The 55,915-nt window shown below is 69.0% G+C and carries 57 protein-coding genes and 1 pseudogene (2 of these 58 cut by a window edge); 41 read left to right on the plus strand and 17 right to left on the minus strand.

The features are described 5' to 3' along the window. The 7 genes from BW733_RS12600 to BW733_RS12630 all read left to right on the plus strand — a co-directional run. Positions 1-463: the 3' portion of a circularly permuted type 2 ATP-grasp protein gene (locus BW733_RS12600; protein ID WP_077350962.1), read on the plus strand. It extends 1,109 nt beyond the left edge of the window; 463 of the gene's 1,572 nt are visible here — the last part of the coding sequence; the start codon falls outside the window, past its left edge; it ends in the stop codon at positions 461-463. Beyond that, positions 457-1,374 carry an alpha-E domain-containing protein gene (locus BW733_RS12605; RefSeq protein WP_077350964.1) on the plus strand — a complete coding sequence of 306 codons (918 nt, stop codon included), beginning with the start codon at positions 457-459 and terminating at the stop codon, positions 1,372-1,374. The genes BW733_RS12600 and BW733_RS12605 overlap by 7 nt, the downstream gene beginning before the upstream one ends. Next, complete coding sequence (locus BW733_RS12610) at positions 1,371-2,213, plus strand: transglutaminase family protein (protein WP_077350966.1); 843 nt, start codon at positions 1,371-1,373, stop codon at positions 2,211-2,213. The genes BW733_RS12605 and BW733_RS12610 overlap by 4 nt, the downstream gene beginning before the upstream one ends. 240 nt (positions 2,214-2,453) lie before the next feature. After that, on the plus strand, positions 2,454-3,509 hold the full coding sequence (dapE, locus tag BW733_RS12615; RefSeq protein ID WP_077350968.1) for a succinyl-diaminopimelate desuccinylase: 1,056 nt from the start codon (positions 2,454-2,456) through the stop codon (positions 3,507-3,509). 13 nt (positions 3,510-3,522) lie between these two features. Beyond that, positions 3,523-4,260, plus strand: a complete 738-nt coding sequence (locus tag BW733_RS12620; protein ID WP_077350970.1) for an LOG family protein — start codon at positions 3,523-3,525, stop codon at positions 4,258-4,260. 2 nt (positions 4,261-4,262) lie between these two features. Further along, the gene (locus BW733_RS12625) at positions 4,263-4,811 is read left to right on the plus strand and encodes a hypothetical protein (protein WP_077350972.1); all 549 of its coding nucleotides are present in this window, start codon (positions 4,263-4,265) and stop codon (positions 4,809-4,811) included. 100 nt (positions 4,812-4,911) lie between these two features. Then, on the plus strand, positions 4,912-5,079 hold the full coding sequence (locus BW733_RS12630; RefSeq protein ID WP_077350974.1) for a DUF3117 domain-containing protein: 168 nt from the start codon (positions 4,912-4,914) through the stop codon (positions 5,077-5,079). 67 nt (positions 5,080-5,146) lie between these two features. On the opposite strand, the gene glgA is transcribed toward BW733_RS12630, so the two are convergent. After that, entirely contained in the window at positions 5,147-6,334 is a 1,188-nt protein-coding gene (gene glgA, locus BW733_RS12635) for a glycogen synthase (RefSeq protein WP_077352975.1), read from the minus strand. A gap of 97 nt (positions 6,335-6,431) precedes the next feature. Between glgA and glgC the strand changes: the two genes are divergently transcribed. Genes glgC through BW733_RS12655 form a run of 4 tightly spaced genes read left to right on the plus strand, consistent with a single transcriptional unit; the run spans position 6,432 to position 8,823 of the window. After that, positions 6,432-7,658, plus strand: a complete 1,227-nt coding sequence (gene glgC, locus BW733_RS12640; protein WP_077350976.1) for a glucose-1-phosphate adenylyltransferase — start codon at positions 6,432-6,434, stop codon at positions 7,656-7,658. A gap of 55 nt (positions 7,659-7,713) precedes the next feature. Continuing rightward, positions 7,714-7,983 (plus strand): hypothetical protein, encoded by a 270-nt coding sequence (locus BW733_RS12645; RefSeq protein WP_237268187.1) that lies wholly within the window; start codon positions 7,714-7,716, stop codon positions 7,981-7,983. A gap of 25 nt (positions 7,984-8,008) precedes the next feature. Beyond that, positions 8,009-8,350, plus strand: coding sequence for an ArsR/SmtB family transcription factor (locus BW733_RS12650; protein WP_237268188.1), 342 nt, complete (start codon positions 8,009-8,011; stop codon positions 8,348-8,350). After that, the gene (locus tag BW733_RS12655; protein WP_077350982.1) at positions 8,347-8,823 is read left to right on the plus strand and encodes an SRPBCC domain-containing protein; all 477 of its coding nucleotides are present in this window, start codon (positions 8,347-8,349) and stop codon (positions 8,821-8,823) included. The genes BW733_RS12650 and BW733_RS12655 overlap by 4 nt, the downstream gene beginning before the upstream one ends. Before the next feature lie 78 nt (positions 8,824-8,901). On the opposite strand, the gene BW733_RS12660 is transcribed toward BW733_RS12655, so the two are convergent. After that, the gene (locus BW733_RS12660) at positions 8,902-9,546 is read right to left on the minus strand and encodes an O-methyltransferase (RefSeq protein WP_237268189.1); all 645 of its coding nucleotides are present in this window, start codon (positions 9,544-9,546) and stop codon (positions 8,902-8,904) included. A gap of 161 nt (positions 9,547-9,707) precedes the next feature. Here BW733_RS12660 and dapA point away from each other — a divergent pair, with 161 nt between their 5' ends. The 4 genes from dapA to BW733_RS12680 all read left to right on the plus strand — a co-directional run bounded on the left by dapA (position 9,708) and on the right by BW733_RS12680 (position 13,165). Then, positions 9,708-10,610 (plus strand): 4-hydroxy-tetrahydrodipicolinate synthase, encoded by a 903-nt coding sequence (gene dapA / locus BW733_RS12665; protein ID WP_418361321.1) that lies wholly within the window; start codon positions 9,708-9,710, stop codon positions 10,608-10,610. Positions 10,611-10,713: 103 nt separating this feature from the next. Next, positions 10,714-11,292: an RNA polymerase sigma factor SigE gene (gene sigE, locus BW733_RS12670; protein WP_077350984.1), complete on the plus strand. Its 579-nt coding sequence runs from the start codon at positions 10,714-10,716 to the stop codon at positions 11,290-11,292. Continuing rightward, complete coding sequence (locus BW733_RS12675; RefSeq protein ID WP_077350986.1) at positions 11,293-12,714, plus strand: zf-HC2 domain-containing protein; 1,422 nt, start codon at positions 11,293-11,295, stop codon at positions 12,712-12,714. A gap of 28 nt (positions 12,715-12,742) precedes the next feature. Continuing rightward, on the plus strand, positions 12,743-13,165 hold the full coding sequence (locus BW733_RS12680) for a sec-independent translocase (protein WP_077350988.1): 423 nt from the start codon (positions 12,743-12,745) through the stop codon (positions 13,163-13,165). 5 nt (positions 13,166-13,170) lie between these two features. On the opposite strand, the gene BW733_RS12685 is transcribed toward BW733_RS12680, so the two are convergent. The 6 genes from BW733_RS12685 to BW733_RS12710 form a co-directional block, all read right to left on the minus strand. Next, positions 13,171-13,470: a hypothetical protein gene (locus tag BW733_RS12685; RefSeq protein WP_237268190.1), complete on the minus strand. Its 300-nt coding sequence runs from the start codon at positions 13,468-13,470 to the stop codon at positions 13,171-13,173. A gap of 26 nt (positions 13,471-13,496) precedes the next feature. Next, positions 13,497-14,651, minus strand: a complete 1,155-nt coding sequence (locus tag BW733_RS12690; RefSeq protein ID WP_237268191.1) for an Mrp/NBP35 family ATP-binding protein — start codon at positions 14,649-14,651, stop codon at positions 13,497-13,499. Between the two features lie 36 nt (positions 14,652-14,687). Beyond that, the gene (locus tag BW733_RS12695; protein ID WP_077352983.1) at positions 14,688-15,251 is read right to left on the minus strand and encodes a TetR/AcrR family transcriptional regulator; all 564 of its coding nucleotides are present in this window, start codon (positions 15,249-15,251) and stop codon (positions 14,688-14,690) included. Between the two features lie 217 nt (positions 15,252-15,468). Beyond that, positions 15,469-15,861: a hypothetical protein gene (locus tag BW733_RS12700; RefSeq protein WP_077350990.1), complete on the minus strand. Its 393-nt coding sequence runs from the start codon at positions 15,859-15,861 to the stop codon at positions 15,469-15,471. Beyond that, on the minus strand, positions 15,858-16,349 hold the full coding sequence (locus BW733_RS12705; protein WP_077350992.1) for a DUF1003 domain-containing protein: 492 nt from the start codon (positions 16,347-16,349) through the stop codon (positions 15,858-15,860). The genes BW733_RS12700 and BW733_RS12705 overlap by 4 nt, the downstream gene beginning before the upstream one ends. Next, positions 16,342-17,613 (minus strand): magnesium transporter MgtE N-terminal domain-containing protein, encoded by a 1,272-nt coding sequence (locus tag BW733_RS12710; protein ID WP_077350994.1) that lies wholly within the window; start codon positions 17,611-17,613, stop codon positions 16,342-16,344. Before BW733_RS12710 ends, BW733_RS12705 begins: the two co-directional genes overlap by 8 nt. A gap of 146 nt (positions 17,614-17,759) precedes the next feature. On the opposite strand from BW733_RS12710, the gene BW733_RS12715 reads away from it, so the two are divergent. From BW733_RS12715 to BW733_RS12725, 3 genes are all read left to right on the plus strand, one after another. Next, positions 17,760-18,224, plus strand: coding sequence for a YflT domain-containing protein (locus BW733_RS12715; protein WP_077352985.1), 465 nt, complete (start codon positions 17,760-17,762; stop codon positions 18,222-18,224). Continuing rightward, on the plus strand, positions 18,221-18,826 hold the full coding sequence (locus BW733_RS12720; protein ID WP_077350996.1) for an SAM-dependent methyltransferase: 606 nt from the start codon (positions 18,221-18,223) through the stop codon (positions 18,824-18,826). The genes BW733_RS12715 and BW733_RS12720 overlap by 4 nt, the downstream gene beginning before the upstream one ends. 71 nt (positions 18,827-18,897) lie before the next feature. Continuing rightward, complete coding sequence (locus tag BW733_RS12725; RefSeq protein ID WP_077350998.1) at positions 18,898-19,722, plus strand: alpha/beta fold hydrolase; 825 nt, start codon at positions 18,898-18,900, stop codon at positions 19,720-19,722. Positions 19,723-19,794: 72 nt separating this feature from the next. Here the strand turns inward: BW733_RS12725 and BW733_RS12730 are convergent, their stop codons facing one another. Further along, positions 19,795-21,240 carry an aminopeptidase P family protein gene (locus BW733_RS12730; protein ID WP_077352987.1) on the minus strand — a complete coding sequence of 482 codons (1,446 nt, stop codon included), beginning with the start codon at positions 21,238-21,240 and terminating at the stop codon, positions 19,795-19,797. Positions 21,241-21,483: 243 nt separating this feature from the next. On the opposite strand from BW733_RS12730, the gene BW733_RS12735 reads away from it, so the two are divergent. After that, positions 21,484-22,197, plus strand: coding sequence for a trimeric intracellular cation channel family protein (locus BW733_RS12735; protein WP_077351000.1), 714 nt, complete (start codon positions 21,484-21,486; stop codon positions 22,195-22,197). A gap of 80 nt (positions 22,198-22,277) precedes the next feature. On the opposite strand, the gene glmS is transcribed toward BW733_RS12735, so the two are convergent. Further along, on the minus strand, positions 22,278-24,110 hold the full coding sequence (glmS, locus tag BW733_RS12740; protein WP_077351002.1) for a glutamine--fructose-6-phosphate transaminase (isomerizing): 1,833 nt from the start codon (positions 24,108-24,110) through the stop codon (positions 22,278-22,280). A gap of 124 nt (positions 24,111-24,234) precedes the next feature. On the opposite strand from glmS, the gene coaA reads away from it, so the two are divergent. The 3 genes from coaA (at position 24,235) to BW733_RS12755 (ending at position 26,999) form a co-directional block, all read left to right on the plus strand. Next, the gene (gene coaA / locus BW733_RS12745; protein WP_237268192.1) at positions 24,235-25,200 is read left to right on the plus strand and encodes a type I pantothenate kinase; all 966 of its coding nucleotides are present in this window, start codon (positions 24,235-24,237) and stop codon (positions 25,198-25,200) included. A gap of 63 nt (positions 25,201-25,263) precedes the next feature. Then, positions 25,264-25,614 (plus strand): holo-ACP synthase, encoded by a 351-nt coding sequence (locus tag BW733_RS12750; protein ID WP_077351006.1) that lies wholly within the window; start codon positions 25,264-25,266, stop codon positions 25,612-25,614. Further along, positions 25,611-26,999 (plus strand): NAD(P)H-hydrate epimerase, encoded by a 1,389-nt coding sequence (locus tag BW733_RS12755; protein ID WP_077351008.1) that lies wholly within the window; start codon positions 25,611-25,613, stop codon positions 26,997-26,999. The genes BW733_RS12750 and BW733_RS12755 overlap by 4 nt, the downstream gene beginning before the upstream one ends. Before the next feature lie 3 nt (positions 27,000-27,002). Here BW733_RS12755 and BW733_RS12760 read toward each other — a convergent pair whose 3' ends face one another. Continuing rightward, on the minus strand, positions 27,003-28,139 hold the full coding sequence (locus BW733_RS12760; RefSeq protein ID WP_077351010.1) for a glycosyltransferase family 4 protein: 1,137 nt from the start codon (positions 28,137-28,139) through the stop codon (positions 27,003-27,005). Between the two features lie 89 nt (positions 28,140-28,228). Then, on the minus strand, positions 28,229-29,503 hold the full coding sequence (locus tag BW733_RS12765; RefSeq protein WP_202970180.1) for an integrase catalytic domain-containing protein: 1,275 nt from the start codon (positions 29,501-29,503) through the stop codon (positions 28,229-28,231). Positions 29,504-29,848: 345 nt separating this feature from the next. Here BW733_RS12765 and BW733_RS20145 point away from each other — a divergent pair. The 12 genes and pseudogenes from BW733_RS20145 to BW733_RS12820 all read left to right on the plus strand — a co-directional run. Further along, positions 29,849-30,214: pseudogene (locus BW733_RS20145) on the plus strand (hypothetical protein); the annotation flags it as partial. A gap of 267 nt (positions 30,215-30,481) precedes the next feature. Continuing rightward, complete coding sequence (locus BW733_RS19525; protein WP_237268194.1) at positions 30,482-31,795, plus strand: DEAD/DEAH box helicase; 1,314 nt, start codon at positions 30,482-30,484, stop codon at positions 31,793-31,795. 25 nt (positions 31,796-31,820) lie between these two features. Further along, positions 31,821-32,741, plus strand: a complete 921-nt coding sequence (gene tsaE / locus BW733_RS12775; protein WP_077351014.1) for a tRNA (adenosine(37)-N6)-threonylcarbamoyltransferase complex ATPase subunit type 1 TsaE — start codon at positions 31,821-31,823, stop codon at positions 32,739-32,741. Next, positions 32,738-33,382: a tRNA (adenosine(37)-N6)-threonylcarbamoyltransferase complex dimerization subunit type 1 TsaB gene (gene tsaB / locus BW733_RS12780; protein ID WP_077351016.1), complete on the plus strand. Its 645-nt coding sequence runs from the start codon at positions 32,738-32,740 to the stop codon at positions 33,380-33,382. Before tsaE ends, tsaB begins: the two co-directional genes overlap by 4 nt. Continuing rightward, entirely contained in the window at positions 33,379-33,864 is a 486-nt protein-coding gene (locus BW733_RS12785; protein WP_077351018.1) for a GNAT family N-acetyltransferase, read from the plus strand. Before tsaB ends, BW733_RS12785 begins: the two co-directional genes overlap by 4 nt. After that, complete coding sequence (gene tsaD / locus BW733_RS12790) at positions 33,857-34,900, plus strand: tRNA (adenosine(37)-N6)-threonylcarbamoyltransferase complex transferase subunit TsaD (protein WP_077351020.1); 1,044 nt, start codon at positions 33,857-33,859, stop codon at positions 34,898-34,900. Before BW733_RS12785 ends, tsaD begins: the two co-directional genes overlap by 8 nt. A gap of 146 nt (positions 34,901-35,046) precedes the next feature. Then, the gene (locus BW733_RS12795) at positions 35,047-36,912 is read left to right on the plus strand and encodes an ABC transporter family substrate-binding protein (protein WP_077351022.1); all 1,866 of its coding nucleotides are present in this window, start codon (positions 35,047-35,049) and stop codon (positions 36,910-36,912) included. 162 nt (positions 36,913-37,074) lie between these two features. Next, positions 37,075-38,595, plus strand: coding sequence for an ABC transporter permease (locus BW733_RS12800; RefSeq protein ID WP_077351024.1), 1,521 nt, complete (start codon positions 37,075-37,077; stop codon positions 38,593-38,595). A 9-nt stretch (positions 38,596-38,604) separates the two neighbouring features. After that, entirely contained in the window at positions 38,605-39,585 is a 981-nt protein-coding gene (locus BW733_RS12805) for an ABC transporter permease (RefSeq protein ID WP_077351026.1), read from the plus strand. 11 nt (positions 39,586-39,596) lie between these two features. Continuing rightward, positions 39,597-41,321 (plus strand): ABC transporter ATP-binding protein, encoded by a 1,725-nt coding sequence (locus tag BW733_RS12810; protein ID WP_077351028.1) that lies wholly within the window; start codon positions 39,597-39,599, stop codon positions 41,319-41,321. Positions 41,322-41,379: 58 nt separating this feature from the next. After that, positions 41,380-42,327 carry an endonuclease/exonuclease/phosphatase family protein gene (locus tag BW733_RS12815; protein WP_152024707.1) on the plus strand — a complete coding sequence of 316 codons (948 nt, stop codon included), beginning with the start codon at positions 41,380-41,382 and terminating at the stop codon, positions 42,325-42,327. A 1-nt stretch (position 42,328) separates the two neighbouring features. Continuing rightward, positions 42,329-43,453, plus strand: a complete 1,125-nt coding sequence (locus BW733_RS12820) for a class I SAM-dependent methyltransferase (protein ID WP_077351032.1) — start codon at positions 42,329-42,331, stop codon at positions 43,451-43,453. 11 nt (positions 43,454-43,464) lie between these two features. On the opposite strand, the gene BW733_RS12825 is transcribed toward BW733_RS12820, so the two are convergent. Further along, positions 43,465-43,767: a hypothetical protein gene (locus BW733_RS12825; RefSeq protein ID WP_077351034.1), complete on the minus strand. Its 303-nt coding sequence runs from the start codon at positions 43,765-43,767 to the stop codon at positions 43,465-43,467. A gap of 195 nt (positions 43,768-43,962) precedes the next feature. On the opposite strand from BW733_RS12825, the gene BW733_RS12830 reads away from it, so the two are divergent. From BW733_RS12830 to BW733_RS12840, 3 genes are read left to right on the plus strand one after another with little or no spacing between them, the layout of a single operon-like run. Beyond that, complete coding sequence (locus BW733_RS12830) at positions 43,963-44,454, plus strand: NUDIX hydrolase (protein ID WP_077352989.1); 492 nt, start codon at positions 43,963-43,965, stop codon at positions 44,452-44,454. Between the two features lie 7 nt (positions 44,455-44,461). After that, positions 44,462-45,220, plus strand: a complete 759-nt coding sequence (locus tag BW733_RS12835) for a LamB/YcsF family protein (protein ID WP_202970372.1) — start codon at positions 44,462-44,464, stop codon at positions 45,218-45,220. After that, positions 45,217-46,761: a 5-oxoprolinase subunit B/C family protein gene (locus tag BW733_RS12840; protein ID WP_077351038.1), complete on the plus strand. Its 1,545-nt coding sequence runs from the start codon at positions 45,217-45,219 to the stop codon at positions 46,759-46,761. The genes BW733_RS12835 and BW733_RS12840 overlap by 4 nt, the downstream gene beginning before the upstream one ends. Here BW733_RS12840 and BW733_RS12845 read toward each other — a convergent pair. The 3 genes from BW733_RS12845 to BW733_RS12855 all read right to left on the minus strand — a co-directional run bounded on the left by BW733_RS12845 (position 46,739) and on the right by BW733_RS12855 (position 49,938). Continuing rightward, on the minus strand, positions 46,739-47,497 hold the full coding sequence (locus BW733_RS12845) for a suppressor of fused domain protein (protein WP_077351040.1): 759 nt from the start codon (positions 47,495-47,497) through the stop codon (positions 46,739-46,741). The genes BW733_RS12840 and BW733_RS12845 overlap by 23 nt on opposite strands. A 166-nt stretch (positions 47,498-47,663) precedes the next feature. Then, positions 47,664-48,086 carry a DUF3788 family protein gene (locus tag BW733_RS12850; RefSeq protein ID WP_161490234.1) on the minus strand — a complete coding sequence of 141 codons (423 nt, stop codon included), beginning with the start codon at positions 48,084-48,086 and terminating at the stop codon, positions 47,664-47,666. A gap of 121 nt (positions 48,087-48,207) precedes the next feature. Further along, positions 48,208-49,938, minus strand: a complete 1,731-nt coding sequence (locus tag BW733_RS12855; protein WP_077351044.1) for a hypothetical protein — start codon at positions 49,936-49,938, stop codon at positions 48,208-48,210. A 455-nt stretch (positions 49,939-50,393) separates the two neighbouring features. On the opposite strand from BW733_RS12855, the gene groES reads away from it, so the two are divergent. The 4 genes from groES (at position 50,394) to BW733_RS20150 (ending at position 54,701) form a co-directional block, all read left to right on the plus strand. Next, positions 50,394-50,690, plus strand: coding sequence for a co-chaperone GroES (groES, locus tag BW733_RS12860; RefSeq protein WP_077351046.1), 297 nt, complete (start codon positions 50,394-50,396; stop codon positions 50,688-50,690). A gap of 15 nt (positions 50,691-50,705) precedes the next feature. Next, complete coding sequence (gene groL, locus BW733_RS12865) at positions 50,706-52,295, plus strand: chaperonin GroEL (protein ID WP_077351048.1); 1,590 nt, start codon at positions 50,706-50,708, stop codon at positions 52,293-52,295. A gap of 117 nt (positions 52,296-52,412) precedes the next feature. Beyond that, entirely contained in the window at positions 52,413-54,425 is a 2,013-nt protein-coding gene (locus BW733_RS12870; RefSeq protein ID WP_077351050.1) for an ATP-dependent helicase, read from the plus strand. Positions 54,426-54,476: 51 nt separating this feature from the next. Further along, positions 54,477-54,701 (plus strand): GntR family transcriptional regulator, encoded by a 225-nt coding sequence (locus BW733_RS20150; RefSeq protein WP_077351052.1) that lies wholly within the window; start codon positions 54,477-54,479, stop codon positions 54,699-54,701. Between the two features lie 180 nt (positions 54,702-54,881). Here BW733_RS20150 and BW733_RS12880 read toward each other — a convergent pair whose 3' ends face one another. Further along, a protein-coding gene (locus BW733_RS12880) for a branched-chain amino acid aminotransferase (protein WP_077351054.1) crosses the window boundary here: on the minus strand, positions 54,882-55,915 show its 3' portion. It continues 49 nt past the right edge of the window; 1,034 of the gene's 1,083 nt are visible here — the last part of the coding sequence; its start codon lies off the right edge, out of view; the stop codon is at positions 54,882-54,884.

The following is a 55,915-nucleotide window of genomic DNA, read 5'->3' on the forward strand; positions in this document are numbered from 1 at the left end:
CGTCGACGGTTCCGGGGGCAAGGGGATCGTGATCGGCCCCCGTGCCTCAGCCGACGAGTTGGAGCGTCTGCGCAGGCAGATCCTGAAGGACGCGCGCGGCTGGATCGCACAGCCGGTGGTACAGCTCTCCACCGTGCCGACGATGATCGACGGCCAGCTGAGGCCACGCCACGTGGATCTGCGGCCCTTCGTCGTCAACGGCGGCTCCGAGGGGATCTACGTGCTGCCCGGTGGTCTCACCCGTGTCGCCCTCCCCGAGGGCGAACTGATCGTTAACTCGTCGCAGGGCGGCGGCTCGAAGGACACGTGGGTGCTCACCGGTGCCCGCGCCCGGCAGTCGCAGAAGCAGGCGAGGCAGGCGCAGCGGATGGCCTCGCCGGTGCCGCTCAGCGACCAGGTCGTCGACCGCGTGATCCGCCACCAGCACGAACAGCAGCAGCAGTCGGGGGAGTCGTCATGCTGAGCAGGATCGCCGACGCCCTCTTCTGGATCGGCCGCTACCTCGAGCGGGCCGAGGACACCTGCCGGATCGTCGAAGTGCACCTGCACCAGAGCCTCGACGACCCCACCCTCGACGAGGTGCAGGCCGCAAACGACCTGTTCCTGCTGATGGGACAGCCGGCCGACGAGAAGCCCGACGTGTTGGCGAAACTCTGCTACGACGAGGCCTCGCCGGTGAGCTTCCTCGCCGCGCTCGGCAGCGCCCGCGAGTCGGCCCGCAGGGCCCGCGAGACCGTCTCCACAGAGGTGTGGGAGTCGATCAACACCACCTGGCTCGCGGTGCGCGGCGGACGCCTGCAGCGCATGCGGCCCGCCTCGATGTTCAAGTTCGTCCGCGAGCGGTGCGCGGTCATCTCGGGCCTCGCCGATTCGACGATGAGCCACGACGAGGGGTGGCTGTTCCTGACGCTCGGCCGCAGCATCGAACGCATCGACATGACCTCGCGCCTCCTGTCGACGCCGTCGGTCACGTCGAATTCGCAGCGCGCGTGGGACCACGTGCTCAGCGGCTGCGGCGCCCACCACGCGTTCGTGCAGCGCTACGGGGCGCTCGCCTCCGACCGCGATGCGGCCGAGTTCCTGATGCTCGACCGGCTGTTTCCCAGGAGCCTGATCTACACCCTCAACACCGCGGTCGAGTCGCTCGCGCAGCTCGGCCCGAGCGGGCTGCGGATCAGGCCCGACGACCCAGCCATGCGCCTGCTCGGCGCGGCGCGGGCGAGCCTCGAGTACCTGCCCCCCGACGAGATCCTGCGCGATCTGCCCGATGAGATGGCGAGGTTGCAGGTCGTCTGCACCCAGGCGACGCAGGCCATCTCCGAACGCTACTTCGAGGGCTCCGCCGCCGCGGAGTGGGTTGGGGGTGCCTGGTGAGCCAGTACCGCATCGTGCACACGACGGGCTACCGCTATGACGGCGGGGCGACCGACTCGTTCAACGAAGCGAGGATGACGCCGCTCACCTCGCGCAGGCAACTGGTGCTCTCCAGCAGGCTGGACATCACCCCGGTGGCCTGGACCAACAGCTACCGCGACTACTGGGGCACCTCCACCACAGCCTTCGAGATCCACGAGCGCCACTCGGAGCTGAAGGTGGTGGCGACGTCCACCGTCGACATCCACGAGGTCTCCCGCGCGGAGGAGCCGCTCGGCTGGGCCGGCCTCGACGACCCAGACCTGCGGGACCGCTACGGCGAGCTGCTGAACCTGACCGGCTACGTCCGGCCGCACCGCGACGTGGCCCGGATCGCCCAGTCGGTGCGCGCACAGTCTGCGACCCCCGGCGACGCCGTGGTCGAGCTGACCCGGCGGCTGCGCGACACCGTCGGCTACGTGCCGGGCGTCACGCAGGTGCACACCCAGGCTGCCGAGGTCTGGGAGAAGGGGGCGGGGGTCTGCCAGGACATCGCCCACCTGACCCTCGGCGGCCTGCGCTCCATGGGCATCCCTGCGCGCTACGTCTCCGGCTACGTCGTCCAGCGCCCCGATCCGGCGGTCGGCGAGGTGCTGGTCGGCGAGTCGCACGCCTGGCTGCAGTACTTCGACGGCGAATGGCTCGGCTTCGATCCGACCAACGGCTCGGTCCCGAGCGGCAGCCACGTCGAGGTCGGCTTCGGCCGCGACTACTCCGACGTGCCCCCGCTGCGCGGCATCTACACCGGCTCCGGCAGTTCGGAGATGTACGTGTCGGTCGAAATGACCCGCCTCACCTGAGCCTGCGTTAGCGGCCGCCTGCACGCAGCCGGTCACGCGGGTTCGTCAGCGGAGCCTCCAGCAGGCATCGACAGACGCCGGCGGCAGCGCCACGAAACGCCCGATCGCGACCCGGGCCAGGCAACGGTCCTGCTGCTCCCGGCGCGGCGACGTCCACATCGCGAGCCAGCGAGGCACGAGCCGGTCGGGGTGCGGGGGAACCGCCCGGATCGGCGATGGGCCCTTGCTACGCTCAGCACCATGGCGAGCGAGCTGGCGGCACTGCTGCAGGAGATCATGGACATCGAGTCGGTCTCCGGGAACGAGCGCGAGTTGGCCGACCTCGTCGAGGCGCGGCTCAGCGGGCTGGACCATCTCGAAGTGTTCCGCGACGGGGACTGCGTCGTCGCCCGCACGGGCCTCGGCCTCGGCGAGCGCGTCGTCATCGCAGGCCACCTGGACACCGTCGCGCTGCTCGACAACCTCCCCTCCCGCTACGAAGAGCGGCCCGAGGGTGACGTGGTGTGGGGACGCGGCGCCTGCGACATGAAGGGTGGCGTCGCCGTCATGCTGCGCCTGGCCGAGGAGATCACGGAGCCGTCGCGCGACCTCACCTGGATCTTCTACGACCATGAGGAGGTCGACGCGGCCCGCAACGGCCTCGGGCGGCTCTCCCGCAACCGACCTGACCTGATCGAGGCCGATTTCGCGATCCTGATGGAACCAACCAGCGCCCAGATCGAGGGCGGCTGTCAGGGCACGATCCGGGTCGAACTTGTCACCACCGGCACCGCGGCGCACAGCGCTCGGGCCTGGATGGGCGTCAACGCGATCCACGCGCTCGCTCCCGCGCTCGACACCCTCGCCGCCTACGTCTCGGAGGAGATCGAGGTCGAGGGCCTCGTCTACCGCGAAGGGCTCAACGCCGTCGGGGTGAGCGGGGGCGTGGCCACCAACATGATCCCGCCGTCGGCGGTGCTGAGCATCAACTACCGCTACGCGCCGGACAAGAGCGCCGATGAGGCGCTGGCGCGGATCGAGGCCTGGTTCCCCGGCTACGAGCTCCACGTCACCGACAGTTCCCCGGCCGCGCGGCCGGGCCTTGACAGGCAACTCGCGCGGGAGTTCGTCACGGCTGTAGGGGCTGAGGCCCATCCCAAGTACGGTTGGACCGACGTCGCCCGGTTCAGCGAACTCGGAGTGCCTGCCGTGAACTACGGTCCGGGCGACCCGTCATACGCGCACAGGGCGGACGAGTTCTGCCCTGTCGCGGACCTCGACACGTGTGCGGCGGCCCTCCGCCGTTTCCTCAGCTGAGAAGGAAGTACCGATGACCCAGCCGAAGCGCAGACAAGGCGCCGTCCTGCTTGGCGGCAAGGAGCACGCCCAGCCGATGGCCGACCAGGCCCTCCTCGAGGGAAGGGAAGAGCACGAGTGGTCGCAGCGCGACCCCTGGCGTGTGCTGCGGATCCAGTCGGAGTTCGTCGAAGGCTTCGATGCCCTGAACAAGCTCGAGCCGGCCGTCTCCATCTTCGGGTCGGCGCGCACCCGGCCCGAGGACCCGATGTACAAGGCAACCGAGGAACTGGCCCGCAAGCTCGTCGAGAAGGGCTTCGCGGTGATCACCGGCGGTGGCCCCGGCATCATGGAGGCAGGAAACAAGGGTGCCTATGAGGCGGGCGGCTGCTCGGTGGGCCTCGGGATCGAGCTTCCGCACGAGCAGGGGATGAACGACTACATCTCGATCGGAGTGAACTTCCGCTACTTCTTCGTCCGCAAGACCATGTTCCTCAAGTACAGCCAGGGCTTCGTCACGATGCCGGGCGGCTTCGGCACCATGGACGAGCTGTTCGAGGCGCTCACCCTGATCCAGACCGGGAAGGTCACCCACTTCCCGATGGTGCTGTTCGGCACGGCCTACTGGACGGGGCTGATGGACTGGATCCGCGGCACCGTCGCCGAGGGCGGATTCATCTCGCCCGAGGACCTGGACCTGGTCACCGTCACCGACGATGTCGACGAGGCGGTCGCGGCCATGGGCGCGCCCGGACAGTTCGGGACGGTCTGAACGTGTCCTGGATCGTCTTCGCCTTCGGGTTCGTCGTCATCGCGCTTGCGGTCGCCGTCGCGCTCGGCCGGTTCGGTGAGATGCAGGCGAAACCGGTGCTCGACGCGGCCCGTGGTCGGATCCCCGATGGCCCGGTCGACGCACAGTTCCTGAGCGCTCTGATGCTGCCGACGCGCGGCAGCGGGTACTCTACGCCCCAGGTCGATGACTACCTCGAGGCGGTCGTGGCCGGCACGGCCGGACCGGTCGACCAGGCGCGCTTCGATGTGCGCAGCGGCGGCTACGACATGGCCGTCGTCGACGAGATCCTCGAGCGGGTGAAGCTGCAGCAGGCCGCTGTCTCCGCACCGGCCGACCCGGCGGTGCCCGACTGGCTCTTCGGTGACGGGCAGCAGCCGGCCTCGCCCGCGAGGGCCGCCGAACCGGGCGCTGCGCCGCAGACACTGCTCGGCGACGAACTCTTCAGGGCCGACGCGAACACTCGTGCAGACGCGCCGGAAAGATCCGCGCAATCGTCAGCTGCGGACGTGCCGAGGCGATCTGACGGGTAGGCTACGCGGCCGGATTTGGGCCCTCAGCCGCCCTCTGTTGGCCAGATAAGGAATAATGGAGGCCAACCACAGTTCGGCAACAAGAGGATGAGGGTGGCAAATGGCAGCGATGAAGCCCCGCACGGGCGACGGGCCGATGGAGGTCACGAAGGAAGGCCGCGCCATCGTGATGCGTGTTCCGGTCGACGGGGGAGGACGCCTCGTCGTCGAGATGAACGCCACGGAGGCGACCGATCTCCTCAACGCACTTAAGGAAGTTGTCGGCTGAGCCGAGACCCTTGACACGCCGACGGGGCGGTCCCTTGCTGGGACCGCCCCGTCGCGTTGTGTCTGGATCAGGCGCCCTGCGCTGCGATGGCGGCGTTGTAGACGTCCACCGTCTGCTGGGCGATCTTCGCCCAGGAGAACTCGTCGATGCAACGCTGCCTGCCCGCCTCGCCGAAGCGGCGGGCCAGTTCGGGGTCGCGGGTGAGCCGGTTGACCTTCTCCGCGAAGTCGGCCTCGAACGCGGTGACGAACTCCGGATCGCCCGCCTTCGCCGGGTCGTAGGCGACAAGCAGGCCAGTCTCTCCGTCGACGACGACCTCCGGGATGCCGCCGACCGCGCTGGCCACGACCGCCGTCTCGCAGGCCATCGCCTCGAGGTTCACGATGCCGAGCGGCTCGTAGATGGAGGGGCAGGCGAAAACGGTCGCGTGGGTCAGCACCTGGCGCACCGAGGCACGCGGCAGCATCTCCTGGACCCAGATCACCGGGGCGGAGCGCTGCTGCTGCAGGTCGGCGAAGGCCTCCTCGAACTCTGCGGCGATCTCCGGGGTGTCGGGGGCGCCTGCGAGCAGGACGAGCTGGGTGTCCGGGTCGAACTGCTTTGCTGCGCGGACGAGGTGGACGAGGCCCTTCTGGCGGGTGATCCGGCCGACGAAGGCGACGATCGGGCGGTCGAGGTCGACGCCCAGTTCGGTGAGCACCGCGGTGTCCCGGTCGGGCTTGAACTCCTCGGTGTCGATGCCGTTGCGCACGACGTGCACCTTCGCCGGGTCGAGGTCCGGGTAGCTCTCGAGGACGTCGCGACGCATGCCCTCGCTCACCGAGATGACGGCATCGGCGGCCTCGTAGGCCGTCTTCTCAGCCCAGGACGAGACGCGGTAGCCGCCGCCGAGCTGCTCGGCCTTCCAGGGGCGGTGCGGCTCGAGCGAGTGTGAGGTGACGACGTGGGCAACGTCGAGCATCAGGGCGCTCAGCATCCCGCCCATGTTGGCGTACCAGGTGTGCGAGTGGACGATGTCGACGTCGTCACTGACCGCCGCCGCCATCGACAGGTCCGCGCCGAGCACGCGCAGGGCCGCGTTCGCGCCGGGCGGGTACTCCTCGGAGTGCGCCGTCGCACCCTCGCGAGGCTCGCCCATGCAGTGGACCTCGACGTCGATCAGACGCCTCAACTGGGGGACGAGTTGGGCCACATGCACGCCCGCGCCGCCGTAGATCGAAGGGGGATATTCGCGGGTCAGAAGGGCAAGCTTCATGGTCATGTCGGCATCGTTTCACACCCGGAGTGGACATAGGTCTGAGATTTCGTGGATTTGCTTGTTAGCGACCCTCGTTAGGCAATAGGTTCATGGCATGGTCGCACGCCCAGAGATCCTGTCCATCGTCCTCGCAGGCGGCGAGGGCAAGCGGTTGATGCCACTGACGGCAGACCGGGCGAAGCCCGCAGTGCCCTTCGGGGGCACCTACCGCCTGATCGACTTCGTGCTGTCCAACCTCGCGAACTCGAATCTTCGCCAGATCGCCGTGCTGACGCAGTACAAGTCCCATTCGCTCGACCGTCACATCTCCAAGACGTGGCGTTTCTCGACGATGCTCGGCAACTACGTGGCGCCCGTGCCCGCCCAGCAGCGGCTCGGGCCACGCTGGTACCAGGGCAGTGCGGACGCGATCTACCAGAGCCTCAATCTGATCCTCGACGCCAAGCCCGACTACATCGTCGTGTTCGGGGCGGACAACATCTACCGGATGAACATCGCGCAGATGCTCGATGCGCACATCGACTCGGGCCTCGGCGCGACAGTCGCGGGCATCCGGGTTCCCCGCAGGGACGCGCCAGCCTTCGGCATCATCGACGCGGGGGCCGACCACAAGATCAAGAGCTTCCTGGAGAAGCCGGCCGATCCGCCCGGCCTTCCCGACTCGCCCGACGAGTCGTTCGCCTCGATGGGCAACTACATCTTCAGCAGCGACATGCTGATCGAGTCCCTCCGCGCCGACGCTAGCGACCCGACGGCGCGCCACGACATGGGCGGCGACATCATCCCGTGGTTCACCGACCAGGGCCAGGCCCAGGTCTACGACTTCAAGGACAACCGCGTCCCCGGCGCCACCGAGAAGGACATCAACTACTGGCGCGACGTCGGCACCATCGACGCCTTCCACGAGGCGCACATGGACCTGGTAAGCGTCGAGCCCGAGTTCAACCTGTACAACCGCGAGTGGCCGATCTTCACCGACCAGGTCCAGGCCCCCGGCGCCAAGTTCGTGATCCGTGGCCGCGCCGAGGACTCGATCGTCACCCCCGGCTGCATCATCTCCGGCGGCGAGGTCGACCGGACGGTGCTCAGCCCGAACGTGCGCGTCGAGAAGTGGGCCCAGGTCTCCGACTCCGTCCTGATGGACAACGTCGAGATCGGGCGCGACGCAGTCGTGCGCGGCGCGATCCTCGACAAGAACGTCGTTGTCCCCGACGGCGTGCAGATCGGCGTCGACCACGGGCACGACCGTGCACGAGGGTTCACCGTCTCCGACGGCGGCATCGTCGTGGTCGGCAAGGGCGTCACCGTCCCGCGCGACTGAACCACCCCCTTCCATGGAGACGGGTCGGCCACGGGTCGTGTGTCTCTGCGGCTCGATGCGTCTGCGTGAGCTCTTCGAGTCGGAGCGCAGGCGACTGACGGCCGAGTCGGTGATCGTGCTCGCCCCCGAGCCGGTCGACGTCGAGCCGACCGCGTCCATGCGGGAGGCGCTCGGCGCGCTCCATCTGCGGCGCATCGACCTCGCAGACGAGGTCCGCGTGCTGAGCCGCGGCGGGGTGCTCGGGGAGGCGACCCGACGCGAGATCGCCTATGCCCGCGAGCGCAACAAGCCAGTCACCTTTCTGGAGCCGACCCTTGACATGTGACTAAATGGTCACATATCGTCGAGGCATGGATGACGACCAGGTGTTCAAGGCGATGGCGGACCCCGTCCGTCGGCTGCTCCTTGACGCCCTCTTCGAGCGGGACGGCCGCTCGCTCTCGGAGTTGGAGGACGTCGTCACGCAGCACGTCGAGATGACCCGGTTCGGGGTGGCGAAGCATCTGCGCCTCCTCGAGGAGGCGAATCTCGTCTCGACCACGAAGGTGGGGCGCTCGAAGCTCCACTTCCTGAACCCCGTGCCGATCCAGCAGATCCATGACAGGTGGATCGGCAAGTACACGGGCAGGGCGGAGATCTCCGCCGGCCTGATCAGTTTGAAGCAGCAACTCGAAAAGGAGAACCCGATATGAGCGAGAACACCCTGCAGGTCTACACCATCTACATCCGCGCCCCGAGGCAGAAGGTCTGGGAGGCCATCACGACCTCGGAGTATTCGACCAGATGGGGCTACGGGGGAGGCGTCGAGGTCGACCTCGTCCCTGGCGGCCTCTACCGGAACCTGACCACCGACGAGATGAAGCAGATGGGGATGGGCGACGTCGCCGTCGAGGGTCGCGTCGTCGCGGCTGAGTCGCCTGCCCGCCTGGAACTCGAATGGGCGCCGACCTGGCATCCGGAGTCGAAGCCGACCCGGCTCGTGTGGGAGCTGACCGAGTACCCCGGCCTGACGAAGGTGGTGCTCACCCACGACCTCAGCGCCGCCCCCGAGTACGCGCTCGAGGTGCTCGGCGGCTCGCATCCCGGTCAGGGCGGCGGCGGGTGGCCGTGGGTGCTTTCTGACCTCAAGACCCTCCTGGAGTCGGGCGAGCCGATGGCCGCCTGACCGCTGGGGTCGGGAAGGAGATTGCTCAAGGTGAGCAGCCAGCCCCGGCCGGAATCTCCGGCCGGGGCGAGGCGCCGCTCAGTCCTTGACGGCGACGAGCAGGCCGTTGCCGACCGGGAGCATCGCCTGCGTGTAGGACTCGCTCGAGGTCACGGCCTCGAGCGCCTCGCGGATGATGATGGCCTCGTCGGACTCGTCCTCGGGGTCGGCGACGTGGTTGTTCCACAGCACGTCGTTGACGATCAGGAGGCCGCCGTGGCGCAGCAGGCGCAGAGCGCTGGCGACGTACTCGACGTACTCAAGCTTGTCGCCGTTGATGAAGACGATGTCGTAGGCGCCGTCGCGCAGCTTCGGCATGATCTCGATGGGCGAGCCGGCGATCAGCCGGAACCGCGACGACTGGAAGCCGCCACGGTTGAACAGCGTCCGCGCCGGGATCTGGTTGTCCGCCTCGACGTCGATCGAGGTCAGGATGCCGTCCTTCGCCATGCCCTCGAGGAAGGTCAGGCCGGAGGCGCCCATCAGGGTGCCGACCTCGACGACAGCCTTCGCGTCGACGGCCCTCGTCAGCATCTTCAGCGTGGCCGCAACGCCTGTGGAGATGGGGGTGATGGTGTGCACGGTGGCCTCATCGCGGGCCTCGGCGACGTCGGGCGAGGGGGCGATGTAGTCCTCGGCGAAGGACCAGCTGGCGGAGTTGGGGGAATGGACTGGGTTGCTCACGGTGGCCAGCCTACTAAGCGCCGTGCCCTCTTGACCTAAGATGTCGGCATGAGCCACCTCGCCACCCTCCGTCGCGCGTCAACGCGGCCGGTGGCGACCATCACACAGTTCGAGGTGACGCCCCCAGCCACGGCCCAGGGCGGCGTCATCGTGGAGGAGTCATGAACGACGACGACATGTCACCCGTCTTCGGCCGGGTGCTTTCGGCGATGGTAACGCCGTTTACGCCCGATGGATCCGAGGTCGACTACGCGCAGGTAGCGCGACTGGCCTCCTATCTTGTCGACGACCTCGGGCACGACGGCCTCGTCATCAACGGAACCACGGGCGAGTCTCCCACCACGACCGACGACGAGAAGCGCGCCATCCTTGACGCCGTCGTCACAGCTGTGGGCGACAGGGCGAGCATCGTGGCAGGCGTCGGAACGTTCTCCACGAAGCACACCATCGAGCTCGCCCGCCAGGCCGCATCGGTCGGTGTGGACGGACTCCTGGTCGTCACGCCCTACTACTCGCGACCCCCGGTCGACGCCCTCGAGGCCCACTTCCGCTCCGTCGCCGATGCGACCGAACTCCCGGTGATGCTCTACGACATCCCGCACCGCGCAGGGCTGCCGATCCCCGAGGACCTGATCATCCGCCTCGCGGAGCATCCCAACATCCGCGCGGTCAAGGACGCCAAGGGCGACGTCGCCTCCTCCTCGGCTGTCCTCGCCAACACCGAACTGGCCTACTACGCCGGCGACGACGCCATGCTGCTGCCGTTGCTCTCGGTCGGAGGCGCGGGCGTGGTCGGCACCTCCACCCACTTCACGGCATCCGCGGCGCGCGAGATCATCGAGCACCACCTCGCGGGTCGCGTCGATGAGGCCATCCTGGCCAACCGCCATGCGCTGCCCGCCTTCAGGGGTGTCTTCGCCACGCAGGGCTGCATGATGGTCAAGGCCACCCTCGCCGCCCGCGGCTTCGGCGTCGGTCCGTGCCGAGCCCCCATGGGCGTGGTGGACGAGGACGTCGTGCACGACTACGCACAGCTTCTGGACAACCTCGGCTTCACCGAGTAGAACCGCAGGAACGATTCGCGGTTTCCGTTCGTTGAAGCTGTGTAGGACTCACAGCTTGTTCACAGACTGACCTGTCAGGCTGGAAAACATGGAGAGGCGTTCAATGTTCAGAGGCAACAAGGCAGCTAAGGCTGACCCTGCCGCTTGGACCGCGCCCACCTGGCAGGAACTCGTTCGTGACCACTCCGCGCAGGTCTACCGACTGGCCTACCGCCTGACGGGAAACCCGCACGATGCCGAGGATCTGACGCAGGACGTCTTCGTGAAGGTGTTCAAGTCGATCCACACCTTCCAGCCCGGAACCCTCGAGGGCTGGTTGCACCGCATCACCATCAATCTCTTCCTCGACCAGGCGCGTCGTCGCCAGCGGATCCGGATGGACGCGCTCAGCGCCGCCCCGGAAGCCGTCTGGGGCTCGTCGAGCGGGCCGGAGGAGCTGCACGCCGATCTCGAGCTCGACGGTGACGTCGCGGCCGCCCTGGACGCGCTCAAGCCTGAGCAGCGGGTCGCTGTCGTCCTGTGCGACATCGAGGGGCTCAGCTACGAGGAGATCGCCGCGGTGCTCGATGTGAAGCTCGGTACCGTGCGCAGCCGCATCGCCCGCGGCCGCGCCGCCCTGCGCGATGCACTCGCGCACAGGGCACCCACCGATGGTCGGACGCGTTACGCCGGGGTCAACTAGATGGCAGCCTGCTGCGCACGTATCCGCGACGACCTGTCGGCCTACGCCGACGACACCCTCGCGCCCAAGCGCTGGGAGCAGGTGAGCTACCACCTCGCAGGTTGTGCGGCCTGCCGTGCCGACCTTGCCGCCATCACCTCGGTGTGCAGCGAACTGAGCCGCTGCCGTGAGACCTCCACCGCCCCCGACGCCCTGGCGGCGAGGCTTGAGTCCATCGCGGGGGAGTCGGCAGGCATGCCGCTCTACATGGCGAGCGGGAGCGGAGAGCTTCCCTCGGCCCGCCGGACAAGGACCCGCCGCGTCGCCCAGGGCGGCGTGGCGCTGCTCGCCGTCGTGATGTCGGCCGTCGTGCTCGCCGTGCTGATCGCCCCCGACCCGGCACGACTCACCGACCCGGTCAAGACGGCCCGTGAACAGTTCTCCATGTCGACCTCGGCGGTCAGCGTCAACGAGGCGGTGGGTGCAGTCCTGCTCGCCTCCGAGCGTGGCGCCGACTTCGGCCAGTCCGTCAGCTACCAGCAGCGCGGCACCGACAGTCGCCTCGCCAGGATCTCCGCCGACCGAGCGTCGCGCCTGCTCCGCGGGGCCACCGAGTCCGACGCCTCCCTGACCGGGACCCAGAAGGTGTGGGTCTCTGACGGAAAGGGCCTCTACCGCACCGCCGACGTGCGCACCACGAAGGTGGCGGGGGAGGGCGCCCAGCTCGAGGTGCTCGACGCCCGCGGCGACCGCTTCATGTCGAGCTTCCTGCCCGCCTTCGGGGCCCGCCCCGTCGAGGCACCGGAGGAGTGGACCTTCTCGGAGAGCATGCTTCCCGAACAGGTGGGCGACCGCAGCGCCGTCCGGCTGCTCGCCACCGTCGACGGTGCCCCGGCTGCCGCCTGGTGGCTCGACACGCAGACCGGCGTCCTGCTCTGGACCGAGCGCTATGACGGCGCCGGCGACGTGCAGCTGGCTATGGGGTACAAGGACCTCCACTACGGCGACGCGACGCTCAGCGACGACATCACCCAGCACATCTCCCTCGAACCGGCCTCGGCGAGCCAGACCGAAGGCTGGTGCATCGGGCTGCCCGAATGCCCGCAGGAGGTGGCAGGCCTGCCGCTCGTTGCGTACTCGTCCTCCGACCGGCAGGGCCACCGCTCCATGATGCTCGTCTATTCCGACGGCTTCGAGTCGGCGGTGGTCGGCTGGACCGAGGGGGCGCTCGAGGGGGGCTCCGGCGAGCTCGTCGACCAGCGCGCAGGAGCGCCGACCGTCGCCCTCTGGCAGGCCGACGAGGCTGTGGTCTGGGTGACGTCGAACGGCTCCGAGCAGATGATCCGCGAGATCGGCGAGCAGTTGCCTCAGCACGCCGAGCACCACGCCTCGCTGCTGGATCGGGTCAGGGCCGGCCTCGGCCGCCTGGTCCCGGTCGGCTGATCGCCGCGGCTCCGGGTACGGTAGCCCTGTGTTCGGCATCGATGCGGTAGATCTGCTCATCATTCTCGTGCTGGCCGTCGTCATGTTCGGCCCCGAGAAGCTGCCGCAGTATTCCCGCAAGGCGGCCCGCGTCTTCGTCTACCTGCGCGACATCGCCAACAACGCCAAGAACACCATCGGCACCGAGCTCGGCCCCGAGTACGCCAACATGGAGTTGAAGGATCTCAACCCGAAGACGTTCATCGCCAAGCAGTTGCAGAACGAGGTCGCTCTCATCGACGAGGCGAAGCGCGAGCTGCAGGAGGCGCAGGACATGCTCAAGACGAGCAAGAGCGAGGCTGAAGGCGCCGTGAAGAAGTCTTCCGCGACCTCGGCGATCGCCGAACCGGCCGAGACCGCCCTCGAGCTGGTCGGGCCAAGGATCTCGCCCTTCGATCCCGAGGCGACATAGCCAGCTCAGAGGTCGTCGAGCGTGAGCGCCTCGTAGCAGTGGTAGGCGGGCTCCTCGTAGGGATGGGCCCGCAGCATCGCGGAGACGGCGTCGTGCGCCCACTCACGCGGACACACGCACTCGATTCGGACCTCGTCAACGACGCTCGGTGCGCCCACCCCGCCCAGGAACGGGTCCGCCCCTGCTCCGGGAGTGAACCGGCCCTCGCCGCGGGAACTGAAGCTGCAGGCGGTGTAGGCACCTATGGCGCCCGCACCCGCACCCGCCAGCGCCGCGCGGACCGCGTCGGCGTGGCTGGCAGGCACGAAGCAGACGATGACCAGCACGGCCGTCAGGACGTCGCCAGGGGGATGCGCTGGCCGAGCAGGCCGCGCTTCTTCTCGGCGACCTTCGCCGCGAGGTCGGTGATCGCCTGAGCGGCGGGGTGGTCGGGGAGTGCATCCACGATCGGGGTGCCCCGGTCGCCGCCGGCGAGCAGGTTCTCGTCGAACGGGATCTGGGCGAGCACCGGGACCTCGTAGACGAGCCGTTCGGTGAGCGCCTCCGCCACCGTCTCGCCGCCGCCCGAGCCGAACAGCTCGATCCGCTCGGTCTCGCCGCAGTGGCTGCATGGACGCTCGAGCCAGCTCATGTTCTCGACCACGCCGAGCACGCGCTGCTCGAGGATGTGCGCCATCGTTCCCGCTCGCTCGGCGACCTCGGAGGCCGCGGTCTGCGGGGTGGTCACCACGATCACCTCGGAGTTGGGGATCTTCTGGCCCAGCGACATTGCCACGTCTCCGGTGCCGGGAGGCAGGTCGAGCAGCAGGTAGTCGAGGTCGCCCCAGTACACGTCGGCGAGGAGCTGGGTGAGGGCGCGGTCCATGATGGGGCCGCGCCACGCCACGACCTGGTCGCGCGAGGGCTTGAGCATGCCGACGGAGATCACCTTGAGGCCGCGGGCCGCGGGAACAGGCATGATCATGTCGTCGACGACGGTCGGTCGGGTGTCGCCGAGGCCGAGCAGATCCGGCACCGAGTGGCCGTAGATGTCTGCGTCGAGGATGCCGACGGAGCGACCCTGTGCCGCGAGCGCCAGCGCGAGGTTCACCGTCACGGAGGACTTGCCGACGCCGCCCTTTCCAGAGGCGATGGCGATCACGCGGGTGAGGTTGCCCGGCTGCGCGAAGGGGATCACGCGCTCCGCCTGACCGCCGCGCAGCATGGTGCGCATGGCGTCGCGCTGCTCGTCGTTCATCACGCCGAGTTCCACGTCGACGCTCGTGACACCCTCGACCTTCGAGACGGCGTCGGTGACGCGCGTGGTGATCTCCGAGCGCATGGGGCAACCGGAAACGGTCAGCAGCACGCGGACGAAGACGGAACCGGCGTCGTCGGCGCGGACCTCGTCGACCATGCCGAGGTCGGTGATGGGGCGGCGGATCTCCGGATCCTCCACCTCGTGGAGTGCCGCCCGGACGTGCGGAAGAAGGGGGTTTTCGCTCACTCTCCCAGCGTTCCGCGCTGAAGCGCCAGAAGCAAATCAGGAACGGGCCGGACGACTCATGCCGTCAGCCAGCAGCAGAATCGTCGCGCGGGCCTGTGCAGGATCGAAGGGGCCGAACACGCCCGAGACGGCCAGCGTCGCGTAGCCGTGCGCGATCGACCACGCGGCCCTTGCGCGCTGGGAGAACTGCGCCCGCTGGCCCTCCTCCGCAGCGTCCTCGCTCGCGGTCTGCGCGAGCACCGCCCGCATCTTGGCGAGCGCGACGAGAAGGTTCGGGTCCTTGGTGTTGACGAGGGCGGGCTTGAACATCACCTCGAAGTGGCCGGACTTCTCGAGCATCCACTCGATGTAGGCCATGCCTGCCTCGATCGGGTCGGGGCAGATCGGGCGCAGGTGCGCGGCGAGCTGTTCGTAGCCCTCGGTGGCGAGCGCCGTGAGCAGGCCGCGCTTGTCGGAGAAGTGGTGTCTGATGGCCGCGTGGGTAACGCCGAGAGAGCGCGCCAGGGCCCTCAGACTCAGAGCCTCGACGCCTACCTTGGCTGCCTCGGCCGCGGTCGCGTCTAGCATCGCGCGTCGCAGGTCACCGTGGTGGTACGTCATGGCCTTCAGCATACCTGTCCGACCATGGGATATGTCACCTATCCTGCCAGTGGAAAGTGACCAGTGGCAAGGGAAAAGTGCTGACAAGGAGGGGGTAATCCCAGCGCGACAAGCCTGTTTGGTGTCCACACCGTCGCGGGTGTTTGTCCGGATGTGGGGATCCTTGTCGAATTCGCGAGAAATCTTCCGAAATCAGGCGGCGAAAAGGACCAACCGGTCAGTTACCACCGTGTTGATCGAGGGCGTCGCACAGCAGGACGATGCTCGTCGCGAGCAGCGCCGGGAGCCAGAGAGAGGCGAGCGAGCCGAGCACCACGATGGCCGGGCCGGCGACGAGATTGACCGTCAGCCGCTCCTTGTAGCCGAGACGGCGACGAGATCCGGGAGCGAGCCAGAACCGCCAGACGGCGGCGTAGGCCAGCACGAAGAGGCCTGCGGCGAGGGCGCCGACCCACCAGCCGCCCGCGATCCGCCACAGCGAGGCTGCTCCGATCACCAGCAGCGCGAGGTGCCCGATCAGGAGCACGACCCCGAACCAGCGCACCTCTGTGGCGGGGGAGCCCTCGATCTCGGCCACCTGGTCCGGATGGACCTCGCTGTTCTCGGTCATCGCTCCTCCTCGGTGCGCTCAAGGCGTTCGGCCAGCTCGCGCAGTTCGCTGCGCAACTCGCCACGGACGAAGTCGCGCGTGGCCAGTTCGCCGAGATGCATGCGGATGGCCGCGATCTCGCGGGCGAGGAAGTCCATGTCAGCGCGGGACTGGGCCGCGATCCTTCGGTCCTCCTCGAGGCTCAGCTGGTCGCGCCGCTCCTGTCTGTTCTGGGCGAGCAGGATCAACGGCGCCGAGTAGGAGGCCTGTGTCGAGAAGAAGAGGTTGAGCAGGATGAACGGGTAAGGGTCCCACTTGAGGCCGAAGATGCCGATCAGGTTCAGCAGGATCCAGACCACCACGAACACCGTCATGTAGACGAGGAACTTCGCGGTGCCCATGAAGCTGGCCACACCTTCGGCGAACCGGCCGAAGGTCTCGGAGTCGACCGAGACCTTCGGCAGTCGCCGGCGTTCGCCTGGCTGGGAGAGGGGGTTGCGCTCAGCCATCGCTCACCTCGCTCGCCTCGACCTCGTCCATCTGGTCGCCGCGCCAGTCGTCGGGAAGCATGTGGTCGAGCACGTCGTCGACCGTGACGGCCCCGACGAGGTGACCGTCGGCGTTGACCACGGGGGCGACCACGAGGTTGTAGGTGGCGAAGAAGCGGCTGACCTGGGTCAGCGGCGCCTGGGGCGAAAGAGTCTCGAGGTACTCGTCGAGCAGCGTCGCCACAAGGGTCGTCGGCGGTTCGCGCAGCAGACGCTGCGTATGCACCGCCCCGATGTAGCGCCCCGACGGCGTCTCCAGCGGCGGGCGGGTGACGAACACCATCGACGCGAGCGCAGGGGTGAGTGACTCCTTGCGGACGTTGGCCAGCGCCTGCGCGACGGTCGCGTCGGTGTCGAGGACGACCGGCTCGGGCGTCATCATGCCGCCCGCGGTGAACTCCTCGTAGATGAGCAGGCGGCGCACGTCGCGCGCCTCCTCGGGTTCCATCCTCTGCAGGAGGTCCTCGGCCACGTCGGAGGGGAGGTCCTTGATCAGGTCGGCGGCGTCGTCGGGATCCATCTCGGCGAGCACGTCGGCCGCCCGCTCGGTGTCGAGCTGCGAGATCAGTTCGATCTGCTCGTCCTCGGGCAGCTCCTCGAGAGCCTCGGCGAGGGTCTCGTCATCGAGCGCCTCGACGACGGCGGCGAGCGACTCGGGCGCCAGGTCGTGCAGCTCCTGGGCGATGTCTGCCGCCTTCATGTCGGAGAACTCGGCGATCAGGTGGGCAGGGGTGCGGCCAGTGCGCAGGATGAGCTCGGGGATCTCCTTCCAGGACACCACCTGGGCCTCGCCGCGGCCGCCGAAGCCGAACCGCCCGACGCGGGTGGAGGCGCGCAGCGCGACCGAGGCCAGCTCCCACTCGCGGTTGCGGACCTGGTGCATCGACACGTCGAAGATCTTGGTACGGCTCTCACGTCCGATGCTGCGGTCGAACAGGTCGCCTGCGATCAGCACCTCCGTCTCGCGCCGCTGGAACCGTCGGGTGTCCACCTGGCCGAGGATCGCGACCTGGGCAGGGGAGATGTCGTGCACGCGCAACATCGGCACGAAGATCCGGGCGCGCGCGAACAGCTCCGCGACGAGTCCCTTGACCCGCGGGGCGAGCCCGTCCGCGCGCAGATAGCAGACCACGTCTTTGACGCGACCAACCTGATCGCCCGCCGCATCGACGATAGGAAGCCCGATCACGCGCGAGATGAAAACCTCGGATTCCGATGCGACCATGCAGGCAAATCTAGTGGCTGGAAGGCGATCTGCGCGCGGCGCGCCCAGCGTAGAGTGGTCTCGTCAGCGGCCGGAGGTGGTGCCGCAGCGCAGATCCCATCCAGGAGGACCCCGTGAGCCAAGCCCCGAATCCGGCCTCGAAGTTGATGCGGCTGGAGTACCCGCAGCACGTGGCCGAGTTCTCGAGCTACGAGGATGCCCAGGCCGCCGTCGACTACCTCGCCGACCAGAAGTTCGCCGTCGAGAACCTGATGATCGTCGGCACCAACCTCAAGCTGCTCGAGCGCGTGACGGGCCGCCGCACCTGGGGCACCGTGCTCGGCGGAGGCGCCCTCTCCGGGATCAGCTTCGGCCTGTTCGTCGGCCTGATGCTCTACTTCTTCATCGGCCCCAACCTGATCATGCTGCTCGCCGGGCTCGCGCTCGGTGTTGTCTTCGGGCTGATCTCGGCCGGCCTCGCCTACGCCGTCAGCGGCGGAAAGCGCGACTTCAACTCGACCCGGATGACGGTTGCCACCAGCTACGAGATCCTCGCTGAACACAAGGTCGTCGGCCAGGCCCGCGACCTGCTCGCGCAGCGCCCGGGCGCGCGGGCGGCGATGTTCGAGTGACCTCCGAGTTCTGGGACGACCGGTACACCCATCCCAACTTCATCTTCGGCTACAAGCCGAACGACTTCCTCAAGGCGCAGGCCAGGCTGCTCAAGCCCGGCTCACGCGTGCTGTGCCTCGGCGACGGCGAGGGCCGCAACGGGGTCTGGCTCGCCGAGCGCGGCCATGACGTCGTCAGCCTCGACTTCTCCCGCGTCGCCCTCGACAAGGCGGAGGCGCTCGCCGCGGAGCGCGGGGTCGAGATCGAGACGTGGCATGTCGATCTCGCCCAATGGGTGGACCAGAGCGATCCGGAGCGGAAGTGGGACGCGATCGTGTCGATCTTCGTGCATCTTCCTGCTCCCCTGAGGCGTCGGGTCGCGGAGACGGCCACCCGCCAGTCACGGCCCGGGGCGTCGCTGATTCTTGAGGCGTACACGCCCGCGCAGTTGGCGCTCGGCACCGGCGGGCCGAAACTGCCCGAACTGCTGATGAGTCGCGCCGACGTGCTTGAGGACTGGCACGACTGGCGACTCGACGCCCGCATCCTCGAGCGCCGCATCTTCGAAGGCATGGGACACCAGGGGCTCAGCTCGGTCGTGCAGGCCCTCGGCTTGCTCTGACCCCCTGTCAGCGGCCAGCGGGGCTCCGGTAGGTTTGTCAGTGCAGGACCAGTCAGCTGAGGAGTTGTCCCATGGAGTTGCACACCACCGTCTACAACCGCACGACGCCCGCCGAGCGGGTGCTGCTGGTCGGCCCGAGCCTGGGCGGCAACGCCACCCACCAGTGGACGAAGGTCGCCGCCGAACTGATCCACGATGCGCGCGTCGTCTTCATCGACCTGCCGGGCACCGGCCTCGGCGAAGCCTGGGATGACGCCGACGAGCCGACGCTCGACACCGTCGCGGCCGCCGTCGCCGACGTGGCGCGCGGCCTCAAGCAGGAACTCGGCGAGGGCGTCCCCGTTTACTACGCGGGCCTTTCCATCTCGGGCGCGATCGGACTGCACATCGCCCGCGACTACCCCGAACTCTTCGCCGGCGTCGTGGTCGTCGCGTCCGCGGCGACCGTCGGCGAACCCGCCCGCTGGCTCGAGCGCGCCGAGCAGGTCGAGGCAACCGGAACCCAGCAGTTGGTCGAGGAGACCACGAAGCGGTGGTTCACCCCCGCCTTCCGCGCCGAGCAGCCCGATGTGGTCAACATCATCATGGAGGGTCTCTCCGTCTCCGACGACCACTCCTACGCCCAGCTGTGCCGGGCGCTGGCCGCGCATGACGTGCGAGCCGACCTGCCCTACATTCAGACGCCCGTCATGATGATCGCAGGCGAGCGCGATTCCTCGACCCCCATCGCCAACGTCGAACTGGTGGCCGAGACGGCCCCCCGCGGTGAACTGCACGTCGTCGCCGACGCCGCACATCAGGTCCCGGTCATGCGTCCCGCGGAGGTCGCGCGACTGATCCGCCAGATGATGGAGCGGCCGCGCTGGAACCGCGTGGTCAGCGAGTCGGGCGACTGAAGCGCCACGTCACGGTCAGGACAGACGAAGAGGCCCCCGCTCGGCAGCGGGGGCCTCTCGCGTCTCGGGGGCTCAGGACATCAGCTGTGCCATCCACGCCTCGACGTCGTCGGGGTCGCGGGGGAGCGCCTCGGAGAGGTTGACCGGATCGCCGTCGGTGATCAGGATGTCGTCCTCGATCCGGATGCCGATGCCGCGGTACTCCTCGGGCACAAGCAGGTCGGTCGACTTGAAGTAGATGCCTGGCTCGACCGTGATCACCATGCCCTCCTTGAGCGTGCCGCCCCGGTAGAGCTCGGCGCGGGCCTGGGCGCAGTCGTGCACGTCGAGGCCGAGGTGGTGCGAGGTGCCGTGCACCATCCATCGACGGTGGAAGCCGCCGTTGTCGGGATCGAGCGACTCCTCGGCCGTGCCGGGGAGGATGCCGAGCTCCTCGAAGAACGCGGCGAGCACCGCGATCGCGGCCTTGTGGGGTGCGAGGAAGTCGTTGCCGGCGCGGCAGGCGAGGATGCCTGCGGTCTGCGCGGCGAGCACCGCCTCGTAGACGCGGCGCTGGGCGGGGGAGAACTTTCCGTTGATCGGCATGGTGCGGGTGATGTCGGCGGTGTAGAGCGAGTTGACCTCGACGCCTGCGTCCATCAGCAGCAGGTCGCCGTCGGCGATGACCCCGTCGTTGCGGATCCAGTGCAGGGTGTTGGCGTGGTCGCCTCCGGCTGCGATGGTGTCGTAGCCGACCGCGTTGCCGAGGTGGCGCGCGTTGAGGGCGAAGATGCCCTCCACCCAGCGCTCGCCTCGACCCCGGCGGGAGGCCTCGGGCAGTTCGCGGACAACCGCCTCGAAGCCCTCCTTCGTGGCCCTGCACGCCAGCTTCAGCTCACCGATCTCGAACTCGTCCTTGGAGAAGCGGGCCTCCGAGGCGGCGCGGGCGAGGTCGCCGTCGAGATCCACGCTGTGGCCGCCGCGCGCCTCGTCGACAAGAGCGGTGATCTCGGGGTCGGCCTCCCGGATGACCAGCTGGTTGCTTCCCGCCTCCCTGATCACCTCCGGCAGGTCGAGCACGGTGCGGCAGTCGAGCTGCGTCGCCGCGGACATCTCCTCGAGGGAGTCGCGCTGGCCGACCCACATCTCGCCGTAGCGGGCGTCGGCGTAGAACTCACGGTCGGTGCGCGGGGCGCGGGGGCGGAAGAACAGCGTCGCCGTGTCGTCCTTGAGCACGAGGACGGAGTCGGGCTCCCTGTCCTCGCCCAGGCCGGTGTAGTAGGCGAAGGCGCTGTGGGGACGGAACCGGTAGTCGGTGTCGTTGGAGCGCGTCTTGAGCGGTCCGGCGGGGATGATCAGGGTTGTGCCTGGGTACAGCTTCGTCAACTCGGCGCGGCGCGCGGCGGCGTACGGTGCCGACGCAAGCCGCTCGGGCAACTGGTCGGAGTACGGCTCCCAGTCGCTGACGATGAACGTCTTGAACGCCTCCGAAAATGGGTCTCGGCGGTTCTCGTTACGGTCCTCGGCTGCAGCAGTCATGGCCTCCACTCTACGCGCGGCCGCGTCTGGCCGACGCCGGGCAGGCGACTGCTTCAGGGAGATCCGGGCGCGCTGCTGGTCGGAGCGGCGCTCCAGCCCGAGCTTGCGCTCGGCGCGGTCGGGGCGCGGCACTAGAGTGTGCCGCGTGCGGCAGGGGCCGCGCGGCGGGGCCTTCCGGCCCGTGGTCGGCTGCGCTTCGCCCCGACGCCCCGACAGTGACCCACCGACACCCGAGGAGCGAACGTGAGCGAGTCCGCGTTGCTGGGGTTTCTGCAGTGGATCGACCTGATCGGGGTCGTGTTCAACGCCGTCCTCGGCGCGGTGATCGGCCGCGCGGCGCGGCTCGACGTCGTCGGGCTCGCGGTGCTGGCCATCATGTCCGGGCTCGGCGGAGGCATGATCCGCGACGTGCTGCTGCAGTCCGGTCCGCCCATCGCGATCACCGACTGGCGCTACATCACCGCAACCCTTGCGGGCGCGGCTGTCGTGATGGTGGTGCGCGTGGAGGGTCGGTGGTGGGACCGGATCTATCCGCCCATCGACGCGCTGGCCCTCGGCACCTGGGCCGCCGCAGGCTCCCTGAAGACGCTCGAGGCCGGGTTCGGCGTGCTCCCGGCGTTGATGCTCGGCACCATCACCGCGGTGGGCGGCGGCTTCGTGCGCGACATCGTGCTGCGCCGCATCCCAGGGGTGCTCGGCGGCAACACCCTCTACGCAACGGCGGCGCTTGCCGCCTCCATCGTCGCGGTCGGGTTCTGGCACGTCGACCTTACGGCCATCGGTTCGGTGGTCGCGACCGTCTTCGGTGCGGCGCTCGTTCTGCTCGCCAAGTGGCGGCGGCTCTCGCTCCCCGTGGGGGAGGACGCGATCACCATCGGCGAGGCGGTCGCGCGGGGGCTCGCGAAGTCGCGGCGCCGGACCGTCCGCCCGAAGGCCGACGACGAGGAGGCCGCGTAGGCGCACGACGACGCCCGCCCGGCGGCTTGAGCCGACCCGGGCGGGCGTCGATGCGGTGCTGAGGATTCAGCGGAGGGGGATCACTCGACGGTGACCGACTTCGCGAGGTTGCGCGGCTGGTCGACGTCGTGGCCCTTGACCGTCGCCAGCTCACATGCGAACAGCTGGAGCGGGATGATCGCGGCCATCGGCTGCAGCAGCGTGGAGATCTTCGGCAGCTCGATCAGCGTGTCGGCGACGGCCGCGGCCTCGTCGTCGTCACCCTCGGCGAGCACGATGGTGCGGGCGCCGCGCGCCTTCACCTCTGCGATGTTGGAGATCACCTTGTCGCGCAGCTGGTCGCGGCCCTTCGGCGGGACCACGACGAACACCGGAAGGTCCTGGCTGATCAGCGCGATCGGGCCGTGCTTGAGCTCGCCCGCCGCGAAGCCCTCGGCGTGGATGTAGGCCAGCTCCTTGAGCTTCAGGGCGCCCTCGAGCGCGCTCGGGTAGCCGACGTGGCGACCGAGGAAGAGCACGGAGGTGGCGTCGACGAGCTCCTTGGCCAGGTCGAGCACGACCTGCTGCGAGTCGAGCATCTGCTGGATCGCCTCCGGCATCCGCTCGAGTTCGGTGAGCAGCGCGGCGATCTCGTCTCCGTACTTCATGCCGCGCACCTGGGCGAGGTACAGGCCGAGCAGGTAGCACGCGACGAGCTGGGTGGTGAAGCCCTTCGTCGAGGCGACGCCGATCTCGGGCCCGGCGTGAGTGTAGATGACGGCGTCCGACTCGCGCGGGATGGTCGCGCCGTTGGTGTTGCAGATCGCGATCACCTTCGCCTGCTGTTCGCGGGCGTGGCGGATCGCCATCAGGGTGTCGGCCGTCTCGCCCGACTGGGAGATCGTCACCACCAGCGTCATCGGGTCGACGATCGGGTCGCGGTAGCGGAACTCGGAGGCCAGCTCGACCTCGCAGGGGATGCGGGTCCAGTGTTCGATGGCGTACTTGGCCACGAGGCCGGCGTAGAAGGCTGTGCCGCAGGCCACGATGACGATCTTGTTGATCCGGCGCAGCAGCTCCGGGCTCATCCGCAGCTCGTCGAGCTGCAGTTCGCCCTTGTCGTTGAGGCGGCCGAGCAGGGTGTCGGCCACGGCCTTCGGCTGCTCGAAGATCTCCTTGCGCATGTACCAGTCGAAGCCCTGCTTCTGCGCGGCCTCGAGGTCCCAGTCGACGTGGAAGTCCTTCGTCTCCGCAGGCCCGCCGTCGAAGCTGGTCACGTTCACGCCGTCACGGGTCAGCTCGATGATCTGATCCTGGCCGAGCTCGATCGCGTCGCGGGTGTAGGCGATGAACGCCGCGACGTCGGAGGCGAGGAAGTACTCGCCCTCACCGACCCCGACCACGAGGGGAGAGTTGCGGCGGGCGGCGACGATCCGGTCCGGGTCGGTCGCGTCGACGGCCACGAGCGTGAAGGCACCCTCCAGCTTGGTGACGACCGAGCGCATGGCGGCGACGAGGTCCTTTCCGGCCTCGACCTCCGCGCGGAGCAGGTGGGCCGCGACCTCCGAGTCGGTCTCGGAGGCGAACTCGACGCCGTCGAGCTCACCGCGGAGCTGGTCGTGGTTCTCGATGATCCCGTTGTGCACGATCGCGACGCGTCCGGCGACGTGCGGGTGGGAGTTCTGGTCCGTGGGTGCGCCGTGGGTGGCCCAGCGGGTGTGGCCGATGGCAACAGTGGTGTCGGGGAGGGGGCGCTCCGCGATCTCACCTTCAAGGTTTGCGATCTTGCCTGCGCGTTTGCGCCATTCGATGGCCCCCTCGCTGGGGATTGCCACCCCCGCGGAGTCATATCCGCGGTACTCAAGTCGACGCAGGCCGTTCAGCACCACGTCGAGTCCGTCACGTTCTCCGATGTATCCAACGATTCCACACACGGCGAGAAATGTACATGATGATTGAGCGCTTCTTGACATTGGCGCTCCGGGCAGCTGTGAACTTGCGTCGTCGTGGATTCTGTGCGCCACCCCTGCTCAGGCGCGTGGCCCCTCTCCGTTAGGCTTGCGCAGGTCCACATTGCTAGAAGGAGTGCCGGTGTCCGGACCCTACGTCACGCTGCAGCGCCGCGCCTGGGCTGAGCTGTCCGACGCGACCGAGATCGATCTCGACGAGGAGACGCTCGCAAGGCTCAGAGGCATCGGCGACCCGACCTCCGCGCTCGACATCGAGGAGGTCTACCGACCGCTGTGTCAACTGCTGCACCTCTACATGGTCAACACCGGGCGCCTCTACGCGCAGAACAGCAGCTTCCTCAACCTCGACGTGCGCCGCACCCCGTTCGTGATCGGTGTCGCAGGCTCCGTTGCGGTCGGCAAGTCCACCGTCTCGCGCGTCCTGCAGGAGTTGCTGAGCCGCGCGCCTGGCAACCCGAAGGTCGACCTGATCACCACCGACGGCTTCCTCTACCCGAACGCCGAGCTCCAGCGAAGAGGACTGCTCGACCGCAAGGGCTTCCCCGAGTCGTACAACCGACGTGCGCTGCTGCAGTTCGTGATGGACGTGAAGTCGGGCGAGCCGAAGGTGCTCGCGCCCGTCTACAGCCACATGGTCTACGACATCGTCGCGGATGAGCACATCGAGGTGGAGAGCCCCGACATCCTGATCATCGAGGGCCTCAACGTGCTGCAGCCGGCGCGTGTCGAGGCGGACGGACGCTCCGGGCTCGCCGTCAGCGACTTCTTCGACTTCTCCGTCTTCGTCGACGCGGAGGAGGGCCACATCAAGCAGTGGTTCCTGAACCGCTTCATGGAGCTGCGCCGCACCGCGTTCACCGACGAGCGCAGCTACTTCCGGCTCTACAGCGAGCTGTCCGACCAGGAGGCGCTGGCGCTCGGCTCCCGGGTGTGGGACACCATCAACGGCCCCAACCTGCGCCAGAACGTCGCACCCACCCGCGAGCGCGCCACCGCGATCCTCGTCAAGGGCGAGGACCACATGGTCGACTCGATCCGCATCCGCAAGGTCTGATCCGAGCACGCACCGTTCCGCGGACTCGCGGCCGGCCCACCCGCGAGTCAGTAGTGTGTCGCCATGATCGTTGGCATCGGCACCGACCTGGTCGTCATCGACCGCTTCGAGGAGATGCTCAAGCGTCGTCCGGGGCTGGCCGAGCGGCTGCTCACCGAGGGCGAGCGGGCCCTCTCGATCGAGTCGCAGGCGGCCCGCTTCTCCGCGAAGGAGGCGCTCGCGAAGGCGCTCGGCTCGCCGGGCGGGATGAGCTGGCTCGACTGCGAGGTCGTCAAGAGCGACGACGGCGTGCCCTCCTTCGCCACGACCGGCACCGTCGCGGCGAGGATCGCGGCGCTCAGGATCGGGCGCATCCACCTGAGCATCAGCCACGACGGGGGATACGCGACGACGATGGTGGTGTGTGAGAAATGAGGCAGATCCTCTCCGCCAAGCAGATCCGTGATGCCGAACAGCACGTCTTCGACACGCAACCCGACGTCGACCTCATGGGCCGCGCTGCGGCGGCGGTGGCGAGGATCGCAGACGCCGTGACCCCCGAGGGGACGGTGCTCGTCGCCGTCGGCCCGGGCTACAACGGCGGGGACGGGCTCTTCGCGGCTGCCCGGCTCGCCCCGCACCGCCCGGTCCTGCTCTGGCTCGCCATGGGGAAGGCCCACGAGGCGGGCCTCGAGGCGGCCGTGCGTGCGGGTGCGCAGGAGGTCGACGCCGTCGGCGCGATCGGTTCGCTCGTCGACTGCTCCCTCGTCATCGACGCCGTGACCGGACTCGGTTCGCGGCCGGGGCTCCCGGCACAGGTGGCCACCTTCGCCGCTGCCTGCGAGGACGAGCACGTCACCGTGCTGTCGGTCGACCTTCCCTCCGGGCTGGATGCCGACGCCGCCGAGCCGCACGAGAGCTTCCGCGCGGCCCACACCGTCACGTTCGCCGCGCCGAAGCCGTGCCACGTCCTCCAGCCTGCCGCCTCCCGCTGCGGAAGACTCCACGTCGTCGACATCGGTCTCGACGTCGAGGCCGGCAACCTTCGCCAGGCCGAGGAGTCCGATGTGGCGCGCTGGTGGCCGGTCCCACACGAGGGGTCTGACAAGTACTCGCGGGGCGTGGTCACGGTCGACACGGGATCGGAGACCTACCCCGGCGCCGCGCTGCTCTCCTGCGCCGGGGCGCTGCACGCGGGGGCGGGGATGGTCCGCTACACCGGACGGGCGCCGTCCGGGCTGATCATGTCGCGGTTCCCCAGCGTCGTGATCGGCGACGGTCGGTCCGAGGCGACCGTGCTCGGATCCGGCTGGGGTGACACGGACAACGCCGCCTCGCGGGTCGAATGGGCGAAGCTGCACCGGCTGCCCGCAGTTGTCGACGCCGACGCCCTCTACTCGCTGCCCAACGGCAGGCTGGAGGGCTGGCTGCTCACCCCGCACGCAGGAGAACTCGGCCGGATTCTCGGCTGCACGAGGGCGCACGTGGAGGCCCAGCCGCTCGAGTGCGCGCGCGAGGCCGCACGGCACACCGGTGCCTCGGTGCTCTTGAAGGGGGCCACCCAGTACATCGCCGAGCCGTCGGGGCGGGTCACCATCGCGGTCGCCGGTCCGGCGTGGACCGCGCGGGCCGGCTCTGGCGACGTGCTCGCGGGCATCTGCGGTGCGCTGCTGGCGAGCGGACTGCCCGCCTGGAAGGCCGGCGTGGTCGGGGCGAGCATCCAGGCCATCACCGCGACGAGGCATCCCGGGCCGTACACGCCGGATGATCTGTCGGCGCGGATGCCGCAGGTGATCGCCGAGCTGACCTCCGAGCTGTAGGCGTCAGGCCGCCAGCGCGTCGTCGCGCACCGACATCGAGATGGCCCGTGCGTAGTGCCCCATCAGTTCGGAGCAGACGTTGTCCCAGGTGCGCTCGAGCACGGACACGCGGGCCGCGCTGCCGAACGACTCACGCCGCTCGGGGTCGTCGACGAAGCCCTGCACCTCCGCGCGGAGCGCGCCCAGGTCGCCCGGCGTGTAGAGGCGCCCGGTGCTCTGCGGGTCGATCAGGTCGATCGGCCCGCCACGGCGCGGCGCGACGACGGGAAGTCCGGACGCCTTCGCCTCCTGGATGGCCTGGCAGAACGTCTCCATCTCGCCCGGATGGACGAACACGTCGAGGCTCGCCATCGCATGTGGGAGTTCCTCCCCGGTCAGCTGGCCGAGGAAGAGGGCGCCGGGCAGGCTCGCCTCCAGTTGGCCGCGCAGCGGGCCGTCGCCGATCACGACGAGCCTGGTGCCTGCGATCCCGCTGACGGCGGCGAGATCCTCGACCCGCTTCTCGCTCGCCAACCTGCCCATGTAGCCGATCACCGTCTCACCGTCGGGGGAGAACCGGCGGCGGAGGTCGTCGTCACGCTTCGCAGGGTCGAACCGCACGGAGTCGACGCCGCGGCCCCACACGCCGACCCGCGGGATGCCCTGACCGATCAACTGGTCGCGGGCGAACGTCGACGGCGCGAAGTTCAGCGACGCGAGGGAGTGCACCTGGCGCACCTGGTGCCAGAGAATCGGTGCGACATGCGGGAACCCGTAGCGGGCCGCATACGTGGGCACCTCGGTCTGGTAGATCCCCACCATCGGGATGCCGAGCTTCGCCGCCACCGATGCGGCCTTGTAGCCGACGATGAAGGGCGCCGCGAGGTGCACCACGTCGGGCCGGAAGTTGGTGAGCAGGCGCTCGATCGTGAGCGAGGAGGTCGTCACGACGCGCACCTGGTCGTAGAAGGGAAGACCGATCGAGGCGACCGACTCCACCGGGAAGCCGCAGTAGGTGGAAGGGGTCCGGTCACCGTCCTGGGGGGCGATCACCATGGCCTCGTGTCCATTGGCCAACAGATGCTCCAGGATGCGCAGCACCGAGTTGGTGACGCCGTTCAACTGGGGGAGAAAAGATTCCGCGACAATGGCCACTCGCACGCCCCCATGCTACTCCGAACGCCCTTTCCAGACCGCATACTCGGGGCCAACGCCTGGTGACAGGTAGATGACGTTCCCGTTGCCTCATGTCAAGATGCCCGCTTGGTTTGAGTCGTTGCCTCATCTGAAGATGCCCGCGTGATTTTGGTGCGGGAGAGGTAGACGTGGTTGCGTTTCGCGCGTCGCTGGACGGCTCCGCGGCGTTTGGCGAGGTCGAGCAGGTTGCCTTGGATCACAGCGATCTGGTCGCCGAGTTCGATGGGGTCGACGGTGTCGAGGCGGTCGTGGAGGGCAGCGTGCTCGGCTGGGGTGAGCGTGTCGGGGTGGTCGCGAAGGAGCCGGTCGGCTGGTGTGGTGGCGGTGTCGTGGCGTTTGGTGACTTTCGCGCCGGTGCGGGTTTTCGAGATCAGTTTCTGGCTGGGCATCAGCAGGTTGTTTCGGGTGTTCCAGGCGGGCCAGAGGTGGTTGAGGAGGTCAAGTTCGCGGGCGGTGTCGTAGCGCCAGTAGCCGACGGCGCGGCGCACGATCGACCAGTTCTTTTGCTCGATGTGGGCTTGGTCGTTGGAGTGGGAGGGCCGGCCGCGGGTGAAGGTGATCTGGCGCAGGTTGCAGTAGCGGGAGAGGTGGTGGTTGATGAACTCGGATCCGTTGTCGGAGTGGATTCCCAGGATCAGGAACGGGAACCGGCCGATGAGTTGGTCGAGGCCAGCGGCGACGATGCGTTCGCCTTTGGAGCGCACGGTGCAGGTTTCGGTCCAGCCGGTGGCGATGTCGGTGGCGTTGAGGCTGTAGTGGAAGGTGCCGTTGTTGTCGCCGCCTTCGTGGCCGACCAGGTCGATCTCGATGAACCCGGGTTCGGTGTCGTTCCACTCGGCCCAGGTCTTGAGCGGAATCGAGGACTTCAACAACGAGCCGGGTTTGGTGTGGGCGATGCCTTTGGCAGCGATCAGTCCGGTGCGGTAGGGCTGCAGGTGCCGGTCCATGGTGGCCGGTGACATGGCCAGGAGCTGGTCACGGACCTCGACGCTCATGTCGAGTCGGTCGAGGCGTTCCAGCGCGGCCAGCAACCGTGGCAAGGCGGCTGCGAGACGTTTCGAGGCGATCCCGTCGAGCATGGCCCAGCACCGCACCAATGCTTCGGTGACGTGTGTGTCGTAGCGCCTGATCGCCTCTCGGGGTTTGCGGGGCCCGGGCATCTGACCGGTCGCGGCGCGGCGCAGCATCTTGCGGGCATGATCGCGATGCCAGCCGGTGACCTGGACCACCGCGTCCAGAATCGCGGCCTTCTCCGCCTTGGTCGCCTTCGTCCATGCCTTCGCCTGGGCCGTGGTGATCGCTTTGCGCTGGGCCATCGTCAACTCCATCCTCGTAGCGTGCCGCTACGCGGGCATGTTGAGATGAGTCAACGAATCGACCTACGCGGGCATCTAGCGTGAGTCAACTCGACGTTTAGTCTTTTCGGGCTTCAGCGCGTAGACTCGTACGGCCCGGCCGAGGCGGTTCCACGCCCGCGTTTCACATTCCTGATGCGTTGTTTCATGAGCGGGCACCGGCCCGAGTTCACATCTGCGGGCCGTCACCCCAGTGCTAGGACACCTTTTTACATGAATGCACCACGCCGTAAGGCCCGTTGGTCGACCGAGAAGCGCGCAGCCAAGGGCCGCACGCCCCAGCGCCGCCGCACCGATTCCGCCCCCTCCGACGCCCCCATGAACCGCAAGCAGCGCCGCGCCCTCCAGTTCGGCGACCAGCAGGGCAAGTACAACACCGAGGCCCGCCGCGACGACGCACCGCGTCAGGAGCGCGACGAGCGCCGCTCGTCCGAGCGCCGCGACGACCGCGGCTCCCGCTCGTACGACCGTCGAGACGAGCGTGGCGGCCGTTCGTTCGATCGCCGGGACGATGACCGTGGTGACCGTCGCGATGACCGTGGTGGCCGCTCGTTCGATCGCCGTGACGATGATCGTGGTGGCCGTTCCTATGACCGTCGCGATGACCGTGGTGGCCGCTCGTTCGATCGCCGTGACGATGATCGCGGTGGCCGTTCCTATGACCGTCGCGATGACCGTGGCGGTCGCTCCTTCGATCGCCGTGACGATCGTGGTGGCCGTTCCTTCGACCGTCGTGACGACCGCGGCTTCAACCGCGACCGTGACGACCGGGGTGCAGGTGAGCGCCGCCGCGACGATCGCGGCTTCGGCGAGCGTCGCCGTCGCGACGAGTCGTACCGCCCCGCGCAGCGCTTCGACACGCGCCGCAATCACGAGCCCCGTGGCATCGAGGACCGTCGCCGCAGGCACGACCATGACGACCGCCAGGGCTTCGAGGAGACCTCGGACCAGATGGAGTGGACGGCGACAACTGCCGAGGCCGTCGAGGGTGAGGTGACCTCCGGCTTCTTCGAACTCGGCGTCGCGGAGCCGCTCGTGCGGGTCCTCGCCAGCCAAGGCATCACCGACCCCTTCCCGATCCAGGCGGCCACCATCGGCGACGCGCTCGCGGGCAAGGACGTGCTCGGTCGCGGCCGCACCGGCTCGGGCAAGACGCTCGCGTTCGGCCTGCCGATGCTCACCCGCCTCGCGCAGGGCAGCCCGGTCGGCTCGCCCCGCGCCATGATCCTCACCCCCACCCGCGAGCTCGCGCTGCAGATCGCCGACAACCTGTCGCCGCTGGCGGCCGCGGTCGGGATCGACCTGACGCTGATCGCCGGTGGCATGTCCTACGGACCGCAGCTGCGCGCCTTCGAGCGTGGCGTCGACGTCGTCGTCGCCACCCCGGGCCGCCTGATCGACCTGCTCGAGCAGGGCGCCGCCGACCTCAGCCAGGTCGACATCGCCATCCTCGACGAGGCCGACCACATGGCCGACCTCGGCTTCATGCAGGATGTCCGCACGCTGCTCGACGCCTGCGGCGACGGCCAGCGCCTCCTCTTCTCCGCCACCCTTGACGACGCCGTCGACAAGCTGGTCCAGAAGTACCTGCACGATCCGGTCACCCACGAGGTCGACTCGGAGAAGGCCTCCGTCACGACGATGGTGCACCGCCCGCTCCTGGTGAAGCCGCACCACAAGAACCAGGTGACCGCCGAGATCGCCAACCGCGAGGGTCGCACCGTCCTGTTCGCCCGCACCCAGCTGGGCACCGACCGGATCGCGGCCCAGCTGCGCGACGCCGGCGTCATGGCGGGCGCGCTGCACGGCGGCCTCACCCAGGGCGCCCGTGCCCGCATCCTCACGGCCTTCCGTGAAGGCGCTGTTCCCGTTCTCGTCGCCACCGACGTCGCCGCCCGCGGCATCCACGTCGACGACGTCACGCTCGTGCTGCAGGTCGATCCGCCGCACGACTCGAAGGACTACCTGCACCGCGCCGGTCGCACCGCCCGCGCAGGCCACGAGGGCGTCGTCGCAAGCATCGTGCTTCCGCACCAGCGCAAGCTGTCGCGCCGCCTGCTCGGCCAGGCCGGCGTCGGCGCCGAGCCGCTGGAGATCGAGCCGGGAACCCCCGAACTGCGCGAGGCGACCGGTGCCCGGCCGACCTCCGGGGTCGCCATCCCGGAGGGCGAGTACCTCAAGCTGATCGCACCCAAGCAGCAGCCCCGTCGGCGTCCCGACGGTGGCCAGCGTGGGCGCGGTCGCGGACGGGGCCGTCGCTACTGATTCCCGGACTAAGATCAACGGCGCTATGGAATCTGCTGATCTTTCGTTGAGGGTCGCGACGCCGGATGACGCCGCCGAACTGTTGCGTGTCATCGGCGCCGCCTTCTCGGCGCGTCGCCCGGTCGACCCGCCGGCCGACGCGCTCGCCGACACCGTCGATGACATCGCGCGCGCCCTCTCCGAGGGGACGGGCGTGCTGGTCGAGGCCGACGGCGAGATCGTGGCCGGCCTCCTGATCGACATCGAGGGGGACACCGCCACCCTGCGCCGCGTCTCCGTCGTGCCCGAGGCCTCGGGGCAAGGTGTCGCGCGTGAGATGGTGACGGCCGCGCTCACCGTTGCGGCCGACCTGGGTGCCTCCCGCGCCCGGCTCGTGGCCCGCGAGGAGTTCCCCGAGCTGATCCGCTGGTGGGGCGAGCACGGATTCGTCGTCCTCGGGCCGGCGCCCAAGGGGCTCTGGCTCGGCCGCGACCTTCCGGTGATCCTCGACGTCCCGACCGCCGAAGCCATGCAGGAGCTCGGCCGCAGGCTCGCCGCCCTGCTGCGACCGGGCGACGTGATCGTCGCCACGGGGGATCTCGGCGCGGGCAAGACGACCCTGACGCAGGGCATCGGCGAGGGGCTCGACGTCGAGGGCCCCGTCATCTCTCCGACCTTCGTCATCTCCCGGGTCCACCCCAGCCGGGGAGAGGGCCCGGCGCTCGTGCACGTCGACGCCTACCGGCTCGGTGAGGCCTCGGAACTCGCCGACATCGACCTCGACGCCTCGCTCGAGCAGTCCGTCACCCTCGTCGAATGGGGAAGCGGGCTGGCCGAGTGGCTGGCCGAGGACCGGCTCGACATCGAGATCGCCCGCGGCCAGAGCAGCGACGTGCGCACCGTCTACCTCACCGGTACCGGCCCCCGCTGGGCAGGCGCCCTCGACGAACTCAGGGAGCAGGCATGACCTACACGCTCGGCATCGACACCAGCCACCACGTCGCCGTCGGCATCGCGCGCGACGGCGAGGTAGTCGCCCGCTCCGTCGTGCAGGATTCCCGGGCCCACGTCGAGGAGCTGATGCCGTCTGTGCTGCGTGCCTGCGCCGAGGCCGGGATCGCCCTGACCGACATCGACGAGATCGCCGTCGGCATGGGTCCCGGCCCTTTCACCGGACTGCGGGTCGGCGTCGCGACCGCCTGGACCCTCGCCCACACGGCGGGCATCACCCCGCGCGGGGTCTGCTCGCTCGACGTGGTCGCCCGCCAGTTCGCCGATGCAGGTGCCTCGGCCGAGTTCATCGTCGCGGCCGACGCCCGGCGCAAGGAGCTCTACTGGCGCAGCTACGGGGCCGACGGCACGCCGACCGGTGAGCCGCAGGTCAGCGCGCCCGAGTCACTGCCCCAGCTTCCGGTGGCGGGGGCCGTCCCGGAGGCGTACCGGCACCTGTTCACCCTGCAGGGCCCGACCGAGCTCGACCCTGGGGTGCTGGCCGCCCGGTGGGAAACGCTCGAGCCCGCGGGAGACGAGCCCTTCTATCTCCGGCAGGCCGACGCGACGGTGCCAGGCAAGCCGAAGTCCGCACTTCCGCGGCTGCGCGCCCGATGATCGTCGAGACGGCGCGGCAGTCCGACCTGGACGCGATCGTCAGCCTCGAGGGGCACTTCGGCGTGGCCTGGTCGGCCGACTCGTGGCGCCGCGAACTTGAGGGCGACGGGCGCTTCGTCCTGATTGCCCGCCGCGAGGAGGGCGGGATCGTCGGCGTGGCCTGCTTCCAGATCGTCGACGAGGTCGCCGACCTGCACCGCATCGTGGTGGCCCCCGACCAGCGACGCCTCGGCTTCGCCCGCGTGATGCTCGTCTCAGGCCTCCAATGGGCCATCGGACAGGGCGCCACGCGGATGCTGCTCGAGGTCGAACACACCAACGCGCCCGCGATCACCCTGTATCGCGGCTATGGCTTCCGTGAGGTGGCCAGGCGACCCGACTACTACGGCCCCGGGGCCGACGCGCTCGTGCTCGAGCGCCACCTCGAGGGCGTCGACGCCGACTCCGTCGGCATGTGGGACATGGAGGACATGCATGAGTGAGCCACTGGTGCTCGGAATCGAGTCGTCGTGCGACGAGACCGGCGTCGGGATCGTCCGCGGCCGGACGCTGCTGGCCAATGAGGTGGCCAGCTCGGTCGACCTCCACGTGCGCTTCGGCGGCGTGGTGCCAGAGGTCGCCAGCCGCGCCCATCTCTCCGCGATCGTCCCTGCGCTCGAACGGGCCGCCGCGACGGCCGACGTCGACCTCGCAGACGTCGACGCGATCAGCGTCACCGCAGGGCCTGGGCTGATGGGGGCCCTCGTGGTGGGCATCGCCTCGGCGAAGGCGCTCGCCGCCTACCTGAACAAGCCCCTCTACGGGGTCAACCACCTCGTGGGACACGTGGCAGTCGACCTGCTCGACCACGGCGCCCTGCCCATGCCCTCGCTCGCGCTGCTCGTCTCCGGCGGCCACACGTCGCTGCTGTACGTCGAGGACATCGCCACGAAGATCACCGAGGTAGGCTCGACGATCGACGACGCGGCGGGCGAGGCCTACGACAAGGTCGCGCGCATCCTCGGCCTCCCGTACCCGGGCGGCCCCGTCATCGACAGGGCGGCTGCTGAAGGCGATCCGACGGCGATCCGCTTCCCGCGCGGCCTCACTGCCCGCCACGACCTGGAGAAGCACCGCTTCGACTTCTCCTTCTCCGGCCTCAAGACCGCCGTGGCGCGCTGGGTCGAGCAGCGACGCCTCGACGGGCTCGACGTCCCTGTCAACGACGTCGCGGCGAGCTTCCAGGAGGCCGTGTGCGACGTGCTGACGGCCAAGACCGTCGACGCGGCCCAGCACTTCGGCGTCAACTCGATCCTGATCGGCGGGGGAGTGGCGGCCAACTCGCGGCTGCGCACCCTGCTCGAGGAGCGGGCGGCGGCCGTCGGGATCGAGCTGCGACGCCCCCGTCCTGCCCTCTGCACCGACAACGGTGCGATGATCGCGGCGGTCGCGAGCGAGGCCATCACCAGTGGCGTCTCACCATCCGGACTGGATTTCTCGGCGAACTCAGGTCTGCCAGTCGGCACGATCGTCGTCTGAGCAGCCACTATTGCAGCAACAAGTAGGTAACGATCTGGTGTCAAAGTGACCAGAGCCTTTCCGATTTGAACGTGTACTCGCTATCGTCCTGAATCACGATGGCCCGATTGGGCCCCTGTTACGTCGGTCTACGACTAGGAGATTCAATGAAGTTCAGGCGAACGAGCGCCGGACTCGGCCTGGTGCTGAGCGGTGCCCTTCTGCTGGGCGCCTGCACCAGCCCCGATGCTGGGCAGTCCCAGGCACCCACCAACAACACGAGCGAGTCCGGTTCGGCCAAGCCGAGCGCCTCCGCGAGCGGAGACGCCGCCGGCGGCGCGGCAGCCTGCATGCAGGACGTCGGCATCACCGAAACCAAGGACGGTCAGGTCAGGTACACCGGTGGCCCCGGCGACTGGAACGGCTATAACTCGGTCACCAACAAGACCTACTCGACCTACAACTCGGGTGTCGCGGCACACATGTTCTCCAGCTTCGTCTACTTCGGTACCGACGGCACCATCTGCGAGAACAAGGAATTCGGCACGATGGAGGTCACCTCCGAGGATCCGCTGACCGTCAAGTACACGATCTCCGACGAGGCCGTCTGGTCCGATGGCACCCCGGTGACCATCAACGACTACCTGCTCGACTGGGCAGCCCAGAACCCCGAGTTCCTCGTCCCCGGCTACGCCTCGGGTGAGAACCCGGACGCCACGCCGATCTTCGACCACGTCTCCTCGTCCTTCGCGCAGTACGTGCCCGAGGGCCCCCAGGGTGAGGTCGACGGCAAGGAGTTCACGGTCGTCTACAACGAGACCTACCCCGACTACAAGATCCTCGTGACCACGGCGCTCCCGGCGCACGTCGCGGCCAAGCAGGCCGGCCTCGAGCCCGCCGCCCTTGCCCAGGCGATCCTCGACAAGGACGCCGAGACTGTCAAGAAGGTCGCGGACTTCTGGAACAACGGATGGATGTTCGAGGGTGGCCAGCTTCCCTCGATGGACCAGATCCCGTCCTCCGGCCCCTACAAGCTGAAGGAAGGCGGCTGGATCTCCAAGAACTCGCTGACCCTCGAGGCCAACGACAAGTACTGGGGCACCCCGGCAGGCACCAAGAACCTGATCTTCCGCTTCATCGAGGACGCTCAGATGGCTCAGGCGTTGCAAAACGGTGACGTCAACGTCATCAACCCGCAGCCCACCGTCGACACCCTCGGCCAGCTCGAGGCCATGGGCGACGCCGTCAAGGTCGAGACCTACGACACCCTGACCTGGGAGCACCTCGACTTCAACTTCCGCGACACCAACGTGTTCTCGGATGCGAAGGGCGGCATCAAGCTGCGCGAGGCCTTCGCCTACTGCGTGCCGCGCCAGGCCATCGTCGACAACCTGATCAAGCCGATCAACGACACCGCCATCGTCATGAACGCCCGTGAGGTCTTCCCGTTCCAGGAGAACTACGAGGACGTCGTCAGCGCCTCCTACGACGGTCGCTTCGACCAGGTCGACATCGAGAAGTCGAAGGCCCTCATCGCCGAGTCCGGCGTTGCCACCCCGATCGACGTGCGCATCGGCTACCGCGCAGGTAACCAGCGTCGCGCCGACCAGGTCGCACAGATCGCAGCCTCCTGCAAGGACGCCGGGTTCAACATCATCGACTCGAACTCGGCCACCTTCTTCGAGAAGGAAGTTGTGAACGGCGACTACGAGGTTGCCCTGTTCGCGTGGGCGGGCTCCGGCCAGATCGCCTCCGGCCAGAACATCTACGCGACCAACAAGGGCCAGAACTACGGCAAGTACTCGAACGAGACCGTCGACAAGGCGTGGGCCACCCTGGCCTCTTCGCTCGACCCGGCCGTCCAGCTCGAGCAGACCAAGATCATCGAGAAGGAGCTGTGGGACACGCTCTTCGGTATCCCGGTGTTCGCTCACCCCGGCCTGTCGGCCTCGTCCTCGAACGTCCAGAACGTCCGCGGCACCGCCACGCAGGACCAGGTCGTCTGGAACGCTCCCCAGTGGGTCCTCAGCTGATCCTCAGCCTGTGAGTCACTGACAACGTGAGAGGGGCAGGTGGCACCGAGCCACCTGCCCCTTTCGCGTTGCCGCCTCGTCACCACAGCCCCACTGGCGTATGATCGGCCAACGATTGGCCCAGCACGCGTCGGGGCAGTCACATCCACCGAAGGACCACTAGTGATCAGATACATCCTGAAGCGATTGGGGATCTCGCTTCTCATCCTCGTACTCGGATCGTTCCTGATGTTCATCCTGACCATCAACTCGGGCGACCCTCTTGAGGAGTTCCGCGAGTCGAACGCACCCAACGTCGAGAACCTCAAGGCTCAACGCATCGCCCACATGGGCCTCGACAAACCCTGGTACCAGCGGTACTGGGAGTGGTTGAGCGGAGTCGGGAAGTGCTTCACCGGTAGCTGTGACCTCGGCCAGGACATCAAGGGCCGGGCGGTCAACTCGCTCGTCGTCCAGGCGGCGGCGTCGACGCTGAAGCTCGTCATCCTCGCCACCATCCTCGCCATCGTGATCGGCATCGTGCTCGGCATCCTGACCGCCATCCGGCAGTACAGCGGCTTCGACTACGCCGTCACGTTCATGGCCTTCGTCTTCTTCTCGCTTCCGGTCTTCTGGGCCGCGGTGCTGCTCAAGCACTACGCGGCCATCGAGTTCAACAACTGGATCGTCGAGGCGAGATTCTCAACAGCACAGATCATCGGGATATCCCTCGTGCTGTCCTTGATCATCGCCGCGGCGCTCGGCGGCGCATGGAAGCGCCGACTGATCAGCTTCGCGATCATGGCTGTGGTCTTCGCCGGGGCCCTCTGGTACTTCTCCAGCGTGCAGTGGCTCCGCCGCCCGATGCTCGGCATCCCGCTCTTCGCGGTCGTGGTGCTCGCCGCGGGCGTGTTCGTGCTCTTCGTCACCTCGGGGCCGAAGAACATCCGCGTGCGCAACGCGGTCGCGCTCACCACGGTGCTGACGATCATCGGCTACGCGGTGACGCGCGGCCTCCTGATGAGCGATCCGTCGAACCTGAAGCTGTTCCTCTGCTTCGCGGCCGGCATCGCGATCGCCGTTGCCAGTGGCGCCCTCCTCGGTGGCTTCTCCCGCAAGCAGGCGATCACCTCGTCGCTGATCGTGGCCGTGATCGCCTCCCTCGTCGCCCTTGCCGACCTGATGCTCAGCAACTGGAACGCCTACCTCACCCAGCAACCGCGACCGATCCCCACCATCGGATCCGCCACGCCGAACTTCGACTCCACCTACTGGGGCCACTTCATCGACGCGGCGACGCACCTGTTCCTGCCGACCATCGTGCTGACCCTGATCGGCATCGCCGGCTACACGCGCTACACCCGCGCCTCGATGCTCGACGTGCTGAACCAGGACTACATCCGCACCGCCCGCTCGAAGGGTGTCTCGGAGCGCAAGGTGATCACCCGCCACGCCTTCCGCAACTCGCTGATCCCGCTCGCCACGATCGTGGCCTTCGACTTCGCCGCCCTGATCGGCGGCGCGGTCATCACGGAGACGGTGTTCGGCTGGTCGGGCATGGGCGCCATGTTCCGTGAGGGCCTCGCGGCGGTGGATCCACCACCGGTGATGGCCTTCTACCTCGTGACGGGCAGCGCCGCGGTGCTGATGAACCTTGTCGCGGACATCGCCTACGCATTCCTCGACCCGCGGATCGCGCGATAGGAGCCGGACATGAGTGATCCAAACAACACGATGCCCTCCGTCGAGCCCGAGGCGAACCCGACGTTCTCCATCGAGGACGACGTCGAGACGACCAACACGCGCTCCTACTCCCAGGGCCAGCTCGTTCTGCGCCGGTTCTTCCGGCACAAGGCGGCCATGGTCGCCCTCTTCGTCCTGATCTTCATCGTCCTGCTCGCGATCACCTCGGTCGGCTGGGGCATCATCCCCGGATGGTGGGACAAGACGGCCTACGACACCTACCCGATGGTCAACCAGGCCAAGCCGACGCTGCAGTTCTGGCCGCCGTCGCTCGGCGAGCACCCGTTCGGCCAGAACACGGTCGGCAAGGACTACTTCGCGCTCGTCATGCTCGGCGTGCAGAAGTCGCTGTTCATCGCCTTCACCGTCGGCATCCTCGCCACGCTGATCGGCACCACGATCGGCGCGATCGCAGGCTACTACCGCGGCATCACCGAGGCGTTCCTGATGAGGATGACCGACCTGTTCATCATCATCCCGACCCTGATCCTCGCCGCCGTCCTCGGCCGCATGTCAGGCGGAAGCATCGGGATGCTCGCGCTCGTGCTGGCCGTCGTCTCGTGGACCGGTCTCGCCCGGCTCGTCCGCGGCGAGGTGCTGTCACTGCGCGAACGGGAGTTCGTGATGGCCGCCCGCGCCCTCGGCACCCCCGGCCCCCGCATCATCGTGCGCCACATCCTGCCCAACGCGCTCGGCACCATCGTGGTCAACGCCACGCTGCTGATCTCGGCGGCGATCCTCACCGAGACGGCGCTGTCGTTCATCGGCTTCGGCGTGCGGCCGCCCGACACCTCGCTCGGTGTGCTGGTCAGCGAGTACCAGACGGCGCTGAGCACCCGCCCGTGGCTCTTCTGGATCCCCGGCATGTTCATCCTCGTGTTCTCGCTGTGCATCAACTTCATCGGTGACGGCCTGCGCGACGCGTTCGACCCACGTCAGCAGATGGACTGAGGGAGCAAGACATGACTGAATCCAAGACGTTCACCGGGGAGAACCCGGCGCTCAAGTTCGACAACCTCGACGTCAAGTTCAAGACCGAGTTCGGCACCGTCCACGCCGTGAAGGGCCTGACGCTCAGCGTCGAGCCCGGCGAGGTGATGGCGCTGGTAGGCGAGTCCGGTTCCGGCAAGTCCGTCACCGCGACCACCGCGCTCGGTCTGCTGCCGAAGACCGCGCGGATCACGGGCGAGACCGTCGTCGACAACAAGGTGGTCGGAGACCTCAGCGGGCGCGAGCTCCGCGCCATCCGCGGCCGCCGCGTCGCGATGGTGTTCCAGGAGCCCATGACGGCGCTGAACCCCGTGATCAAGATCGGCGAGCAGCTCACCGAGTCGATGGAGGTGCACGGCATCGCGTTCGGTCGGGAGGCCTGGGCGCGCGCCATCGACCTGCTGGCGGCCGTCGGCATCCCGGCACCCGAGCGCCGCGTGAACCAGTTCCCGCATGAGCTCTCCGGCGGCATGCGTCAGCGCGTCGTGATCGCCATGGCGCTGGCGTGCGATCCCGAGGTGATCATCGCCGACGAGCCGACCACCGCCCTCGACGTGACCGTGCAGGCCGACATCCTCGACCTGCTGCGCTCGCTGAAGGACAAGCTCAACACCGGCATCCTCCTGATCACCCACAACATGGGTGTCGTCGCCGACATGGCAGACAACGTCGCGGTGATGTTCAAGGGCAATGTCGTTGAGCGTGGGCCCGTCAACGAGGTGCTGCTCAACCCGCAGCACCCCTACACCAAGAAGCTGCTCGCGGCCGTTCCCCACCTGGGCGAGGGCCCCGGCCAGTTCGGCGCGGCGCCCGCACCCGTCGCCGAGGGCGCCGAGACGGCGCTGAGCGTCAACAACCTGGTCGTCGAGTACAAGCGTTCGGGCAAGAAGCCCTTCCGCGCGGTCGACGACGTCAGCTTCGACGTGAAGCGCGGCGAGATCGTCGGTCTCGTGGGCGAGTCCGGCTCCGGCAAGTCGACCATCGGTCGCGCGCTGCTCGGCCTGATCCCTTCGCACAGCGGCGAGGTCAGCGTCCTCGGCGAGGACCTGCTCTCGATCAAGGGTCCCCAGCTCAAGGCGCTGCGCAAGCGCATCGGCGTGATCTTTCAGGATCCGGCCGCCTCGCTGAACCCGCGCTTCCCGATCGGTGACGTGATCTCCGAGCCGCTCAGCGTGCACAAGGTCGGCTCCCCGAAGGAGCGCCAGGCCCGCGTGCACGAACTGCTGGAGGCCGTGCAGCTTCCCCGCAGCGCGTACAACCGCTACCCGCACGAGCTCTCCGGCGGCCAGCGTCAGCGCGTCTCGATCGCCCGTGCGCTCGCCCTGCGGCCCGAGATCCTGATCGCCGACGAGCCCACCTCGGCGCTCGACGTGTCGGTGCAGGCCTCGGTGCTCGGCATGTTCACCGAGCTGCAGCGCGAGTTCGGCTTCGCGTGTCTGTTCATCTCGCACGACCTCGCCGTCATCGACGCCCTCGCGCACCGCGTCGTCGTCATGCAGTACGGCAAGATCGTCGAGCGGGGCACCCGCGACGAGGTCCTGCTCAACCCGCAGGAGGAGTACACCCGCCGCCTGCTGGCAGCGGCACCCGTGCCGAACCCGATCGAGCAGAAGGTGCGCCGCGAGGAGCGCCACGCCCTGCTCAAGTCGCTGGGCGACGAGGTCGTGGAGCTCGACACCCGTGAACTGCAGCAGTAGGCGCATGACGAAACGCCGGGCTCCGGGCTGGACCTCCGTTCTCGGATGGATCCTCCTGGTGCCCGGCGTTGTCGCTGCCGCGGCGCTGCTCGTCCTCGATCTGTTTCCAGCGCTGCACGCGCTGTCGCGCTACGCCATCTACGCCGCGACGTTCATCCCGTTCCTGTGGCTGCCTTCCCTCGTGGCGATCCTCGGCGTGGGGCTCGTGCTCCGCGGCTGGTGGAGGGGCGCGGCTCTCGCCCTGCTCCTGGTGGCCTTCGTGGCCTGGGGGGTGCCGGTGCTTCCGCGCAACCAGGGCGTCGACATCTCCGCGGCCCCGGTCGAGGTGGGCCTGCAGGTACTCAGCCTCAACGTGGAGTACGGCGGCGCGGACGTGCGTGCCATCCGTGACCAGGTCACCCCGAGCGTCGATGCGCTCGCGTTCCAGGAGTACACCTCGTCCTTCGACACGCGGCTGCGCGAGGCAGGCATCCTCGACGAGTTTCCGCACCGCCACGGCACCGTCCGCGAGGACGCCGGGGGCACGATGATCCTGTCGAGGACGCCCGTCACCCCCGTCCGCCAGGCGGAGGGGACCAGGTTCGACAACTTCGTCGTCAGCATCACCGACGAAGGCGACCAGTGGCAGGTCGGCGTGATCCACTCCACGCCACCCCAGCTCGGCGCCGAGGCGTGGGCCGTCGACGGCGCCGCCGTCAACGCGATGGCCCTGGCGGACACCTCTGGTCCTGTGCTGCTGGTGGGCGACTTCAACGCCATCGACGAGCACCTCACCATGCGCGAACTGACCGCTGCGGGCGAGTTCCGCAACACCATGGACCGGGAGTCGATCTTCGGAGGGCTGGAGCTCTGGCAGCCCACCTGGCCGATGGGCGGCCGGTGGCCTCCCTTCGCGCGGATCGACCACGCCCTCCACTCGCGCTCCGTGGCGGCGTGGGTCAGCCACGTCGAGATCCCCGGGACCGACCACGCCGGGATGATCGTCACGACCGCGAAGCCAAGCTGACATGGGGAGCATGCGGGGTGACGGCGCGGCGCTCGAGGCGGCCATGGCGGAGGCCGACCCGACCTCGCTGGGCGCCGGTGAGCGGCTGCGCCGGGTCTTCGGACCGGAGGAGGCGGCCTGGGCGCTCGGCCAGGTGGCGCTGCGCAGGAAGGCCGTCTCCAAGTTCCCAAGGGCCGCCGAGATGCTCTTCACGCGTGACGGCCTCGAACAGGCGAGCCGCGCACCGGTGGCCGCCTGGCGCGCCGCGCGGTTCGCCGAGGCGGGGGTGAGGGAGGTCTGGGATCTCGGCTGCGGGATCGGTGCCGACGCCATGGCCTTCGCCGAGGCGGGGCTGAGGGTCGTCGGCGTCGACGCCGACCCGGCGACGGTCGAGGTCGCCGCGCACAATCTCGCCCTCGTCGGTGGGGAGGCGCGGCTCGGCCTGGCGGAGGAGGCTGAGCTGCCTGAGGGCGCGGCGGTCTTCCTCGACCCCGCACGCCGGACCACGACCGGTCGCACGTGGAATGTCGCCGACTTCACCCCGCCGTGGCAGTTCGTGCTCGACCAGCTCGCCTCCGACCGGTTCGTCTGTGTGAAGCTCGGCCCCGGCGTGCCGAAGGAGCTCATCCCCGACGGCGTGCGCGCCGGCTGGCTCAGCGAGCGCGGCGACGTCGTCGAGGCGACGCTCTGGAACCGGTTGCCCGCATCGACCGAGGCGGTGGTGCTGCCACACGAACTCGTCGCCCCCGACCGGCCGCGCGAGCTGGAGACGCGGCCCGTCGGCCGCTACCTGATCGAGCCGGACGGCGCCGTCATCCGGGCGGGCCTGATCACCGAGATCGCCCCCGGGTCGCCGCTGTGGCTGCTCGACCCGCACACCGCCTACCTTTCCTCCGACGATCCGGTCGACAGCCCGTTCGGCACCACCTTCGAGGTCGACGAGGTGCTCCCGTTCGACGTGCGCGTGCTGCGCCGCTGGGTGGCCGACCGCGGCGTCGGCACCCTGGAGATCAAGAAGCGCGCCATCGACGTCGACCCTGCGGCGCTGCGCAGGCAGCTGAAACCGAAGGGAAAGGCGTCGGCGACGATCATCCTTGCCCGCACCGTCGAGGGGACAAAGGCGCTCATCGCCCACCGGATCCGCTGAGGCCAGCCGGTTCAGTACGCGACGACGACCAGAAACATCGGCGCCACGACCATGGCGAGGCCGACCGCCGACACGATGGTTCCGGCGGGGCCCCAACGCCACCCCCGCCTCTTCACCATCGCGACGATCGACACCACGAACCCGACGACGACCGCGGCAACGCCCACCCAGAAGACGACGATCCACACGGTGGCCACGGCCAACGGGTCCGACGACCCCCCTGGCAGCGTCGCCCCGCTCAGCGCGCTGAGCGCGCCGAAGGACCCGGCCCCGACCGCGAGCATGCCGACCAAGGCGACCACGAGTCCGGCCATGCCCGGCCCGCCAGATCGTCGCGGACGGCCCTGGGGGAGTGTCTGCCGCGCGCGGCCCGGCTCAGCTTCCATGACACCAGCACACCGTGCGGAATGGGGGCTGGCAATGAGTCGGGCGCAGTCACTCATTCCCGGCCGTCCGGAATGAGCGAATCGGGCGTCCCGCCGGATGAGGTGCGCCGCTATCGTCGGAACATGCCGTTCTCGCCCGAACTCACCACCCTCGCCTACGTCACCGACCCGACGCGCACCAAGGTGCTGCTCGTGCACAGGACCGCCCGCGACAGCGATGAGCAGCTCGGCAAGTACAACGGACTCGGCGGAAAGGTCGAACGCGACGAGGACATCGTCGAGGCGATGCGCCGCGAGCTGCGCGAGGAGGCGGGCATCGAGGCGACCGGCCTCACGCTGCGCGGCACCGTCGCCTGGCCCGGCTTCAACGGCCGCGACGTGTTCGGGTTCGTGTTCCTCGTCACCGCCTTCGAGGGCGACGTGCCGGAGGGCAACGAGGAGGGCACGCTCGCCTGGCACGACATCGCCACCATGATGGAGCTGCCCATGTGGGACGGCGACCGCCACTTCCTCCCGCTCGTCTTCGACGAGTCGATCGGGCAGTTCCACGGCGTCATCCCCTACGACGGCGGGCACAGCACCGGGTGGCAGGTCAGCACCACCGGCAGCCACTAGGCTCCGGATCATGCGCATCGATCTCAATGCCGACGTCGGCGAGTCGTTCGGACGCTGGAGGCTCGGCGACGACGAGGCGATCCTCGACGTGGTCACCAGCGCGAACGTCGCCTGCGGCTTCCACGCGGGCGATCCGCTCACGCTCTCACGCACGGTCGCGAGCGCGGTCGAACGGGGAGTCAGCATCGGCGCGCAGGTGAGCTACCGCGACCTCGCCGGGTTCGGGCGCCGGTTCCTCGACGCCTCCGCCGACGAGCTGAGCGCCGATGTGCTCTATCAGATCGGCGGACTCGACGGCATCTGCCGACGCATCGGGACCCGGGTGGGCTACGTCAAGCCGCACGGCGCCCTGTACAACGCGATCGTGCACCACGAGGCGCAGGCGTCGGCCGTGGTCGCCGCCGTCGTCGCCTACGATCCGGGCCTCGCGGTGGTCGGGCTGCCCGGCTCGGTGTTCCTGCAGCTCGCCGAGGCGGCCGGCCTGCGGGTGATCAGGGAGGGCTTCGCCGACCGCCGCTACCTGCCGGACGGCACGCTGCAGCCACGGCGCGAGGAGGGCTCCGTGCTCACCACCGCGGCTGAGGTGTCCGACCAGGCGAGCCGGCTCACGAGGGGAACGGTCGTCGCCGCCGACGGGTCACAGATCCCGATGAGCGTCGACTCCATCTGCGTCCACGGCGACACGGAGCAGGCCCACGAGCTGGCCCTTGCCGTGCGCGAGCCGCTCGAGGCCGAGGGCGTGGAGTTCCGGTCGTTCGTGCCGTGAGGCTGCTTCCCTGCGGGGAGCGGGCCCTGCTGATCGAGGTCGCCTCGCTCGACGAGGTGCTGGCCTTGGAGACCTCCCTCCGCGGGCTCGCCGAAGCCGGTCGCGGCGCCTGGGGTGAGGTCGTCGACGTGGTGCCTGCCGCGCGGACCGTGCTCGTGACGGGGCCGCCCGCCGACCTGCTCAGGCGGCTGGTCGAGGCCGCGCTCGGCTCCTCGGAGCTCTCGAGCGTCGCGTCGCCGCCCGTGCGCGAGGTGGTCATCCCCGTTCGCTACGACGGCCCCGACCTCGAGGACGTGGCCGACCTGACGGGCCTGACGGTGGACCAGGTGGTGGCCGCGCACACCGGGACCCCGTGGCGTGTCGCCTTCGGAGGGTTCGCCCCCGGCTTCGCCTACCTCGTCGGCGGCGACCCACGGCTGCGCGTCCCGCGCCGTGGCTCCCCGCGCACCCGCGTGCCTGCGGGCTCCGTCGGTCTGGCAGACGAGTTCAGCGGCGTCTATCCGACCTCCTCCCCGGGTGGGTGGCAGGTGATCGGGGAGAGCGACGTCGCCCTGTTCGACCCGTCCGCGCGCAAGCCAGCGCTGCTCACCCCAGGTACCCGGGTCCGGTTCGAGGCGACCGACGCCCCGCCGACCGCCATCTCCCGCGGAGTACCTGCCGCCCAGACGACCTCGGCGCGCGCACTGCTCGTGGAGGAGACGCTGCTGCCGATCCTGATCGAGGACGAGGGCAGGCCGGGGCTGGCAGCCGTCGGGGTCGGCGCCTCTGGCGCGGCCAACCTCGGTGCCTACCGGCTGGGGGCGAGGCTGGTCGGCAACCGCGACGGTGAGGCGGCGCTCGAACTGGCCATGGGCCGGGCGGACCTGATCGCGGTCGGCGATCTGACACTCGCCCTGACCGGCAGCCCCTGCCTCGTCACCGTCGACGGCCGCGCGGTGTCCGCGGGCATCGCCTTCACCGCCCCGGACGGCGCGAGGATCCGGATCGGCGCCCCCGCAGACGGGTTGAGGTCCTATCTGTCCGTGCGGGGCGGGATCGACGTGCCCGAAGTGCTCGGCTCGCGCTCCCGCGACACCCTCGGATCCCTCGGCCCGGAGCCGGCGGTGGCAGGAGCGCGCCTCCCCGTCGCGGAGGCGTCGGGGCCGTGGCTGCCGGTGATCGACTGGACGCCGCTCAGCGTCGAGCCGGTGGACCTGGTCGAGCTGCGCTACCTTCCCGGCCCGCGTGACGACTGGGTCGAGGGGATGGACGGATCCGAGTGGAGCGTCGGCTCCGCGGTCGACCGGATCGGCGCGCGGCTGACCGGAGAGCCCCTTCGCAGGCGCGAGGGTGAACTGCCGAGCGAGCCGGTGGTGCGGGGCGCCATCCAGGTCCCGCCGTCTGGGGAGCCGGTGCTCTTCCTCGCCGACCACCCGGTCACCGGGGGATATCCGGTGGCAGGGGTGCTGACGGCTCAGGCGGCTGACAGCGCAGCCCAGCTCGGGCCGGGGCAGCGCTGTCGACTCGTCGCGGTGCGGCTCAGAGCACCGACTGCCGGTTGACGTCCGAGACGACCCCGACGCCGGCCTCGGCAAGCTTCTCCACGAGTTCACCTCGGGCGGCACCGCCTCCCGAGACGATGTAGGCCGTCTCGGCGGGGGTGATCAGCGTGATCGGGATCATCCGGATCTCCTCACCGGGAGCGAGGGTGACCTCCGCAGAGCGGCCGGGCGCCTCGATCCCGATCAGGATGCCGATCGTGCCCTGCGGGGTGAACAGGTGCTCCGGCACCCCCTCAGGCGCGGGCAGCTCCATCGAGACGACCCCGTACTGCTCCAGGTGACCTGTGATGCCGCCGAGGTCGGCGACGTTCGCCGCGAAGTTCTGCAGGGCGCCCAGCTCCCAACTCCCCGCGATGGTGTTGAAGTTCGCACCCACCAGCGCGGGGGACTCGAGGTAGACCTCGGCCCCGAACCCGTTGGCCGGGCCGGAGTCGTCGCGGAACGGGTCGGTCATGCCGTCGGTGGCGAGGATGACCGTGTCGTCGGTGCGGGTGATGACATAGGACTGTCGCGTGGTCGGCCACGGCGGGGCGCCCATGAACTCCGGGCTGACGAGGTGCGCGACCACCTGGTCGTCGAGCGTCCCGATCCCGTTCCAGTAAGCGTTGCGGGCCTCGGCCCACTGCTCCCAGCGCGGATCGTCCTCCTCGACCTCCTCCTCGGCGGCCTGCCCGGGCGCATCGGCTGCCCGAGTGGCATTGTCGTCGTGCTTCTTCCGCTTGCTGAACCAACCCATGATGAGCCTTCCTGTGTCGTGACCACGAGCCTAGTCACGCGCGGGTGCAGCCGGCTGGGAAAGACGACCGCTCATCGCCCGGACGCCGGGTCCCGGCTGCGTCGGTGCACGGCCCTTCGTCCGCGTCGAACCGGCGCCGGGAACTCCCGGTCGCGGCGGCGTCGGGTCAGCACAGGGTGAGCTTCTGGCGCAGGACGGTCAGGGCGTCGTCGAGGTCTGCGTCGGTGCGCAGGTCGATGGAGACAGGGACCGAGGTGCCTACGGGTGGCTGGTGAAGCGTGCGGGCGCGCAGCGTCTCGCTGAGGTCCAGGTCGACAAGCAGGGCCCGATGCGCCTCCGGGAAGTAGACGGTGACGCGCCCGACGCCGACCCAGAGCGAGAGCCAGGCGAAGTTCCGCGTCCCTCGCATCACCTTCCCGAGCCAGCCGCCGTCCACGTACCAGCGCCAGCTCACGGTGACGCGGAGGTCGGGGTCCTCCAGTGCCTTGAGGAAGCGCTCCCAGATCGGACAGGTGTCGCCGAGGGCGTCCTCGATCAGGTCAGCTGTCGGGGGAAGATCACGGTTCTGCAGCGCAGGAATGTCGTTCATCAGGTGGCTCCGTTGCCAGTGGGGAGCGCCGTCGCTCACCCCCATCATGTCCTATCCCATGCCGGCCGATGGGCCGGGGTGGGGCGACGCGGGAGAGCCGCGCCGCCGCCACGTCAGGGGTTCAGCTGAAGCGCACGATCCCGTTGAACACCCACGCGTCGGCCTGGACGAAACTCCAGCCGCCCGAGGCGGCGGGAACCGCCGAGACGGTGGTGGCGAGCAGATAGTTGCGACAGCCGCCGCGTCCGGTCACGGCCGAGTCACAGTCGGTGCGCCACATCCTGTTCTCGGGGCTGGTCCATTCGCCCTTCTCGGCGAGCGGGTTGCCTGCCCAGAGCGCGCGCGGGGATGGGAGGTAGGTGAGGTTGTTGAATGCCCATCCGGTGGTGCGCACGTAGCGGCCGTCGCGCAGGACGACCGTCGTGGCCCAGATCTCGGTGCGGCACCGGGTGGTCTTCGAGTACGGCTCACACGTCGTCGACCAGGCACGTCCGCCGGAGGTGTGCAGTCCAGGTGTGGTGTAGACGTCCACGACCGGCGCGGTCGGGGTGCCGGGCCTCGGCGTGGCGGTGCGGCTCGGGGATGAGGACGGGGTCGCGTCAGGCGTCGCGCTCGGCGTCGGGTCAGGCTTCGGGGAGACGGAGGGTGACGCGCTGGGTGAAGGGCTGGGCTCGGCGGTCAGCGTGACGGTCGCGACCCGGCTGAAGCTCGACCCGTTGGCGTTGGTCGCGGTCAGCCGGTACTGCCCCTCGGTCGCGGGGGAGAGGGTCGCCGAGGTGGCGCCGTCCACGTCGACCCACGCGCCGTCGAAGCGCTGCCACTGCAGCGTGTCGCCGTCGGTGACGTCGGCCGTCAGGCGGGCCGAGGAGGGAGGGGCCGTGACGTCGGAAGGCTGGGCGGCGATCGTGGGCGGCTGGGCGCACGTCGGGGTGACCTCACCGGTGGCGCGCGCCGTGCCGTAGCCCGCGCCAGTTGCACCGAGGATCGCCTGGGTCGTCGCCATCAACTGTGGTTTCGTGCCGTTCAGGGTGTTGCTCCACCCGGAGCCGGTGAGGGACTGCTGCGCGGCGAGGAACGCCTGCGGGGACGTCACGTCCTCGCCGACCTCGGCGAGGGCGCTCGCCATGAGACCGGTCGAGTTCGCGGGCGAGTAGGTGGCCCAGTAGTAGTTGCCGTCAAGCTGCCTGCGGGCGGCGTCGGAGCGTGACCAGGCGACGGCCTTGTCGATCGCCGCCCTCGCCGTGGCGCGGGTCTCGGCGGCCTCGACCTCTGAGTCGGCGACGAGCCCGAGTGCATACAGCGACATGGCGGTGTCGTCGGGCTGGGCGGTGAATGCCGCACCTGAACCGTAGCCCCACGCTCCGCCGGAGTGCTGCGTCGACAGGATCTTCTCGAGCGCGGCCTCAGGGGCAGGCTCACCGAGCCTGGCGAGCGAGATCACGACGAGCTGTGGCGCCCAGTAGGCACTGAGCTTGCCCGCCTCTGCGTCGGCGCGCTGGGTCTCTGCCCAGTTCGTGGCACAGCTCGCGTCCGCGAAGAACCGGGCGTCGAGGTTCGCGGCATCGGCCGCAATCATCAGTTTGCCCCGCGAGGCGGCATTGCCTGCTGACCCGGCCGCCGAGCCGGCGAAGGCCTTGAGCATCCCGTCCAGGGCGGTCGGCTGGGTGTCGGCGGCGGCGAGAGCGATGATCGCGTCCGCCCCTCCCGGTGCGGAGGTTGCTATATAGTCTGCGGCGGCCGTCACGGCGGCCCGGAGCTGGTCATCGGCGTTCGCGGCGCTGACGGGAACCACGGTCAGCAGCAGCGCGGCCAATGAACCGACCGCTGACGCGGCGGTGAAACGGGTGGGCACCTCGGGTACTCCTTCGATGGTGAGGGCACGAGGGAGGTGCTGGCGCGAAGCGGCACCCGACCCACCCCGTAGACCTCGACGGGTTTTGTTCGGTCGGCTTCGTGTCCCCAGGCATTCCGGCTGTGGCCCCGAGGGGCCTTCACGGTTGCGGGTCAGCTCTGGATTCGAACCAGATTCCCCCGGAGGTGAAGTCGTGAAGAGGCTAGCAGTGCGAGGCCGTCGAGGTGAGGCACTCTCGTCTCAGCCGTCGGGGAGGCGGTCGCTGCCGGTACGCGGGAAAGGCGTGAGCTTCGTTGGCACTCGGCTTGATTGAGTGCTAAAGCCGCGATAGTTTTGGGATTGGCACTCGACCCGTTCGGGTGCTAACCGGCTGGGCGGCACCCGCGACGACGCCCAACCACCCCGAACCAGAACATTGAGCCGGGTAACCGGAAACGTAGAGAAAGGTGTTTGACGTGGCAACCATGATCAAGCCGCTCGAGGACCGCATCCTCATCCAGCCCCTCGAGGCCGTTCAGACCACCGCCTCCGGGCTCGTCATCCCCGACACGGCCAAGGAGAAGCCCCAGGAGGGCAAGGTCATCGCGACCGGCCCCGGCCGCATCGACGACAAGGGCAACCGCATCCCGCTCGACGTCGCCGAGGGCGATGTCGTGATCTTCTCGAAGTACGGCGGCACCGAGGTCAAGTACGACGGCCAGGAGTACCTCCTGCTGAACGCCCGCGACATCCTCGCCGTCGTCAGCAAGTAAGGAACCCGATCCACCATGGCAAAGACTCTCGCTTTCAACGAGGACGCACGCCGCGCGCTTGAGCGCGGTGTCGACGTCCTCGCCAACACCGTCAAGGTGACGCTCGGCCCCAAGGGCCGCTACGTCGTCCTCGACCAGAAGTGGGGCGCGCCGACCATCACCAACGACGGTGTCACCGTCGCCAAGGAGGTCGAGCTCGACGATCCCTACGAGGATCTCGGCGCCCAGCTGGCCAAGGAGGTCGCCACCAAGACCAACGACGTCGCAGGTGACGGCACCACCACCGCAACCGTCCTGGCCCAGGCCATGGTCCACTCGGGCATGCGCGCCGTGGCAGCCGGGGCGAACCCGGTCGGCCTCAAGCGCGGCATCGACAAGGCCGTTGAGGCCGTCGTCGCCAAGCTGCACGAGATCTCCCGTCCGGTCGACACCACCGCAGACATGTCGTCGGTCGCCACGATCTCCTCGCGTGACGAGCAGATCGGCGAGCTGATCGCCGAGGCCTTCGACAAGGTCGGCAAGGACGGCGTGATCACCGTCGACGAGTCGAACACCTTCGGCACCGAGCTCGAGTTCACCGAGGGCATGCAGTTCGACAAGGGCTACCTGAGCCCCTACTTCGTCACCGACGCCGACCGCATGGAGGCCGTCCTCGACGATCCTTACATCCTCATCCACAGCGGCAAGATCTCGTCGATGAACGAGCTCCTCCCGCTGCTGGAGAAGGTCATCGCAGCCCGCGGCACCCTGTTCATCGTGGCCGAGGACGTCGACGGCGAAGCGCTCTCGACCCTCGTCGTGAACAAGATCAAGGGCACCTTCACCTCGGTCGCCGTCAAGGCCCCCGCCTTCGGCGATCGTCGCAAGGCCATGCTCGAGGACATCGCCACCCTGACCGGTGGCCAGGTCGTCGCGCCCGAGGTCGGGCTCAAGCTCGACCAGGTCGGCCTCGAGGTGCTCGGCCGTGCCCGCCGCGTCGTCGTCACCAAGGACAACACCACCATCGTCGACGGCGCTGGTGAGTCCGATGAGGTCGCCGCCCGCGTCGCGCAGCTGCGCGCCGAGATCGAGCGCACCGACTCCGACTGGGACCGCGAGAAGCTCCAGGAGCGCGTCGCGAAGCTCGCCGGTGGCGTGTGTGTGATCAAGGTCGGCGCCGCCACCGAGGTGGAGCTGAAGGAGAAGAAGCACCGCATCGAGGACGCCGTGTCCGCGACCCGCGCCGCCATCGAGGAGGGCATCGTCGCCGGTGGCGGCTCCGCCCTCATCCACGCCGGAGCCGTCCTCAAGGACGGCCTCGGTCTCGAGGGCGACGAGGCTGCCGGCGTGCAGGTCGTCGCCAAATCGGTCGTCGAGCCGCTGCGCTGGATCGCCGAGAACGGCGGCCAGGCCGGCTACGTCATCACGACCAAGGTCGCCGAGATGGAGGTCGGTCACGGCTACAACGCCAAGATCGACGAGTACCAGAACCTCATCGAGAACGGCGTCATCGACCCCGTCAAGGTGACCCGTTCGGCACTGGCCAACGCGGCCTCGATCGCCTCCCTGCTGCTCACCACGGAGACCCTCGTGGTGGACAAGCGCGAGGACGACGACGACAAGTGATCGTCTGATCTCTCAGCCGAAGTCCCCGGACCACACGGTCCGGGGACTTCGTCGTCTCTGCAGCCCCCAAGCCTGGCGCGCCCGGTTCTGTCGGAGGCCCTGACTACTGTCCCTTCCATGATCGACACCGAAGCGGCCGCAGACCTCGACGACGCGCAGCGAGAGGCCGTCGAACACCACGGCGGCGCCCTCGTCGTCGCCGCCGGCGCAGGCACGGGGAAGACGAGGACGCTCACCGCACGGGTGGCCCGGCTGGTCGACTCGGGGGTCGCGCCGGAGTTGATCCTGCTGCTGACCTTCACCCGCCGCGCCGCGGCCGCGATGACCAGCCGGGCAGCCGCCCTGTGCGAGAACCCGTCGGTGACGCAGCGGATGTGGAGCGGCACGTTCCACGCGGTTGCCCACCGGATCGTCGCCGAACACACCCAGCACCTCGGGCTGGAGGACGTCACCGTGCTCGACCCGGGCGACGTCACCGACCTGCTCGACCTGCTCCGCGAGGAGCAGGGGCTCTCGGGCACCGAGCACCGCCTCCCGACGTCGCAGACCCTCGCCGACATCTGCTCTCGGGCTGTCAACACCGGTGTTCCCACCCGGCAGGTGATGGCCGAGCAGTTCCCGTGGTGCCTCGATCACGCAGACCGGATCAACGACCTGCTCAAGGCCTACGTCGCCCGCAAGCGGGCGCGGGGTCTGCTCGACTTCGACGACCTCCTGATCTACTGGCGTGCGCTGCTCGCCGACCCGATCGTCGGCGACCGGCTCCGCGCCCGCTGGGACTGGGTGCTGGTCGACGAGTACCAGGACGTCAACCAGATCCAGGTCGACATCGTCCGCCTGCTGCGTCCCGACGGTGAGGGGCTCACCGTCGTCGGCGACGACGCCCAGGCCGTCTACGGCTTCCGAGGCGCCACCTCCGAGCACCTGCTGCACCTGCACGAGGATCTGCCTGGCTCGACGCTTGTCCGGCTGGAGCGCAACTTCCGGTCCAGCCAGCAGATCCTCGACCTCGCAAACGTGGTCCGCCCCGGAGCGCTACGGCTCGACCTCACCGCCGACCGCGGCGGCTGTGGCCCGCGCCCCGTACACGTCCAGTGCGCCAACTCCGACGACGAGGCGCGCGAGGTGGCAGACGCGGTCCTCGCCGCCCACCAGGAGGGCCTCGATCTGCGCGACCAGGCCGTCCTCTTCCGCACCGGGACGCACAGTAACCAGCTCGAGATCGAGCTGCGCGTGCGCGGCATCCCCTTCCACAAGTACGGAGGCATCGGCTACCTCGAGACGGCGCACGTCCGCGACCTGATCGCCGCCTTCCGGGTCAGCCTCAACCCCGGCGACGAGATCTCCTGGTACCGGCTCCTCACCCGGCACCGCGCGCTCGGCAAGGTGTCGGCCCGCACCCTCTCCGCCCGCCTCGTGGAAGGCGCCGACCACCACGACGTCGTCTCAGAGGCCCCGGCGAAGGCGCGCACCGCGCTGGCAAGGACCCTCGAGCTGATCCGCGCCGCAAGCTCGACGAGGGTGCCAGCTCTGATGGTCGAGGCCTGCCAGCAGGCGGTTGAGCCGCTGCTGCGCCAGCACTACGTCGACTGGTCACGCCGCGCCGCCGATGTCGAGGGGGTCGCCCAGGCGGCCTCACGGCAGCGTGACCTGCGCTCCTTCATCGCCGAGGCGACGATCGACCCGACCTCGGTCGCGGGGGACTGGGCGAAGAAGCCGCACCTGGACGAGGACTACCTCGTCCTCTCGACCATCCACTCGGCAAAGGGCCTCGAGTGGAGTGCGGTCCATCTGCTCCGGGCGACGGATGGTTCCATGCCCTCCGACATGGCGCTCACCTCGAAGGAAGGACTCGAGGAGGAGCAGCGGCTTTTCTACGTCGCCACCACCCGCGCCCGCGACACGCTGCGGATCTACTCGCCGATGCGCCTCCCAGTCCATCCGACGAGCATGAGCTCGCGCCACGTGCTCGCCAAGCCGAGCCGGTTCCTGACGGCTCCGGCGCTGCGCACCATGGACGCGGTCGCGTCGGCCGGGGTGCTGGCCCAGCCGGTGGCCTCCGGGGCGGCGGCGTCGAAGCAGGCGGCACCGTTGATCACGGTGCCGGACCTTGGAGACCTCTTCGGCTGACCGGCTCGCCGGGGCGGCTGAGGGTTCGGGCGCGCCCCGCGCGGTGATGGAATGCTGCTGGGCGTGACGAGTCAGACAGGACCCAACCTCGGGGCGACCCCGCGCTCCCTGGCCGAGCGGGCCCGCGATCACATCCGTGAGCGGATCACCTCCGGACAGTATCCGCCGGGCTCGCGGATCAAGGAGCGCGAACTGTCGGAGGAGCTGGGCATCTCGAGGATGTTGCCCACCTGGGGCCGTTGCCGTGGGAGATCAGGACCTGGTGGCCGTCCTTGACGAGACGTGCGATCTGGGCGCTCGGCGGCGGCGATCTGGTGGTCAGCCCTGGCCGGGGCCGGTCATGGCGTTTCCGCCAAGAGCCAGCAGTATTGACTGGGCGGAGTTCCGCCGGGTCAACGCCTGACCCGGAAGTCGCACGAGGTCCCGGACCGGGGCCTCTTCACGTCCGCCGACGTGTCACACGATGCGGTGCATCCAGCCGTGGATGTCGTCGGCCTTCCCGTACTGGATGTCGGTGAGCCGCTGCCTGAGCCCGAGCGTCGTCTCGCCGGGTTCGCCGTCGCCGACGGTGTGCTGACCCTCCGCGTCCTTCAGGCTCCCGACCGGGGTGATGATGGCCGCGGTTCCGCAGGCGAAAACCTCGGTGAAGGTGCCACGGTCGACGCCCTCGACCAGCTCGTCGAGCGCCAGCCGCCGCTCCTCCGCCACGAGCCCGGCATCGGTGGCAAGCTGCAGGATCGCGGTGCGGGTGACCCCCTCGAGGATCGTGTCGGTCAGGGCGGGCGTGATGATCCGGCCGTCGTCGGTCACCACGAAGAGGTTCATGCCGCCGAGCTCCTCCACGTAGCGGTGCTCGACCGCATCGAGGAAGCCGACCTGGCTGCATCCGTTCGCCTCGGCCTCCTGCTGGGAGACCATCGAGGCGGCGTAGTTTCCGCCACACTTCGCGAATCCGGTGCCGCCGGGCGCCGCGCGCGTGAAATCGCGGGTGAACCAGATGTCCACCGGCTGCACCCCTGAACCGCCGAAGTACGCCCCTGACGGGCTGGCGATCACCGCGTAGGTGACGACGGTCGAGGGCTTGACCGCGAGGAAGGGGGAGCGGGCGAACATGAACGGACGCAGATAGAGGCTCTGTTCCTGTCCCGTCGGCACCCAGTCGCGGTCGATGGTGACCAGTTCGTCGACGCTGGCCAGGAAGTCCTCGACCGGGAGTTCGGGCAGCCCGAGCCGGCGACACGACCGCTGGAAGCGGTCAGCGTTGACCTCCGCGCGGAACCGCCAGACGGAGCCGTCGGCATGCGCATATGCCTTCAGTCCCTCGAAGGCCTCCTGCGCGTAGTGGAAGACCGCCGCGGCCGGATCGAGCTCGAACGGGCCGTACCCGACGATGCGTCGGTCGTGCCAGCCCTCCTCGGACGTCCACTCGATCAACGCCATGTGGTCGCTGAACCGGGCCCCGAAGCCGGGATCGGACAGCACGGCGGCGC

It is taken from the genome of Tessaracoccus flavescens, from assembly GCF_001998865.1.
GTDB lineage: Bacteria > Actinomycetota > Actinomycetes > Propionibacteriales > Propionibacteriaceae > Arachnia > Arachnia flavescens.

Coding starts and splice junctions, on each gene's coding strand:
- BW733_RS12830 (WP_077352989.1), top strand. CDS start 43,963: ATGCCGTTCTCGCCCGAACTCACCACCCTCGCCTACGTCACCGACCCG.
- glgA (WP_077352975.1), bottom strand. CDS start 6,334: ATGAAGCTTGCCCTTCTGACCCGCGAATATCCCCCTTCGATCTACGGC.
- BW733_RS20150 (WP_077351052.1), top strand. CDS start 54,477: ATGCTGCTGGGCGTGACGAGTCAGACAGGACCCAACCTCGGGGCGACC.
- BW733_RS12700 (WP_077350990.1), bottom strand. CDS start 15,861: ATGACCGAGAACAGCGAGGTCCATCCGGACCAGGTGGCCGAGATCGAG.
- BW733_RS12730 (WP_077352987.1), bottom strand. CDS start 21,240: ATGACTGCTGCAGCCGAGGACCGTAACGAGAACCGCCGAGACCCATTT.
- BW733_RS12710 (WP_077350994.1), bottom strand. CDS start 17,613: ATGGTCGCATCGGAATCCGAGGTTTTCATCTCGCGCGTGATCGGGCTT.
- BW733_RS12825 (WP_077351034.1), bottom strand. CDS start 43,767: ATGGCCGGACTCGTGGTCGCCTTGGTCGGCATGCTCGCGGTCGGGGCC.
- BW733_RS12750 (WP_077351006.1), top strand. CDS start 25,264: ATGATCGTTGGCATCGGCACCGACCTGGTCGTCATCGACCGCTTCGAG.
- BW733_RS12810 (WP_077351028.1), top strand. CDS start 39,597: ATGACTGAATCCAAGACGTTCACCGGGGAGAACCCGGCGCTCAAGTTC.
- BW733_RS12705 (WP_077350992.1), bottom strand. CDS start 16,349: ATGGCTGAGCGCAACCCCCTCTCCCAGCCAGGCGAACGCCGGCGACTG.
- dapE (WP_077350968.1), top strand. CDS start 2,454: ATGGCGAGCGAGCTGGCGGCACTGCTGCAGGAGATCATGGACATCGAG.
- BW733_RS12655 (WP_077350982.1), top strand. CDS start 8,347: ATGAGCGAGAACACCCTGCAGGTCTACACCATCTACATCCGCGCCCCG.
- BW733_RS12805 (WP_077351026.1), top strand. CDS start 38,605: ATGAGTGATCCAAACAACACGATGCCCTCCGTCGAGCCCGAGGCGAAC.
- BW733_RS12755 (WP_077351008.1), top strand. CDS start 25,611: ATGAGGCAGATCCTCTCCGCCAAGCAGATCCGTGATGCCGAACAGCAC.
- BW733_RS12605 (WP_077350964.1), top strand. CDS start 457: ATGCTGAGCAGGATCGCCGACGCCCTCTTCTGGATCGGCCGCTACCTC.
- sigE (WP_077350984.1), top strand. CDS start 10,714: ATGTTCAGAGGCAACAAGGCAGCTAAGGCTGACCCTGCCGCTTGGACC.
- BW733_RS12620 (WP_077350970.1), top strand. CDS start 3,523: ATGACCCAGCCGAAGCGCAGACAAGGCGCCGTCCTGCTTGGCGGCAAG.
- groL (WP_077351048.1), top strand. CDS start 50,706: ATGGCAAAGACTCTCGCTTTCAACGAGGACGCACGCCGCGCGCTTGAG.
- BW733_RS12870 (WP_077351050.1), top strand. CDS start 52,413: ATGATCGACACCGAAGCGGCCGCAGACCTCGACGACGCGCAGCGAGAG.
- BW733_RS12650 (WP_237268188.1), top strand. CDS start 8,009: ATGGATGACGACCAGGTGTTCAAGGCGATGGCGGACCCCGTCCGTCGG.
- BW733_RS12820 (WP_077351032.1), top strand. CDS start 42,329: ATGGGGAGCATGCGGGGTGACGGCGCGGCGCTCGAGGCGGCCATGGCG.
- BW733_RS12725 (WP_077350998.1), top strand. CDS start 18,898: ATGGAGTTGCACACCACCGTCTACAACCGCACGACGCCCGCCGAGCGG.
- BW733_RS12645 (WP_237268187.1), top strand. CDS start 7,714: ATGCGTCTGCGTGAGCTCTTCGAGTCGGAGCGCAGGCGACTGACGGCC.
- BW733_RS12715 (WP_077352985.1), top strand. CDS start 17,760: ATGCGGCTGGAGTACCCGCAGCACGTGGCCGAGTTCTCGAGCTACGAG.
- BW733_RS12795 (WP_077351022.1), top strand. CDS start 35,047: ATGAAGTTCAGGCGAACGAGCGCCGGACTCGGCCTGGTGCTGAGCGGT.
- BW733_RS12765 (WP_202970180.1), bottom strand. CDS start 29,503: ATGGAGTTGACGATGGCCCAGCGCAAAGCGATCACCACGGCCCAGGCG.
- BW733_RS12850 (WP_161490234.1), bottom strand. CDS start 48,086: ATGAACGACATTCCTGCGCTGCAGAACCGTGATCTTCCCCCGACAGCT.
- BW733_RS12845 (WP_077351040.1), bottom strand. CDS start 47,497: ATGGGTTGGTTCAGCAAGCGGAAGAAGCACGACGACAATGCCACTCGG.
- tsaD (WP_077351020.1), top strand. CDS start 33,857: ATGAGTGAGCCACTGGTGCTCGGAATCGAGTCGTCGTGCGACGAGACC.
- BW733_RS12675 (WP_077350986.1), top strand. CDS start 11,293: ATGGCAGCCTGCTGCGCACGTATCCGCGACGACCTGTCGGCCTACGCC.
- glgC (WP_077350976.1), top strand. CDS start 6,432: ATGGTCGCACGCCCAGAGATCCTGTCCATCGTCCTCGCAGGCGGCGAG.
- BW733_RS12785 (WP_077351018.1), top strand. CDS start 33,379: ATGATCGTCGAGACGGCGCGGCAGTCCGACCTGGACGCGATCGTCAGC.
- dapA (WP_418361321.1), top strand. CDS start 9,708: ATGAACGACGACGACATGTCACCCGTCTTCGGCCGGGTGCTTTCGGCG.
- BW733_RS12695 (WP_077352983.1), bottom strand. CDS start 15,251: ATGACGTACCACCACGGTGACCTGCGACGCGCGATGCTAGACGCGACC.
- BW733_RS19525 (WP_237268194.1), top strand. CDS start 30,482: ATGGAGTGGACGGCGACAACTGCCGAGGCCGTCGAGGGTGAGGTGACC.
- tsaE (WP_077351014.1), top strand. CDS start 31,821: ATGGAATCTGCTGATCTTTCGTTGAGGGTCGCGACGCCGGATGACGCC.
- tsaB (WP_077351016.1), top strand. CDS start 32,738: ATGACCTACACGCTCGGCATCGACACCAGCCACCACGTCGCCGTCGGC.
- BW733_RS12630 (WP_077350974.1), top strand. CDS start 4,912: ATGGCAGCGATGAAGCCCCGCACGGGCGACGGGCCGATGGAGGTCACG.